This window comes from Bacillus sp. AFS001701, from assembly GCF_002559405.1.
Taxonomy (GTDB): Bacteria; Bacillota; Bacilli; order Bacillales; family Bacillaceae_G; genus Gottfriedia.
Genome location: NZ_NTZO01000018.1, coordinates 1 through 47,781, shown reverse-complemented (window position 1 = coordinate 47,781; position 47,781 = coordinate 1). Strand labels below are relative to the sequence as shown.

Annotated in this window: 46 protein-coding genes; 41 read left to right on the top strand and 5 right to left on the bottom strand. The window is 33.9% G+C overall.

All coding sequences use genetic code 11. From position 1 onward, the window contains the following. Positions 1-229 precede the first annotated feature (229 nt). The 3 genes from CN514_RS01975 to CN514_RS01965 form a co-directional block, all read right to left on the bottom strand. Entirely contained in the window at positions 230-862 is a 633-nt protein-coding gene (locus tag CN514_RS01975; RefSeq protein WP_098231136.1) for an NUDIX hydrolase, read from the bottom strand. 170 nt (positions 863-1,032) lie between these two features. Next, entirely contained in the window at positions 1,033-2,268 is a 1,236-nt protein-coding gene (locus CN514_RS01970) for an MFS transporter (RefSeq protein WP_098231135.1), read from the bottom strand. 153 nt (positions 2,269-2,421) lie between these two features. After that, positions 2,422-2,901, bottom strand: coding sequence for a MarR family transcriptional regulator (locus CN514_RS01965; protein ID WP_098231134.1), 480 nt, complete (start codon positions 2,899-2,901; stop codon positions 2,422-2,424). 335 nt (positions 2,902-3,236) lie between these two features. On the opposite strand from CN514_RS01965, the gene murI reads away from it, so the two are divergent. Then, the gene (gene murI / locus CN514_RS01960; protein ID WP_098231133.1) at positions 3,237-4,010 is read left to right on the top strand and encodes a glutamate racemase; all 774 of its coding nucleotides are present in this window, start codon (positions 3,237-3,239) and stop codon (positions 4,008-4,010) included. 130 nt (positions 4,011-4,140) lie between these two features. Beyond that, a complete protein-coding gene (locus CN514_RS01955; RefSeq protein WP_098231132.1) occupies positions 4,141-4,326 on the top strand; it encodes a hypothetical protein in 186 nt (61 codons plus the stop codon). 113 nt (positions 4,327-4,439) lie between these two features. Here the strand turns inward: CN514_RS01955 and CN514_RS01950 are convergent, their stop codons facing one another. After that, positions 4,440-6,140 (bottom strand): Rqc2 family fibronectin-binding protein, encoded by a 1,701-nt coding sequence (locus CN514_RS01950; protein WP_098231131.1) that lies wholly within the window; start codon positions 6,138-6,140, stop codon positions 4,440-4,442. Positions 6,141-6,681: 541 nt separating this feature from the next. Between CN514_RS01950 and CN514_RS01945 the strand changes: the two genes are divergently transcribed. The 16 genes from CN514_RS01945 (at position 6,682) to spoVM (ending at position 24,577) form a co-directional block, all read left to right on the top strand. Next, positions 6,682-9,354, top strand: a complete 2,673-nt coding sequence (locus tag CN514_RS01945; protein WP_098231130.1) for a calcium-translocating P-type ATPase, SERCA-type — start codon at positions 6,682-6,684, stop codon at positions 9,352-9,354. Between the two features lie 147 nt (positions 9,355-9,501). Next, positions 9,502-10,371: a YicC/YloC family endoribonuclease gene (locus CN514_RS01940; protein ID WP_098231129.1), complete on the top strand. Its 870-nt coding sequence runs from the start codon at positions 9,502-9,504 to the stop codon at positions 10,369-10,371. A 155-nt stretch (positions 10,372-10,526) separates the two neighbouring features. Continuing rightward, a complete protein-coding gene (gene gmk / locus CN514_RS01935; protein WP_069034530.1) occupies positions 10,527-11,144 on the top strand; it encodes a guanylate kinase in 618 nt (205 codons plus the stop codon). A 3-nt stretch (positions 11,145-11,147) separates the two neighbouring features. After that, positions 11,148-11,360: a DNA-directed RNA polymerase subunit omega gene (gene rpoZ, locus CN514_RS01930; RefSeq protein ID WP_025568819.1), complete on the top strand. Its 213-nt coding sequence runs from the start codon at positions 11,148-11,150 to the stop codon at positions 11,358-11,360. Positions 11,361-11,719: 359 nt separating this feature from the next. Then, positions 11,720-12,925, top strand: coding sequence for a bifunctional phosphopantothenoylcysteine decarboxylase/phosphopantothenate--cysteine ligase CoaBC (coaBC, locus tag CN514_RS01925; protein ID WP_098231128.1), 1,206 nt, complete (start codon positions 11,720-11,722; stop codon positions 12,923-12,925). Next, positions 12,922-15,321 (top strand): primosomal protein N', encoded by a 2,400-nt coding sequence (gene priA / locus CN514_RS01920; protein WP_098231127.1) that lies wholly within the window; start codon positions 12,922-12,924, stop codon positions 15,319-15,321. Before coaBC ends, priA begins: the two co-directional genes overlap by 4 nt. A 162-nt stretch (positions 15,322-15,483) precedes the next feature. Continuing rightward, the gene (def, locus tag CN514_RS01915; RefSeq protein WP_098231126.1) at positions 15,484-15,957 is read left to right on the top strand and encodes a peptide deformylase; all 474 of its coding nucleotides are present in this window, start codon (positions 15,484-15,486) and stop codon (positions 15,955-15,957) included. A gap of 8 nt (positions 15,958-15,965) precedes the next feature. Continuing rightward, a complete protein-coding gene (gene fmt / locus CN514_RS01910; protein ID WP_098231125.1) occupies positions 15,966-16,910 on the top strand; it encodes a methionyl-tRNA formyltransferase in 945 nt (314 codons plus the stop codon). Between the two features lies 1 nt (position 16,911). Continuing rightward, positions 16,912-18,258 (top strand): 16S rRNA (cytosine(967)-C(5))-methyltransferase RsmB, encoded by a 1,347-nt coding sequence (rsmB, locus tag CN514_RS01905; protein ID WP_098231124.1) that lies wholly within the window; start codon positions 16,912-16,914, stop codon positions 18,256-18,258. A gap of 2 nt (positions 18,259-18,260) precedes the next feature. After that, positions 18,261-19,352: a dual-specificity RNA methyltransferase RlmN gene (gene rlmN, locus CN514_RS01900; RefSeq protein ID WP_176525759.1), complete on the top strand. Its 1,092-nt coding sequence runs from the start codon at positions 18,261-18,263 to the stop codon at positions 19,350-19,352. Positions 19,353-19,356: 4 nt separating this feature from the next. Beyond that, positions 19,357-20,109 (top strand): Stp1/IreP family PP2C-type Ser/Thr phosphatase, encoded by a 753-nt coding sequence (locus tag CN514_RS01895; protein WP_098231123.1) that lies wholly within the window; start codon positions 19,357-19,359, stop codon positions 20,107-20,109. 8 nt (positions 20,110-20,117) lie between these two features. Further along, entirely contained in the window at positions 20,118-22,112 is a 1,995-nt protein-coding gene (gene pknB, locus CN514_RS01890; protein ID WP_098231139.1) for a Stk1 family PASTA domain-containing Ser/Thr kinase, read from the top strand. Positions 22,113-22,132: 20 nt separating this feature from the next. Further along, positions 22,133-23,014, top strand: coding sequence for a ribosome small subunit-dependent GTPase A (rsgA, locus tag CN514_RS01885; protein ID WP_098231122.1), 882 nt, complete (start codon positions 22,133-22,135; stop codon positions 23,012-23,014). A 2-nt stretch (positions 23,015-23,016) separates the two neighbouring features. After that, positions 23,017-23,661, top strand: coding sequence for a ribulose-phosphate 3-epimerase (gene rpe, locus CN514_RS01880; RefSeq protein ID WP_025568808.1), 645 nt, complete (start codon positions 23,017-23,019; stop codon positions 23,659-23,661). Between the two features lie 96 nt (positions 23,662-23,757). Beyond that, on the top strand, positions 23,758-24,399 hold the full coding sequence (locus tag CN514_RS01875; RefSeq protein ID WP_176525758.1) for a thiamine diphosphokinase: 642 nt from the start codon (positions 23,758-23,760) through the stop codon (positions 24,397-24,399). Between the two features lie 94 nt (positions 24,400-24,493). Beyond that, the gene (spoVM, locus tag CN514_RS01870) at positions 24,494-24,577 is read left to right on the top strand and encodes a stage V sporulation protein SpoVM (RefSeq protein WP_056470930.1); all 84 of its coding nucleotides are present in this window, start codon (positions 24,494-24,496) and stop codon (positions 24,575-24,577) included. A gap of 98 nt (positions 24,578-24,675) precedes the next feature. Here the strand turns inward: spoVM and rpmB are convergent, their stop codons facing one another. Next, positions 24,676-24,864: a 50S ribosomal protein L28 gene (gene rpmB, locus CN514_RS01865; RefSeq protein ID WP_025568947.1), complete on the bottom strand. Its 189-nt coding sequence runs from the start codon at positions 24,862-24,864 to the stop codon at positions 24,676-24,678. Positions 24,865-25,211: 347 nt separating this feature from the next. Between rpmB and CN514_RS01860 the strand changes: the two genes are divergently transcribed. From CN514_RS01860 to CN514_RS01750, 23 genes are all read left to right on the top strand, one after another. Beyond that, complete coding sequence (locus CN514_RS01860) at positions 25,212-25,574, top strand: Asp23/Gls24 family envelope stress response protein (protein WP_088012978.1); 363 nt, start codon at positions 25,212-25,214, stop codon at positions 25,572-25,574. Between the two features lie 23 nt (positions 25,575-25,597). Further along, a complete protein-coding gene (locus CN514_RS01855; RefSeq protein ID WP_098231120.1) occupies positions 25,598-27,286 on the top strand; it encodes a DAK2 domain-containing protein in 1,689 nt (562 codons plus the stop codon). Positions 27,287-27,516: 230 nt separating this feature from the next. Then, positions 27,517-28,179 carry an L-serine ammonia-lyase, iron-sulfur-dependent subunit beta gene (gene sdaAB / locus CN514_RS01850; protein WP_098231119.1) on the top strand — a complete coding sequence of 221 codons (663 nt, stop codon included), beginning with the start codon at positions 27,517-27,519 and terminating at the stop codon, positions 28,177-28,179. 17 nt (positions 28,180-28,196) lie between these two features. Further along, entirely contained in the window at positions 28,197-29,078 is an 882-nt protein-coding gene (gene sdaAA / locus CN514_RS01845; protein WP_088012973.1) for an L-serine ammonia-lyase, iron-sulfur-dependent, subunit alpha, read from the top strand. Beyond that, a complete protein-coding gene (gene recG, locus CN514_RS01840) occupies positions 29,078-31,126 on the top strand; it encodes an ATP-dependent DNA helicase RecG (protein WP_098231118.1) in 2,049 nt (682 codons plus the stop codon). Before sdaAA ends, recG begins: the two co-directional genes overlap by 1 nt. 103 nt (positions 31,127-31,229) lie before the next feature. Further along, complete coding sequence (fapR, locus tag CN514_RS01835; protein WP_097975511.1) at positions 31,230-31,796, top strand: transcription factor FapR; 567 nt, start codon at positions 31,230-31,232, stop codon at positions 31,794-31,796. A gap of 12 nt (positions 31,797-31,808) precedes the next feature. After that, on the top strand, positions 31,809-32,804 hold the full coding sequence (gene plsX / locus CN514_RS01830) for a phosphate acyltransferase PlsX (protein WP_098231117.1): 996 nt from the start codon (positions 31,809-31,811) through the stop codon (positions 32,802-32,804). Positions 32,805-32,817: 13 nt separating this feature from the next. Continuing rightward, positions 32,818-33,768: an ACP S-malonyltransferase gene (gene fabD / locus CN514_RS01825; RefSeq protein WP_098231116.1), complete on the top strand. Its 951-nt coding sequence runs from the start codon at positions 32,818-32,820 to the stop codon at positions 33,766-33,768. Continuing rightward, positions 33,762-34,505: a 3-oxoacyl-[acyl-carrier-protein] reductase gene (gene fabG, locus CN514_RS01820; protein WP_098231115.1), complete on the top strand. Its 744-nt coding sequence runs from the start codon at positions 33,762-33,764 to the stop codon at positions 34,503-34,505. The genes fabD and fabG overlap by 7 nt, the downstream gene beginning before the upstream one ends. A 66-nt stretch (positions 34,506-34,571) precedes the next feature. Beyond that, positions 34,572-34,805 carry an acyl carrier protein gene (acpP, locus tag CN514_RS01815; protein ID WP_088012963.1) on the top strand — a complete coding sequence of 78 codons (234 nt, stop codon included), beginning with the start codon at positions 34,572-34,574 and terminating at the stop codon, positions 34,803-34,805. Positions 34,806-34,900: 95 nt separating this feature from the next. Beyond that, on the top strand, positions 34,901-35,644 hold the full coding sequence (gene rnc, locus CN514_RS01810) for a ribonuclease III (RefSeq protein WP_098231114.1): 744 nt from the start codon (positions 34,901-34,903) through the stop codon (positions 35,642-35,644). A gap of 242 nt (positions 35,645-35,886) precedes the next feature. Then, positions 35,887-39,459, top strand: coding sequence for a chromosome segregation protein SMC (gene smc / locus CN514_RS01805; RefSeq protein ID WP_098231113.1), 3,573 nt, complete (start codon positions 35,887-35,889; stop codon positions 39,457-39,459). A 14-nt stretch (positions 39,460-39,473) separates the two neighbouring features. Next, positions 39,474-40,466, top strand: coding sequence for a signal recognition particle-docking protein FtsY (gene ftsY / locus CN514_RS01800; protein ID WP_098231112.1), 993 nt, complete (start codon positions 39,474-39,476; stop codon positions 40,464-40,466). A 340-nt stretch (positions 40,467-40,806) separates the two neighbouring features. After that, a complete protein-coding gene (locus tag CN514_RS01795; RefSeq protein ID WP_098231138.1) occupies positions 40,807-41,139 on the top strand; it encodes a putative DNA-binding protein in 333 nt (110 codons plus the stop codon). A gap of 16 nt (positions 41,140-41,155) precedes the next feature. Further along, positions 41,156-42,499, top strand: coding sequence for a signal recognition particle protein (ffh, locus tag CN514_RS01790; RefSeq protein ID WP_098231111.1), 1,344 nt, complete (start codon positions 41,156-41,158; stop codon positions 42,497-42,499). Between the two features lie 135 nt (positions 42,500-42,634). Then, a complete protein-coding gene (gene rpsP, locus CN514_RS01785; protein ID WP_025569022.1) occupies positions 42,635-42,907 on the top strand; it encodes a 30S ribosomal protein S16 in 273 nt (90 codons plus the stop codon). Between the two features lie 14 nt (positions 42,908-42,921). Continuing rightward, complete coding sequence (locus CN514_RS01780) at positions 42,922-43,149, top strand: KH domain-containing protein (RefSeq protein ID WP_025569023.1); 228 nt, start codon at positions 42,922-42,924, stop codon at positions 43,147-43,149. A gap of 269 nt (positions 43,150-43,418) precedes the next feature. Further along, complete coding sequence (rimM, locus tag CN514_RS01775; protein ID WP_098231110.1) at positions 43,419-43,934, top strand: ribosome maturation factor RimM; 516 nt, start codon at positions 43,419-43,421, stop codon at positions 43,932-43,934. Then, positions 43,934-44,680, top strand: coding sequence for a tRNA (guanosine(37)-N1)-methyltransferase TrmD (gene trmD, locus CN514_RS01770; RefSeq protein ID WP_098231137.1), 747 nt, complete (start codon positions 43,934-43,936; stop codon positions 44,678-44,680). The genes rimM and trmD overlap by 1 nt, the downstream gene beginning before the upstream one ends. Positions 44,681-44,810: 130 nt before the next feature. Continuing rightward, entirely contained in the window at positions 44,811-45,155 is a 345-nt protein-coding gene (rplS, locus tag CN514_RS01765) for a 50S ribosomal protein L19 (protein WP_025569026.1), read from the top strand. 154 nt (positions 45,156-45,309) lie between these two features. Then, on the top strand, positions 45,310-45,864 hold the full coding sequence (lepB, locus tag CN514_RS01760; protein ID WP_025569027.1) for a signal peptidase I: 555 nt from the start codon (positions 45,310-45,312) through the stop codon (positions 45,862-45,864). Between the two features lie 45 nt (positions 45,865-45,909). After that, positions 45,910-46,809, top strand: a complete 900-nt coding sequence (gene ylqF, locus CN514_RS01755) for a ribosome biogenesis GTPase YlqF (RefSeq protein ID WP_098231109.1) — start codon at positions 45,910-45,912, stop codon at positions 46,807-46,809. Between the two features lie 72 nt (positions 46,810-46,881). Further along, on the top strand, positions 46,882-47,646 hold the full coding sequence (locus CN514_RS01750) for a ribonuclease HII (RefSeq protein WP_098231108.1): 765 nt from the start codon (positions 46,882-46,884) through the stop codon (positions 47,644-47,646). The last annotated feature ends 135 nt before the right edge of the window (positions 47,647-47,781 follow it).

Below are 47,781 nucleotides of genomic sequence, written 5' to 3'. Positions count from 1 at the left end.
TTAACATTTAAAACCATTAAAAGATCATTCAAAAAATGCTAATTTTATCATTATTAAATGTTCATTTAATGTCCGTTTTACCTATTGACGATTTTATATTTCAACACTCTGAACCCTAATCATTTAGGGTTTTTTATTTTTTTAACTTGAATTATGGACAGTAAACCGTTAGTGAAAAAATAAAATTTCAAAATAAATAGAGCCCTTTACAAATTAAGGGCTCTTAAAATTAGAATTCATTATGTATGTTATTTTTTATTAATTCAACAACATCTAAAAGATAATTACTTTCGTGAGATACAAACTGATTTTTATCTACTGATTTTTGGATTGGAATTTTTTCATCTGTTTCAGTAATTTGAAAACCATCAACTTCTACTGTGTCTCTTAAACCATGTGCGAATTGATAAAATTGATTGAAATCAGCTTTCACTATGCCTGAAACTTCTTCTTTTTGTAAGTTGAAATCGGTAAAAGGTTTATTGCTTTTAAGTAAAAAAACATGGCTCAATTCATGATCTTTAATCGTTTCTAAAATGATCGAATTTTTAATGATGCCTAGAGGGATGACATCTTCCATTTTTACTTCTATGCCAAGTTCTTCTTTTACTTCTCTTAATCCATCTTGAACTGCTTCAGTAGATTGTAAATGACCAGCAGCAGTAATATCAAATAAATTCGGATAATCCTTTTTTAGATGACTACGGATTTGAAAATAGATTGTAGCTTTGTCTTCTACTACACTAAGTAACCAGCAATGAAATGTTTCGTGCCATAATCCCTTTTTATGTACTTCACTTCGAGAGGCTTCTCCTATATGAATACCAGATTCATCAAAAATTTTAAGTAATTCTTCTTTCATTTAACTAACCACCTTGTTTTGGATCTATGAACCATGTACTTCATTATAAAATAAATTTTGTCGGATTGAAGTATATTTTTGATTGATTAAGATATTTTTGCTATTCCAAATCATTAGAAATAGAAAACGGCAGTACTCCTAAGACCGCCGTATTCTAAAGAGTACACTCTTTATCCATTTATAAGCCTATCCTTATTCAATACTGTTGCTGCTACTGCTATAAGGATTATACCCATAAAAGCGGGTGCGGCATGACCAAGTGATACGTAGATTTGACCTCCTATAATCGGCCCAATTATTCTTGATAAAGCCTGTATAGATTGGCTACCTCCTTGAATTCTGCCTTGTTCACTAGGATCAACAGTCTTGGAGACCATCCCATTAAATGAAGGTCCGAAGATTGAATCGCCAAATCCAAATATAAACATTCCAACAATAAGTAGAGGGTAGTATGTGAACAAAGCCGATGCAGCAATAAGACTGTAGCCCATAATTTCAGAAACCATACCAAGAGTTGCTATTTGTGAATCACTAAATTTAATTAACAGCTTTGGCATGATGAAACCTTGTGAAATGATGTCTTGGACGCCCATAATTGAGAACATTAGCCCAATAAGTGCAGGCTCCCATTTGAACGTATCGATTGTAAATTGTGAAAAAACTGCCTGTAATGATCCATTTGGTATCCAAAGTAGGAGCGCTGAGATGAGTAGCCATTTTAAGTTTTTTATAGAAAGTATGTTTACTAGCTGGGTGAATGGATTCAGCCTTACAAAAGTAATCTTTTCCAGTCTGTTATTCATATCAAGGCTTTCTGGCATATATAAGAATCCAAAAACTAAATTTAGTAAAGTTGTGATTGCACCAAAATACATGGGTACTGAATATCCAAAATTAGCAAGTAATCCACCTAGAGTAGGTCCAATAGCTGCGCCTACACCTGCAACGGCACTTACCCACCCGAAGTATTTGGTTCGTTGGTCACTAGTGGTGATGTCTGCAAAATATGCGAAGATTGTGCTTATGCTCCCGCCAGTAATCCCTTCTATAATACGTCCAGCAAAAAGAACCCATAGAGCTCCTCCTATGCCAAAAACTAAGTAGCCGATAGCGGAACCTAAAAGGGATACTAAAAGTATTGGGCGGCGTCCATATCTGTCGCTTAATGCTCCAAGTCCGGGTGCTGCAAAAAAAACGCATATTGCATAGACAGAAGTCAAGAGCGTTACAACTATGGCTTGATCTCCGAGATTACTTATATAAGGCTGTACTAAGTATGGTACGACCGGTGTGATGATACTGAAGTCTATTCCGCAAAGAAAGACGGACATAAGACCGAAGAGAAAAGCCTTTTTATCTATGGTTTGTTCCAGTTTCTGTTCTTTTTGTGATCTAAATTTGAACATAAAATTCTCCTCTCAAAAACGATGGTTTTGATTCCTTGGAAACATATTTATCGTACGGTTATTTTGTTTCCTTGTCAATAATAATTGAGGATAAAAAAAGCAGCCAATCCTCTGATAGGGCTTTGGCTGCAAGTGAATCTTTATTATTCAAATTTATTCCGGTTTACGATCTATATCGATACCTTGTTTCTTTATTTCTGCATCTAAATGATTACAATAATTGTTCACGAAGTTAAGCATACTGTCGAATTGTTCTTCGGTTATTTGATCAAATACTGCTTGATCGCGCTCTCGGAACTTTTTATGTAGCTCTTCATGGATATTGTCTATTACTTTTCCTTGTTCAGTAAGTCTAAAATAAATTTCTTTCTTATTATCCGGTTTCTGATAGCTTTCAATCAGTCCTTTATTTATTAGCTTCTTCGTTATTTTAGTAATGGCACCTCTTGTCATATATAAAGAATCAGCGAGTTTGGTCACGTTGGAATCTACATTTTTTCCAATGTATTCGATACAATGTACTTCAGAAGATTGATACCCCTTAAGAGCCTCTTCCATCTTAAACTTATTAAGCCAAACCATTTTGTTAAATACGTCCCTGAAGCCCATTATAAGCTGTTCTTCTTTGTTCATGGTCAATCCTCCCACCCGTTGGTCCATTAACAATATTATATAAAATATTGTTTCTAATTCAACAATATAAAATCATTATTTTAGGATTAGGTGAAAAGAGGACTACAGGCAACAAAGTGAAGTAAATCGTACCATAAGTAGGAAACACGAAATGAGAAGCTTTTCATTTCATTTTTAAAATAATCGACCGCAGAGTTAACTATTTTCTGAAAAGTTTACATTCATCCATAATTAGGTTAATTTAGTATTATATATTTGTAAAAGTTTGTCTCTGTTGAATTTGTAGACACTTTCACAAATGACTTCATTAAATTATAATTATTAGGTGAATTGAAATGAGAATAGCTTTTTTTGACTCAGGAATTGGTGGGTTAACTGTCTTAAATGAGGCACTGAAAAAAATACCAAATGAAGATTTTTTATATTTTGCTGATACTCTTCACGTTCCTTATGGTACAAAGTCGAAGGAAGAAGTAAGTGCATTTGTAAAAAAGTCTGTTGAAATGATTATTAAAGAAGATGTAAAAGCTCTTGTAATTGCATGTAATACGGCGACTAGTATTGCTGTAAATGAATTGAGAGAATTGTATGATTTTCCGATTATCGGTATGGAACCGGCTGTAAAACCAGCAGTTGAAATGAACAGAACAACTGGAAAGAGAGTATTAGTTTTTGCGACTCCACTTACATTAAAGCAAACAAAGTATAATGAACTTATATCGAGGGTGGACGATCTAAGTATTGTCGATTCATTGCCTTTACCAGAGCTTGTTCATTATTGTGAGGAATTAAATTTTGATGAAGATTTTATGATCGATTATTTTAAAAGTAAACTTTCATTATTTAATATTGAGCAATATGGAACAATTGTTTTAGGTTGTACTCATTATCCATTTTATAAAAACATCTTAAAAAAGATTTTACCTGAAGGTGTACAAATTGTTGATGGAAGTAATGGTACTGTAAAAAGATTAATCCAACTTCTTGGAGAAAATGGCCAATTAAATGAAACTGGTCAAACAAATGTCAAATTTATGTGTTCAAATAATGACATAGAATATATTGAGAAGACAAAACAGGCGTTAAGCTACTTGCAAAATGAAAGATAAGAGATAAGCTAAATTTTAGCTTATCTTTTTTATTATGTTTAAATACAGGACTAATATTGTATATTCTCGAATAGTGTTAAAGGCAAACTTTTTGAAAACTTTTTCTATTAATAGGGGAGGTTGAGTATAATTGGTTAAAATAAGGGATGTATTAAAGTATTTTGGCGTCATTACGATGCTATTTTTTGCTGCTTATTTAATCATTAAATATATAAGAGAAGATGAGATTTTCTCGAATTTAATTGTTGGATTTTGCGTAGGACTTGTACTATTTTCAGGATCATTTCTAAGTAGTAAAAATGAAAAAGTAAAATAGTTTTAGCTTAGTAGAATTAAAGGAGCTATATTTAACTTAATAGAACTATGCTTGTATTTTCCATATTCTAAGGTATATAAGTAAAAATGGTGCCCTTTATAGGCACCATTTTTTTATTTCTTCAATTTTAAAACAAGTTCTTCATCAGGTGTTACATAAACTGTATTGTTTTGTTCGTATATAACAAAACCTGGTTTGGAACCATTTGGTTTTTTTACATGGCGAATTTCTGTGTAATCAACAGGGACCGAGCTTGATTGACGTGCTTTACTAAAATATGCAGCGATAATAGCTGCTTCTTTTATCGCAGTTTCACTAGGATCCTTAGCACGAATGACAACATGGGAACCCGGGATATCTTTTGTATGAAACCAAAGCTCGTCTCTACTCGCAAGTTTATTTGTTAAATAATCATTTTGTTTATTATTTTTACCGACTAATAATTGTTCACCAGTAGTAGAGATATATTCATCTAATGTAACTTTTTGTTTATTAGACTTTTGGGCTTTTTTCGATTTTTTCTTTCTTATATAACCCGTCTCCACAAGCTCTTCTCTAATTTCTTCTAAATCACGTGGTGAAGCAGACTCGATTTGCTGTATAACTGTTTCTAAATAATCATTTTCTTCTTTCGTTAATTTAATTTGTTCTTTAATATGTGCGACTGAATTTTTAAGCTTAGTATATTTGGTGAAATAAGCTTGTGCATTTTCAGAAGGTGTTTTTAATGGCGATAAAGGAATGACCATTGTTGCACCATTTTCGTCATAGTAATTAATTACTTCAATTTCTTTCATACCTTTTTGTAATGCAAACATATTTGCAGTAAGTAATTCGCCTTGTAACTGAATTTTATCTGCTTTATCAGTATCTTCAAGACTTTTGTGTAACTTTTTAATTTTTTTCTTATTTTTTGTTAGTTCATTTTGTAACAGTTTTTCTAAATCTCCGCTTTGTTGTTTTACACGGTCACGTTCAGCTTTACCAAAGTAATAAACATCTAACAGCTCACTTAAGCTGTCGAAAACAGTTTGTTCGGCTTGTAAATGAGATAAAGTTATGAAATAAAACATTTCTCTCGATTCAAAACGGAAAAGTGTAGGAGTAAACTTTTTTAATTGTATTTCACTCATTATTGTTTTAAATGAATTATACACATCTTCTTTTCCATTAAAGACAATTTCATTTGCGAGTAATGGAGAGATTCCGGAGAAATGTTGAACAATTGCTTCGGATGGTGATTGATCACTATGAGTAATAATTTGATTAAACTCCTCCTTGGAAGTGACCTGAAATGGATCATGTTTTTCTTGATTAGGAGGAGAAATATAAGTAGCACCGGGTTGTACTATTCGATGACGATTAACAGCCATTGGTACATGCTTTATACTATCTAATATTATTTGTCTTTCTTCATCAATTAAAAGGATATTACTATGTCTACCCATTAATTCAATGATCAATGTTCGGTATTGTTCATCACCAATTTCATTTCTACTACGAACTTTAATGTTAACGATTCGTTCGTGTTCTAACTGTGTAATGCTTTCAATGATCCCACCATTTAAATGTTTTCTTAAAAGCATTGTAAACATTGATGGTTCAGATGGAGTATCGTAGTTTTGATTTGTAAAATGGAATCTTGCGTAACTAGGGTGAGCGCTTATTATTAGTTTATAATTGGCACCATTTGCTCTTACAGTAAGTAGTACTTCATAGTTACTTGGTTGTACAATTTTTGATATTCTTCCAGTTGTTAGTTTAGAAGCTACTTCGTTTGTCATAGCTCCTGTAAAAAGTCCGTCAAAAGACATATGTATCACGTCCTACTCTTTAAAACACTATTTTTAAAAAAATTATAACTTTTTATCATTATCAATAAAATGATGAGGTTATTAAATGTGAACCAATATCAATGGAAAATAGAACGTTGATTTCCACTTTTAGAGTGCTCGCTTTCCATGGAGCGGAATTCTTGAGCTTCCTCGTTCCTGTGGGGTCTTGAGCTTTTAAATTTAATAATAAACTTTAAAAGACCATACAACCGTAACCGTATTTTTAAGTTTTCCCTCTAATTACGATCCTAAAGTTCCAATTAACTTCTAATTACACTCAATATATTTCTCTAATCAACATAATTCTTAAACTTGCTCATATTCATTAAATAAACAATCAAGAAATTTCTCATGGAACTCAATCATACAATATCTTGATTGGTCTTGTCACAGTTCTAGTTGGTTAAAAGCTAGATTTATTTTCATCATTATATCATTTATTTGGACGAGTCTGAATATGCTTTGTATGAGAGGTAAGGGGGACAACTTACCTAATGTTTAATTAGGGGTGAACGCGGGTATGAATTTTTATCGGATGAGAGCGGAAGAAGTCGTGCAAGTAACGAATACAAATATTTCCTCCGGTTTAACTGATGAGGAGGTAAAGAAAAGGCGAGCAACTTTTGGGGCAAATGAATTAAGAGAATCAGAGAAAACTTCCAAACTCGTTTTATTTTTGAATCAGTTTAATGATTTTATGGTATTTGTACTACTAGGAGCAACGATAATATCAATCTTTTTAAAGGAAGTAGTAGATGCAGTTGCTATAATGGCAATTGTATTAATTAACGGGATTTTAGGTTATTTTCAAGAAGCTAAGGCAGAGAGATCATTAGAAGCTTTGAAAGAATTGGCTGCTCCACAAGTAAATGTTTTGCGTGATGGGCAATTTGTAAAGCTCCCTTCAAAAGATTTAGTTGTTGGGGATATTATTAAGTTTTCAAGTGGCGATCGGATTGGTGCTGATATTCGCATAATCGAAGCATCAAGTTTATACATAGAAGAATCAGCGCTAACAGGTGAATCTGTTCCGGTTCAAAAAAGATTTGAATCAATTCAGGCCGATGATATTGGTATTGGTGATCAAGATAATATGGGCTTTATGGGAACACTCGTTACGCGTGGAAATGGTAAAGGTGTTGTCGTATCAACAGGAATGAAAACAGCAATGGGGCAAATTGCGAATTTACTTCAAAATACAGAAACCATTGTTACACCTTTACAAAGACGATTAGAACAATTAGGGAAGATATTGATTATTTTAGCATTGTTTTTAACAGCTTTAGTTGTATTTATTGGTGTTTATCAAGGAAATGAATTATATCATATGTTTTTAGCGGGTGTGTCACTTGCAGTTGCTGCGATTCCAGAAGGGTTGCCAGCAATTGTAACGGTTGCTTTATCACTTGGTGTGCAACGGATGATTAAAAAGAAAGCAATCGTTCGAAAGCTTCAAGCGGTTGAAACATTAGGGTGTGCTTCAGTCATTTGTTCAGATAAAACAGGGACTATGACAGAAAATAAAATGACTGTTACAAATATTTGGTCGGGCGGATCTAGTTATGAAGTTTCTGGAAACGGATATGCAATCGATGGAGAATTTACGAATAAAGAGAGAACAATTAATCCAACTTTAAATAAACAATTATTTCAAACTCTTGTATTCGGATCTATTTGTAGTGATGCACAATTAATACAAAAGAAAAAAGAAATCGTACTAGATGGTGATCCTACTGAAGGTGCAATTGTTGTTGCAGGTTATAAAGCTGGGATTGACCGTGAATATGTAAATTCGAATTTTACTAGAATACATGAGCTTCCTTTTGATAGTACACGGAAAATGATGTCTGTCGTTGTAAAAAATCGATCAGGTGAGCAATTTGTGATTACAAAGGGTGCACCAGACGTCTTACTTTCAAAATGTAATACAATTTTATGGCATGAAAGAGAAGAACAATTAAATACGTTTAGACAAAACTCAGTGGAAAGTACAATTGAAACTTATGCAAATAATGCACTTCGTACAATTGCGATTGCTTTTAAACCATTAAATCCAAATTCGATCATTGATGAAAGGGATCTCGAAAGCAATTTAACTTTTATTGGTTTACAAGGGATGATTGATCCACCAAGAGCAGAAGTTGCACAAGCTGTTCAAGAATGTAAAGAAGCTGGTATTAGGACGGTTATGATTACTGGTGATCATAAGTTAACAGCTTCTAGCATTGCTAGAAAACTAGGAATCTTAAGAGATAACGGTAGAGTAGTAGAAGGAAAAGAATTAGATGCACTTTCTGTAGAGCAGATTCAGGAATTTGTTGAAGATGCTGCTGTATTTGCCCGCGTTTCACCTGAACATAAATTAAAAATTGTTAAAGCTCTTCAAGCGAATGGACATATTGTAGCAATGACTGGTGATGGCGTAAATGATGCACCAGCCATTAAAGCAGCTGATATTGGAATTTCAATGGGGATTACTGGTACAGATGTAGCAAAGGAAGCTTCATCATTAGTATTACTTGATGATAATTTTGCAACAATCAAATCTGCAATTAAAGAAGGGCGCAATATTTATAGTAATATTCGTAAATTTATTCGTTATTTATTAGCTTCAAATGTTGGTGAAATTTTGGTTATGTTGTTTGCAATGTTATTAGCTTTACCACTACCTCTTGTTCCAGTACAAATTCTATGGGTAAATCTAGTGACTGATGGTTTACCTGCAATGGCATTAGGTGTTGATTCAGCTGAAGATGATGTAATGAAAAGAAGTCCTCGCTCATTAACAGAAGGTATTTTTGCCAGAGGATTAGGTTGGAAAATTATTTCAAGAGGGTTTTTAATAGGATTTGTCACACTATTAGCCTTCATTATTTCATATAATCAACATCCGAATCAACTAGAATACGCACAAACAGTAGCATTCTCTACTTTAGTTTTAGCTCAATTAATTCATGTATTTGATTGTAGAAGTGAACGTTCCATTTTCCATCGAAATGTATTTGGAAATTTATATTTAATTGGTGCTGTTATCGTTTCAATGCTATTAATGCTTGTTGTTATTTACTACCCACCATTACAACCTATTTTCAAAACGATTCCGATCGTGCCTAGAGATTGGATCTTAATTGGAGGGCTATCATCAATTCCAACTTTTATGCTTGCAGGGGCATTATTTACTAAGAAAAAATAATTTACGAACAAAATGGATAACCAATTTAAAATATGTTATAATTCCTTAAGGTAGTAGAGGTATGCTCTATTACCTTTTCTCTTTTACATATCGAATGAAATTTGGGAAATAAATTAGAGAGAAAATTAGTGTATTGGAAGTGGAACAATGGTCGTAAGTATGACAGGATATGGTAAAGCCATTTTGTCAAATGAACAGTACAAAATACATATTGAAATGAAAGCAGTGAATCATCGATACTTAGAGACAATCGTTCGAATGCCGAGGCAATTATTAGCATATGAAGATGCAATTAAGAAAATTGTAGCTGAGTATACTAGTCGAGGTCGAGTAGAGGTTTTTGTTACAATTGAGGGCTTATTACAACGTACATTACAAATAGATGAAGGCTTAATTCAACAATATAAAAATGCGATTGAACATCTTTCAGGTGAAGATCAAAATAAATCTTTTTATAATCCAATCGATTTATTAAAGCTACCTGAAGTTACTACAGTAAGTGAAGTAGAACAAATCAATGATAATTTTGAAGAATTATTATTAACGACTACTGAAAATGCATGTCAGCAATTTTTTGATGTTAAGTGCAAAGAAGGTGGACAACTTAAAAAAGATTTAATAGAAAGACTAACAGCAATTGAGGAATGTAAAAAACAGATTACTGTTCATTCTCCTCTTGTTTTGAAATCATATCGTGAAAAACTTCAATCGAAATTAGCGGAAGTTGAATTAACAGCGGTTGATGAGCAAAGATTATTAACAGAAATTATGCTATTTGCCGATCGATGTGACATATCTGAAGAATTAGTTCGACTATCTAGTCATTTAGAATTATTTAATGAAACTTTACAAATAAAAGAATCAATTGGGCGAAAATTAGATTTTATCGTACAAGAAATGAATCGAGAAGTGAATACAATTGGTTCTAAAGCAAACTCATTAGATATTTCTAAACAAGTAGTTGAAATTAAAAATAATCTTGAAAAAATTAGAGAGCAAGTTCAAAATATTGAATAATGTAAAAGATTTGTTTATAGTTGCAAAGGTCCGGTAACAATGTGAAGTAGAAGAATAATTAATTTTTTATTAATTGACTCTAAACACACAAGAAGTGACAATAGATTGACCTTTAATAAATTAAACTGTCTAGAATTAGAAGGGTAGGGTCATAAATGAGGCATGAAAGAGGCTTATTAATCGTACTTTCTGGTCCATCAGGAGTAGGTAAGGGTACGGTGCGTAAAGCTATTTTTGATAATAAGGACTTAGATCTGCAATATAGTATTTCGATGACGACAAGAAATCCTCGTGAAGGTGAAGTACATGGAGTAGATTATTTCTTTACATCAAAAGAAGATTTCAAACAGAAAATAAATGAAGATAAGTTTCTTGAGTGGGCAGAGTTTGTAGGTAATTACTATGGTACGCCAATTGACTATGTTGAAAAAACTTTAAGCGAAGGAAAAGACATTTTCCTGGAAATTGAAGTTCAAGGTGCCTTACAAGTAAAAAAAGCCTTTCCAGAAGGAATTTTTATTTTCTTAGCCCCTCCGAGTATGAGAGAATTACAAAATAGAATTGTAACAAGAGGTACAGAAACTGAAGATGTGATTATGAATCGTATGAATGCAGCAAAAGAAGAAATTGAAATGATGGATGCTTACGATTATGTAGTTGAAAATGATCAAGTTGATTTAGCTTGTGACCGTATTAAAGCAATTATTTTAAGTGAACATTTAAAACGTGAACGAGTTGCAAATTATTATAAAAGAATGATGGAGGCCGAATAAACTATGTTATATCCTTCGATTGACCGTTTATTAACAAAATTAGACTCAAAATATACGCTAGTAACAGTTGCTTCAAAGCGTGCTCGCGAAATGCAAGTAAATAAAGATACTCGTGTTGAAAAACCAGTATCTGATAAATTTGTAGGAAAAGCATTAGAAGAAATTAATGCTGGTTTATTATCTTATAGAAAACTTGAAGAAGTTAAAGAAGATTAATATTTAACTGTGTGATGAGGCTGTCCCAAAACATTTGCTAATTTTCCATATGACTAAAAAGGACAACGTGGTGTTTAACACCTCTCCTAAAAGTTTCGTGGTGATTAGAAATGGGGGCAGTCTTATTTTTGTGATAAAATGGCCGAGTAGTTTAATCGACGAAAAGTCCTGACTTTAGAAAATAGGATAAGTACAACTAAGCTTATGACTTTGACGATCAGCTCATTGGCGAGCTTTTTTTTGAAAAGCCTATAACATTTATTTCAATCATATTTGTGGTATCTTAGACATAGAACGTCCAAAAGACCTAGTTTTTGACATATTACATAAAAGAATAAAATTTGAAAGGGTGAAGGTGAGTGGAACAAAAAAAGATTCTCCTATGTGTTACAGGTGGAATTGCAGTCTATAAAGCAGCAGCACTTACAAGTAAACTAGTACAAGCAGGATATGACGTTAAAGTAATGATGAGTTTATCCGCAACAAAATTTGTGACACCTTTAACGTTTCAAGCTTTATCAAGAAATGATGTTTATATAGATACTTTTGATGAAAAAGATAGTTCAAAAATTGCACATATCGATTTAGGTGATTGGCCTGACTTAATCATTGTTGCTCCAGCAACTGCTAATACAATTGGAAAATTAGCAAATGGTCTTGGAGATGAAATGATTCAGGCGACATTACTGGCTGCAACAAAACCAGTTTGGATCGCACCAGCTATGAATGTAAATATGTATAACCATCCAATTGTTCAAAAGAATATGAATACATTGAAAGAGATTGGTCATCGATTTATTGAGCCAAATGAAGGATATTTAGCATGTGGCTATGTTGGAAAAGGTAGATTAGCAGAGCCGGAAGAAATCGTTCAATTCGTGAATGAACATTTCCAAAGAGAAGTTGGTTTATTAAAAGGTAAAAAAATTATTATTTCTGCTGGCCCAACAGTTGAAAAAATTGATCCGGTCCGATTTGTTTCAAATCATTCAACGGGCAAGATGGGCTATAGTATTGCAGAAGTTGCAGTTTCTTTAGGAGCAGAGGTGATTCTCGTTTCTGGACCAACTAATTTAACTCCACCTGAAGGGTGTAAATTTATTCAAACCGAATCTGCTGAGGAAATGTTTGAAGCGATTTGGTCTTATTATAATGAAGCGGATGTTGTCATAAAAACAGCAGCAGTTGCTGATTATACACCCTCAATTACTTATGATCAAAAAGTGAAAAAAGCTGATGGTGATCTTTCAATTGCTTTTAAACGTACGAAAGATATTCTTCTAACTTTAGGTCAACATAAAACACATCAAATTTTAATAGGGTTTGCTGCAGAAACTGATCAAGTAGATGAGTATGCAAAAAGTAAACTTTTAAAGAAAAATGCTGATATGATTGTTGCTAATGATGTAACAAAAGCAGGGGCAGGTTTTGGATCTGATACGAATATTGTCACCATTTTTAACCGTAATGGTGAAGTTAAGCCACTTCCTAAAATGAGTAAAAAAGAAGTAGCAAGAGAAATACTACTTGAAGTTCATCACTTATTAAATGAGGTAGAAAGATGACATACGCATCAGTTTTAGTTGATGTATCAGTCAGACAAACAGACCGTCCTTTTGATTATAAAGTACCAGCTAGATGGCAGGATGCTATACAACCTGGAATGCGAGTAATTGTTCCATTTGGGCCAAGGAAAGTTCAAGGATTCGTATTGTCTATTAAAGAAACAACGAATGTAGAGAAGGTTAAAGAAATTGAAGAAGTTCTTGATGTCATGCCAGTTTTAACAGAAGAACTTCTTCTTTTAGGTTCCTATCTATCTCAAAAAACACTTTGTTTTTTCATTTCTGCATATCAAGCAATGCTTCCGACTGCTATTAAAGCTGTATATAAAAAACATGTTCAAGTAACATCTGAAGAAGCTTTAGATCAATTAGTTCCTGAATTAGCAAATCTATTTTCGATCGTAAAAAGAAGAGAATGGACTGAAATAGAAAGTCTAGTTAGTAAAATTTCATTAGTTCAACGAGCAATTAAAGAAGGATTGCTTGAAATTGAATATGAAGTGAAAAATAAAGCAAATAAAAAAACAGAACGTGTAGTGTCACTATTAAAGGTATTAGACGAAGAATTACCTATCATCAAATCTCCACAACAAAAAGACATTATTGAATACTTACGTATGAATGGTCAAACAAGTGTCAAGGAGTTAAAAGAATGTCTTGGTATTACTGATTCACCTATAAAGACATTAGAGAAAAACGAGGTAATTTCAATTAAAACAGTTGAAGTTTATCGTGATCCGTATGTAGGTAGGGAAATTGAACGTTCTAAGCCTTTACCATTAATAGAAGAACAACAGATTGCATTTGAGCAAATCGTTTCTTCATTTCATGAAAGAAAGAATAAGATACATCTTTTACATGGAGTAACAGGTAGTGGAAAGACTGAAGTTTATTTGCAAGCCATTCAAGAAGTCCTGTCTGTTGGGAAAGAAGCAATCGTATTAGTACCAGAAATTTCACTTACCCCACAGATTGTTGGTCGTTTTAAAAGTAGATTTGGAAATGATGTTGCAGTTCTACATAGCGGTCTATCTATTGGTGAGAAATATGATGAATGGAGAAAGATTCAGAGAAAAGAAGTTAAGGTAGTAGTGGGTGCCCGCTCAGCAATTTTTGCACCATTTGAGAACATTGGCATGATCATCATTGATGAAGAACATGAGACAACATATAAACAAGATGAACATCCAAGATATCATGCAAGAGATATTGCAATTTGGAGAGGAGAATATCATCATTGTCCGATCGTTTTAGGAAGTGCGACTCCTACACTAGAATCATTTGCTAGAGCTGGTAAAGGTGTTTATGAGCTAAATACAATGTCTAAAAGGGTTAATCAAGGCCCATTACCTGAAGTGGAAATAGTCGATATGAGAGAGCAGTTAAGAATCGGTAATCGTACGATGTTTTCTACAGCTTTACATGAAAAAATAATGGATCGATTAGAGAAGAAGGAACAAATCATCTTATTTTTAAACCGTCGAGGCTATTCTTCGTTTGTAATGTGTAGGGATTGTGGTTACACAATTCAGTGCCCCCATTGCGAGGTTTCCTTAACTTATCATAAACATAACCATCATCTAAAATGTCATTATTGTGGATATGAAACCTATATGCCAAAACAATGCCCATCTTGCCAAAGTGAACATATTCGATTTTTTGGGACTGGAACGCAAAAGGTAGAGGAAGCTATAACAAAAACATACCCAGAAGCACGAGTCATTAGAATGGATAATGATACGACTAGTCGTAAAGGTGCCCACGAAAAAATGCTTAAGCAATTTGGTAACGGTGAGGCTGATATATTACTAGGTACACAGATGATTGCAAAAGGACTTGATTTTCCAAATGTTACATTGGTTGGTGTTTTAGCAGCAGATAGTTCACTTCATTTACCTGATTTCAGAGCAAGTGAGCGAACATTTAGCTTATTGACACAAGTAAGCGGAAGAGCTGGTCGTCATGAAAAACCTGGTGAAGTAGTTATACAAACATATTCACCAGAGCATTATAGTATTGAATTAGCTAAAACACAGGACTATGTAGCGTTTTATGAAGAAGAAATGAAAATAAGACGCTCATTTCGATATCCACCTTTTTATTATTTAGTATTAATATCAATAGCACATAATGATTTAATAAAAACAGTAAAAGTAAGCGAACAAATCGCAGGCTATTTAAGAGAGTACTTATCAGAAGGATCAATCGTACTCGGACCAGTAGCATCACCAATCGCAAAAATAAAAGACCATTTTCGTTATCAATGTGTGATAAAATACAAATCTGAACCTGCACTCTATGACGTCCTAAACCGAATCCAACAATACTACCAAGACGAAACAGACAAAGGCAAACTACAATTAACAATCGACTTTCAACCTACTATGTTTATGTAACGAAAAGTGGAGGCGACTGCTCAGACCCGACACCTCGAGGGGCTAACGCCTGGAACTAGACAGAACGAAAAGTGGAGGCGACTGGTTAGACTAAGGCAAGCATAAGAGAAGGTCGTTTTTAGAAAATAATTTTAACCTACAATCAAGATAGGAGTTGTGAAATTGGCTTTATTAAAAATAGTAGAATATCCAAATGAAGTTCTTGAAACACCTTGTGAAAAAGTGACGACATTTGATAAAAATTTAGTAAAACTTTTAAATAATATGTATGAAACAATGCTAGCAGCAGATGGTGTTGGTTTAGCAGCTCCACAAGTTGGAATGCTGCAACAAGTAGCTGTTGTTGATGTTGAAGATGAGAATGGAAGAATTGATTTAATTAATCCAATCGTAATGGAAACAAAAGGTGAGCAAACTGATGTTGAAGGTTGTTTAAGTTTCCCTAACTTGTATGGTGATGTAACAAGACCTAGCTATGCAAAAATCAAGGCACAAAATAAACGTGGAAAATATTTTATTATAGAAGCTCGTGGATTTTTAGCTCGTGCACTTTTACATGAAATTGATCATTTAAATGGAGTTTTATTCACTTCTAAAGTCTCGAAATACTATGAAGAAAGTGAATTAGAAGGGTAGGCAAGAAAATGACAAAGATTGTTTTTATGGGGACGCCAGATTTTTCTGTTCCTGTTTTAAGAAGGTTAATCGAAGAAGGATATGATGTAGTCGGTGTAGTAACTCAGCCAGATCGCCCTGTTGGTCGAAAAAGAGTGCTTACTCCACCTCCTGTTAAAGTAGAGGCTTTAAAACATAATATCCCAGTTTTACAACCTGAAAAAATTAGACTTCCAGAAGAAACAGAAAAAGTATTAGCATTGAAGCCAGATTTAATTGTAACTGCAGCTTTTGGACAAATTCTCCCTACAGATATTCTTGAAGCTCCTAAATTTGGTTGTATAAATGTACATGCTTCATTGTTACCTGAATTAAGAGGTGGGGCTCCAATTCACTATTCGATCATACAAGGCAAGAGTGAAACTGGTGTTACAATTATGTATATGGTTGAAAAGTTAGATGCAGGTGATATGTTAGCGAAAGTTGTTGTTCCAATTGAAGAAAAAGATCATGTTGGAACGCTTCACGATAAATTAAGTATTGCTGGTGCGAATTTACTTTCAGAAACAATCCCACCATTATTAAAAGGTGAAATGACTGCAGTGAAGCAAGATGAAAGTAAAGTTAGCTTTGCAAAAAATATTAAGCGTGAGGAAGAACAAATAAATTGGTCAAAAACTGGTGAAGAGATTTATAATCACGTAAGAGGTTTACACCCTTGGCCAGTAGCTTATACTACATTAAACGGAGAAGTTTTAAAAGTTTGGTGGGGTGAAAAAGTAAAGACGAATCAAAATTCTACACCAGGTGAAATAATTGATGTTTTAAACGATGGCATAGTAGTAGCAACAGGTAATCATACGGCTATTAAAATTACTGATTTACAGCCTGCTGGTAAAAAGCGAATGGAAGCAAAGCAATATATAAATGGTGCAGGTTCTTTTATTGAACGTGGAATGAAGTTAGGAGAATAACATGAGTAAAAATGTACGAGAGATTGCCTTGGAGGCTCTTCTTTCAGTTTATAAAAATCAATCGTATAGTAATTTGTTAGTAAATAACTATATTCAAAAGAATGATTTATCTTCGGCTGATTCGGGACTATTAACAGAAATAATCTATGGAACAATCCAAAGGGATCAGTTATTAGATTTTTATTTAGAACCATTCATTAAAAATCAGAAGAAATTAGAAGAATGGGTTTATATTTTAATAAAACTTTCATTATATCAATTGCATTTTTTAGATCGTATACCTCCTCACGCAGTTTTAAATGAGGCTGTTAATATTGCTAAAAAGCGAGGACATAAAGGAATTGCTTCTTTAGTAAATGGGGTTTTAAGAAATATTCAAAGAAATGGTTTACGATCAATCGATGAAATAAAGGACCCAATCGAAAAGCTTTCAATTGAAACGAATCATCCAAAATGGTTAATTGAACAATGGGTAAAAGAATTCGGAGAAAAAGAAACGAGAAAAATTTGTGAAGAGAACATACTTCCACCGTTTCAAACTGCAAGAGTCAATACAATGAAAGCAACTAGAGAAGAAGTTCTTAAAATGCTTGAAGATGAAGGGGTACAGGTTAAGGAAGGAAAACTGTCTCCATTTGCAATAGAAATCCAAAAAGGAAATGTTGCTCATACGAATGCATTTAAAGAAGGTTTCCTTTCAATTCAAGATGAAAGCTCGATGTTAGTTGCACAAGCACTTGGAGTTGAAAAGGGTGAAGATATATTGGACACATGTGCAGCACCCGGAGGGAAATCAACACATATTGCCGAGTTGTTAGGCGGTACTGGGTCAGTCACTTCATTGGATTTACACAAGCATAAAGTAAAGTTAATAAAAGAACAAGCTAATCGTTTAGGGTTAGATAATATAGAAACGAAAGCTCTAGATGCAAGAAAAGCACCTGAAGAGTTTGAAGGAAGATTATTTGACAAAGTATTAGTAGATGCTCCGTGTTCTGGTTTAGGGGTTATTCGTCGTAAACCAGATATTTTATTAAAAAAGAGTCCTACTGATGTAACGAATTTACAAAGAGTTCAGAAATCTATTTTAGACGAAGCTTCAAAGTTGGTTAAGCCAGGTGGAACATTAGTATATAGTACTTGTACAGTTGGACATGAAGAAAATATTGATGTGGTCGAAGCATTTTTAGATGAGCATCACGATTATGAATTAGATCATTCATTAATTGAACATGTTCCGGAAAAATTAAATGAAAATAAATCGGTTCAAAAAGGGTATGTACAGCTACTACCACATTATTTTGGAACGGATGGATTTTTTATTGCAAGATTAAGGAAGAAGGTGTAACGTTGAAATTAGAAAATACTACAAATTCAGTCAAAATAGAAAAAACGCATAAACCCTCAATTTACTCGTTAAAAGTGAGTGATATAGAGGATTGGTTAAAGGCGCAAAGGCAGCAGGCTTTCCGTGCAAAGCAAATTTATAATTGGCTATACGTACAACGAGTTGAAAGCTTTGAAGAAATGCAAAATATTCCAAAAGAGCTACGTATGTTACTTGAAGAGAATTTTACAATAACGACATTAAAAACATTAGTTAAACAAACCTCTTCAGATGGTACTATGAAATTTTTATTTGAATTACATGATGGATATTCGATTGAAACTGTTTTAATGAGACATAATTATGGCAATTCTGTATGTGTAACGACACAAGTAGGTTGTCGAATTGGATGTACTTTTTGTGCATCGACTCTTGGCGGTTTAAAACGAAATCTTGAAGCAGGTGAAATCGTTGCACAAGTATTAGAAGTACAACGTGCTATTGATGAAGTCGAAGAAAGAGTTAGCTCAATTGTAGTTATGGGTATAGGCGAACCATTTGATAACTATAATGGTTTAATGGATTTCTTAAGAATTGTTAATTCTGATAAAGGTCTTAACATTGGTGCAAGACATATTACAGTATCAACAAGTGGAATCATTCCAAAAATCTATAACTTTGCTGATGAAGGACTTCAAATTAATTTCGCGATTTCATTACATGCTCCTAACAGTGAGTTACGTTCTAAATTAATGCCAATTAATCGTGCATACAAATTACCGGATTTAATGGACGCTGTTCGTTACTATGTTGAAAAAACAGGTAGACGTGTTACGTTTGAATATGGTTTATTTGGTGGTGAAAATGACCAAGTTGAGCATGCTGAAGAACTTTCTAAGTTACTTAAAGGAGTTAAATGTCATGTTAATTTAATTCCAGTTAACTATGTACCTGAAAGAGATTACGTAAGAACACCTAAGGAACAAATTTTTGCATTTGAAAAAGTACTTAAAAATAATGGAGTTAATGTTACAATTCGTCGTGAACAAGGTCATGATATAGATGCAGCTTGTGGACAGTTGCGTGCAAAGGAGCGTAAAGAGGAGACGAGGTGAAACAATGCAAACTTTTTTTCAAACTGATACGGGGAAAGTTCGAGAGCATAATGAAGATAGTGTAGGGATATTTACGAACGATTCAGGAATCGTATTAGCTGTAGTTGCTGACGGTATGGGTGGCCATTTAGCGGGTGAAGTTGCAAGTATGATGGCGATCAATTTCCTTGAAGCAGAGTGGAAAAATACTAGTAATTTTGAAACACCGGTAGAAGCCGAATCATGGCTTGAAACTATTGTAGCGCAATTAAATACAAACTTATTAGTTCATTCAGAGCAAAATGAAGAGTGCAAGGGTATGGGGACAACCCTTGAAGCAATTATTTGTACTCCTTTATTTTTTACGATTGCACATATAGGTGATAGTAGAAGTTATTTGAGAAATGATGAAGGGTTTAAGCAAATAACAGAAGATCATACTTTTGTCGCTGAACTTGTTAAATTTGGGCAAATTTCAATGGAGGATGCAGAAATTCATCCTCGTAAAAATGTTATAACGCGAGCACTTGGTACTGAGGAAACAGTTGATGTTGATATTAAAACTTTAACTTGGGAAGAAGATGATTTAATCATTTTATGTTCAGATGGTTTATCGAATAAAATATCAAATGAACTTTTCAATGAAAAATTAAATGAAAATCTCCCAATCGATCTTCTCGGTAACCAGTTGATTTCAATCGCAAATGATCTTGGTGGAGAAGATAACATCACGCTTGCCATTATTAAGTTTGAGCCTAGAAATATAGAGAAAGGGTGATGATGAGCGTGATGATTGGTAGACGCCTAAACGACCGATATAAGATTTTAAAATTAATTGGTGTTGGCGGTATGGCAAACGTTTATTTAGCCCGTGATATGATATTAGATCGAGATGTAGCTGTAAAAATGTTAAAAGCTGATTTTTCAAATGACCCTGACTTCTTAAGAAGATTTCAACGTGAAGCATATTCAGTTACTTCGCTATCTCATCCAAATATCGTAAGCTCATATGACGTTGGGGAAGAAGATGGATTACAGTATATCGTCATGGAATACGTTGAAGGTGAGACTTTAAAGGAGTATATTCAGCATCATACACCTATAAAGCCAAAAGAAGTATTGAGGATTATGGAGCAATTAGCTTCAGCATTAGCTCATGCGCATCATTTTCAAATCGTTCATAGAGATGTAAAACCGCAAAATGTTTTAATCAATAAAGAAGGAAATGTAAAAATTACAGATTTTGGAATTGCAACAGCTTCGACAGCTGCAACAATTACACAAACAAATTCAGTACTTGGTTCTGTTCACTACCTTTCACCTGAACAAGCAAGAGGTGGCGTTGCAAATAAAAAGTCAGATATTTATTCTTTAGGAATTGTCATGTTTGAGCTTTTAACTGGAAAACTACCATTTTCGGGTGAGAGTGCAGTTGCAATCGCATTAAAACATTTACAAAGCGAAGTTCCACCACCAACAAAATTTAATCCAGAAATACCCCAAAGCGTTGAAAATATCGTTTTAAAAGCTACTGCAAAAGATATCTTTTATCGATATGATACAGCAGATGAGATGAAGCTAGATTTACAAACTGCTTTGGATAGTGATCGTTTGAATGAAAAACCTTTTGTGATCCCTACAAATGATGATGAAACGAAGGTAATTCCGATCATAAAGGATATTCCTGTATCAACTAATGATGATACTGTTGTCGTACCATCAAAGAAAAAATCAAATAAAGAAAAAGAACCAATCAAAAAAGAAGTTGTCAAAAAAGAAGCTGTCAAAAATGAACCTGATAAATTAAAACGGAAGAAGAAAAATTCTTTTGCAAAGTTTATTATTGGTACATTTATTGCACTTTTAATTGGTGGTTTATTAGCGATAACATTGATTCCTGCATTATTTTTACCTGAAGACGTAGAAATTCCAGATGTTAAGGATATGACATACGAAAGTGCGGTTACGTTGCTTGCATCAAAAGGGTTAAAGATAAGCGATCCTAAAGAAATTTTTGATGATGAAGTTGATGAAGGGAAAGTTGTTAAAACTTCTCCTAATATTGGGGAAACTGTTAAAGAAAATTCATCGATAACGATCTATAAATCAAAAGGTAAAAAAAGTAACGAGATGGAAGACTTAAAAGGTTTCAAATACAACACGATAAAATCTCGATTACAAGACGATTATCGCTCTGTTACAACGCATTTTATCGAAAGTGATGAATCAGAAGGTGAAATAATCGACCAATCTCCGAACGTTGGGGCTGAAGTCGTTCCATCAGAAACGGATTTAAACGTATGGATTAGTAAAGGGGCATCTACCATCACTCTTCGTGACCTAAAAGGATGGTCTAGAAAAGATGTTGAAACCTATGCAGGTGACAATAACCTAAAGCTTAACGTAACGAAGGAAGATTCTGGAACAGTTGCTGAAAATCATGTTATTTCACAATCTCCATCTGCTAACGTTGCAGTAAAAGAAGGGGATACATTAAATGTCGTTATTTCTTCTGGAAAACAAAAAGAAAAGACGAAAAAAGTAACAATCAATCTACAAGTACCATATACCCCAACAAATCCTAGTTCACCTCAGCTAATTGAGGTATATATTAGGGATAAAAATAATAATGGTGAAAAACCTGCAATTTCAAAATCGATCACCGAAACAACTACTATACCAGTAGAAGTGACAATTGATCCTGGACAAACTGCTTCCTATAAAATTGTTAAAGATGGTCAAGTTATTGCAGAAAGAGATGTACCTTATCCATCGAATTAAAGAGCTGTAGGAGTGAGTATATGCCAGAAGGCAAAATCGTAAAAGCATTGAGTGGATTCTATTATGTCGAAACAGATGAGACAGTAGTTGCTTGTCGTGGTAGAGGTAATTTTCGTAATAAGAAAATAACACCTTTAGTTGGAGATGAGGTAGAATATCATATCGAAAAAAGTGGAGAAGGTTATCTACTTGAAATTAAGGAGCGAAAGAATGAACTTGTTCGACCTCCAATTGCAAATGTTGATCAAGCAATTTTAGTTTTTTCAGCAGTAGAGCCCGATTTTTCTCCAATATTATTAGATCGATTCCTTGTTCTAATTGAGTTTAATGAAATTAAACCTTTAATTGTCATTACAAAGATTGATTTGTGTTCAGAGGCACAATTAAAACTAGTGTACGAATACGTTTCTTATTATCGCCAAATTGGATATGAAGTATGTTTAACTTCTTCAAAAACTGAGGAAGGATTAGAAAAAGTACTTCCGCATATGTCAAATAAAATATCTGTATTTGCAGGACAATCCGGCGTTGGTAAGTCAACTTTATTAAATGCAATTAATCCAGACCTAGATTTAAAAACAGGTATTATTTCCTCTCATTTAGGACGAGGAAAACATACAACTAGACATGTTGAATTAATAAAAATTGGACAGGGACTAGTTGCAGATACTCCTGGTTTTAGTTCATTGGAATTTATGGGAATCGAATCTGAAGATTTATCGTATTGTTTTGTAGAAATGCGAGAAAAAAGTCAAGAATGCAAATTTAGAGGTTGTACCCACTTAAAAGAACCAAAATGTGCTGTAAAAGCTGCGGTTGAAAGTGGGGAAATTTCTCCTAAACGATATGATCATTATGTATCATTCATAGAAGAAATAAGAGATAGAAAGCCGAGGTATTAATCATGGTTAAAATTGCACCATCAATCCTTTCAGCGAATTTTGCTAAACTTGGAGAAGAAATTTTAGATGTAGAACGTGGAGGAGCAGATTATATTCACGTCGATGTAATGGATGGTCATTTTGTACCAAATATTACAATTGGACCACTAATTGTAGAAGCAATTAGACCAGTGACGAAGCTTCCACTAGATGTACATTTAATGATTGAAAAACCTGATCAATACATAGAACAATTTGTAAAAGCTGGAGCGGACATTATTACGGTTCATGTTGAGGCTTGTACACATTTACACCGCACGATCCAAACAATTAAATCATTTGGTATTAAAGCAGGTGTAGTTCTTAATCCAGCGACTCCAGTTTCAACAATTGAACAGATTATTGATGATGTCGACATGGTCCTTTTAATGACAGTAAATCCAGGCTTTGGAGGACAGAAATTTATTCAATCAGTTGTTCCTAAAATTAAACAAGTTGCTAATTTGATTAAAGAACGCAATTTATCAGTTGAAATCGAAATAGACGGTGGCGTTGACGAGCATACGGCTAAAATTTGTATAGAAGCAGGTGCTACCGTATTAGTAGCAGGTTCAGCAGTTTATAATAAGGAAGACAGAAAAGAAGCTATAGCGAAAATTAGAGGATAATGTAATCATCTAAAATTGCATTGCATGGAAAATCTAATTATGAAACAAAAAATGCAATCGACATTCGATTGCATTTTTTTAAAGGTGGAAAAAAAGTTGATTATACATATTGTAGGTGCAGGACCGAAATCGAATACAATTACTGAAATTACTCAAAAAGACGAAAACCAGTTACTGATTGGCGTAGATAATGGAGCTCATTACTTAATTGAAGAAGGATTAATTCCAGAGGCAATATTCGGTGATTTTGATTCATTAAGCGATGAAAATTTAGAAAAGATTAAAAGGCTTGTCCCAAATGTTTTTATTTACCCTCCTGAAAAAGATGAAACAGATTTAGAACTTGCTATCCAATGGGCAATTAAACAAAAACCAGAAAAGATTTTTATCCATTGTGTAACCGGAAAACGTTTAGATCATGAGTTTGGCAGTATTACATTATTAATAAAATTTATGAATTCTGGTGTTCCTATAAAGATCGTTGATCAATATAACGAAATATATGTGATTCTGGAAGGTACCCATTTCATTCGTAAACTGCAGCATTTTAAATACGTATCCTTTTTCTCATTAGGTGCTAAAGTAGAAAATTTAACGTTAAAGGGCTTTAAATACCCACTAACTAATCATTTATTGGAGATTGGATCATCACTATGTGTAAGCAATGAACTGCTAGAGAGTGAAGGGTCTATTTCATTTAGCGAAGGCATAGCATTAGTAGTAAGGAGCAAAGATTAACAATTTCATGTCATAGTTTTCGCTCATCGCAAGTAGAATGTAATAGGATTAATCTTTTCCTTAAAAATGCTAGAAAGCTTGTAGGAGGGAAAGCATGAGATTTTATACGATTAAATTACCTAAATTTCTTGGCGGACTTGTTCGTGCCATGCTGAGTACATTTAAAAAAGACGCTTAGCTTTAGTTGGAGTAGGGTTTTTTGGTTAGAGGCAACAGGTATCATAAAAAAAGTAAAAAAGCATAGCGAATCGCTATGCTTTTTAGTACGTTAATCAATTAAACGCGCTCAATTTTACCTGATTTTAATGCTCTCGCTGAAACGTAAACACGCTTTGGTTTACCGTTTACTAAAATACGAACTTTTTGAAGGTTAGCACCCCAAGTACGTTTTGAAGCATTCATAGCGTGAGAGCGACTGTTACCAGAACGAGACTTTCTTCCTGTGATTACACAAACACGAGCCATCTATTTCCCTCCTAACAAAAAACGGAATAACATTTCAATGATTATTTTCATTCAAACACTACTATAATTTATCATACCGCTCTGCTTAATGCAACAGTTATTGGCAAGTTGTTCAAGAAAAAAACCTTGACATCGAAATGTATGATATACTTAATATTAAAGAGGGACCTTAGACTTACCTTAAAAGAAATTCATTAAAAATTGTATTTGCTATAATTAACCATGAATATTATTGAAATGCTAATAATAGTAGTGAGTCAATAGAATTATTTTGGAAAAAGGTATACAATAATAAGTAAGTAGTATAACTAACTATACTTGGATTATCCAATAAGGGGGACCAAATTATGTCATTAGAAATGAAAACTCAATATGGAACAATCGAGATTGGTACAGATGTGATCGCTACAATTGCTGGTGGAGCTGCCATTGATTGTTACGGTATTGTTGGAATGGCTTCTAAGAAACAAATTAAGGATGGTCTTACAGAAATCCTAAAAAAAGATAACTTTACAAAAGGTGTTATTGTTCGCCAAGTAGGTGAGGACGTTAATATCGATATGTACATAATTGTAAGCTATGGTACGAAGATTTCTGAAGTTGCTAATAACGTACAAAATAAAGTGAAGTATACTCTTGATCAAACATTAGGCTTGTCGGTTGACTCTGTTAATATTTTTGTTCAAGGTGTGAAAGTAGCTAACCTGTAAAGACGCATTAAGGAGGAGAATTTGTGTCGATAAAACGTATTGACGGTAAATTATTTGCAGATATGGTGATTCAAGGTGCAAATAACTTAACGAAAAATGTAAAATTTGTAGATTCATTAAATGTATTCCCAGTACCAGATGGTGATACAGGAACAAATATGAATCTTTCTATTACTTCTGGATCAAAGGAAGTAAAAGAAAAACCAAATAGTCATGTAGGGAAAGTTGGTCAAAGCTTTGCAAAGGGCTTATTGATGGGGGCGCGTGGAAATTCTGGTGTAATTCTTTCTCAATTATTTAGAGGTTTTTCTAAATCAATTGAAACAAAGGATACAATTTCAACAATTGATTTTGCTTTAGCATTAGAAGCAGGGGTAGAAACTGCTTATAAAGCTGTTATGAAGCCTATTGAAGGAACAATCTTAACAGTTGCAAGAGAAACAGCAAAAAAAGCAGTTGTCATAGCAAAAACACATGAAGAATTTATTCCTTTTCTTGAGGAAACAATTATTGAAGCAAATGCATCTTTAAACCGTACCCCAGACTTACTGCCTGTGTTAAAACAAGTAGGTGTAGTCGATAGCGGAGGTCAAGGTTTAGTACTGGTCTATGAAGGATTCTTAGCATCATTAAAAGGTGAAGAAATTTCCCTAGAAGGTGCTGAAGCGACTCTTTCACTTGAGGAACTTGTTGAAGCAGAACATCGAAATGTACAAAGTATGTTAAATACTGAAGACATAGTTTATGGATACTGTACTGAATTTATGGTGCGATTTGAAAAAGATAAATTAAATAAACATCCTTTTGACATAGACACTTTCCGTAAAGAGCTAAGTGCATGGGGTGATTCTTTATTAGTAGTTGCTGATGATGAAATTGTAAAAGTTCATATTCACGCTGAGTACCCCGGGGAAGTATTTAATTTAGGTCAACGATTTGGAAGCTTTTTAAAACTAAAAGCTGAAAATATGCGCGAACAACATACTAACTTACTACATGAAGAGGTTTCAAATGAATCTCCTTCTAAAAATGAGTCTACACAATCTACTGAAAAACAAGAATTTGGTATCGTTACGGTAGCTATGGGATCAGGAATTAAGGCATTATTTGAAAGTATTGGGGCCACTGTTGTTATTGAAGGCGGTCAAACAATGAATCCTAGTACAGAAGACATCGTAAAAGCGATTGAACAATGCAACGCAGAAAATGTTATTGTACTTCCTAACAACGGAAACATCGTGATGGCTGCCGAGCAAGCTGCATCTGTTGCAGAATGTAATGTAGCAGTTGTTACGTCTAAAACAGTACCTCAAGGTATGTCAGCTTTATTATCATTTAATCCTACAGCATCATTAGATGAAAATAAATCAGGAATGCAAGATGCATTAAAGACAGTTAAAACAGGGCAAATAACTTATGCGGTTCGAGATACTGAAATTGATGGTGTAGAAATAACAAAAGATCATTTCATGGGAATCCTTGAAAGTAAAATTGTTACAACAGATGCAAATCAATTAGATGCTGCAAAAAAATTATTACAAAATATGATTGATGAAGATTCTGAAATATTAACAATCTTATATGGTCAAGAAGTTTCAGATGAAGAAATTTCAAAATTAGTTGAATTTGCCGAAGAGAGCTTTGATCACTTAGAAGTTGAAGTTCATAACGGAAATCAGCCTTTATATTCATATATTTTTTCGATTGAATAAGATAAAATATAGTAAGATAAAAGAGGAAGTGTGATCCACTTCTTCTTTTTTTTTTGTAATTTATTTAAAGACTAATGTAAAATAACGTAGAACTCTGTAGAATTTCGTATTACACTATAAGGTGGACATTGTTTTGTCCATAATACCAACTTTTTATATAAATGATTTGTTCTAACAAAACAAAAACTAAATAAAATACGCTTTTACAATAACGTATTGGGGGAAACGTGATGAAATATAAAAGTGTTTTTGACATAATTGGTCCAATTATGATTGGTCCATCTAGTTCACATACAGCGGGAGCGGCTAAAATTGGTCGTGTAGCAAGAAATCTTTATGGAAAAGAACCAAAAAAGATTTTGATTTCATTATATGGTTCATTTGCTAAAACATATCGTGGACATGGTACAGATGTTGCGCTTATCGGTGGATTATTGGATTTTGATACATTTGATGAGCGTATTCCAGAATCATTAAATATTGCACAAGAAAAAGGCATGTCAATTGATTTCATTGAAGAAGATGCAGTAACGGAGCATCCAAATACAGTGAAAATTTCTATTCTAGATGATGACCAACCATTTGAATTAGTGGGAATTTCAATCGGTGGTGGGAAAATTGAAATTATTGAATTAAATGGATTTGAACTCAAACTTTCGGGTAATTACCCTGCAATCCTTGTTGTTCATAATGACCGTTTTGGTTCAATTGCTGGTGTAACAAATGTCCTAATGAAATATGCTGTAAATATTGGCCATATGGAAGTATCGCGTAAAGAAGTCGGACAAATTGCATTGATGGCAATTGAGGTCGACCAAGATCTAGATGAAAAAATTATTAAAGAAATTGAATCTTTACCACATATCATTCGCGTTACGAAAATGGTTGATTAAGGAGAGGGGGAACTTAAATGTTTAAAAATGTTGCTGAATTAGTTGAGTTAGCTGAATCAAAAAATGTTAAAATTTCAGAAATAATGATTCAACAAGAGATGTTGTTTACAGGAAGAAGCCGTGAAGAGATTATCGGTAAAATGGAGCAAAATCTTGTTGTTATGGAAAAGGCAGTTGAAAGAGGTCTTGCAGGTGTTCACTCGCCAACTGGTTTAACAGGAGGAGACGCTGTATTACTTCAAAATTACATTGCAAAAGGTAATTCGCTTTCAGGTCATTTACTTTTAGATGCTGTTAGTAAAGCGGTTGCGACAAATGAAGTTAATGCTGCAATGGGTACGATTTGTGCAACTCCTACAGCTGGTTCAGCTGGGGTAGTTCCTGGAACTCTTTTTGCTGTAAAAGAGAAATTAAATCCTACTCGAATGCAAATGATTGAATTCCTATTTGCATCAGGTGCTTTCGGTTTTGTTGTAGCTAATAATGCGTCAATTTCAGGTGCTGCAGGTGGCTGTCAAGCGGAAGTAGGCTCTGCAAGTGGTATGGCAGCAGCTGCGATCGTTGAAATGGCTGGTGGTACTCCGAGTCAAAGTGCTGAAGCATTTGCTATTACATTAAAAAATATGCTTGGTTTAGTATGTGACCCGGTTGCAGGTTTAGTAGAAGTACCATGTGTTAAGCGAAATGCAATGGGTGCTGCTAACGCAATGGTAGCAGCAGATATGGCATTAGCAGGTATTACAAGTCGAATTCCATGTGACGAAGTAATTGATGCTATGTATCGAATTGGACAAACAATGCCATCTGCGCTAAGAGAAACTGCAGAAGGAGGACTAGCGGCTACGCCAACAGGACGTGAATTGGAAGCAAAAATATTTGGTGTTTCGCTAAAAAAATAGTGAGTATTGAACTTGAACAAAAAGTATCTGTATTAAGTGGTGTCGGCGAGGAAACCGAAACACTATTAAATGATATGGGTATTTTTACTATAAATGACTTAATCGAATATTTACCGTATCGATATGAGGATTTTCGAAATAAGGATTTATCAGAAGTGAAGCATGAAGAGCGCGTGACTGTCGAGGGGATTGTTCATAGCGCTCCTCTTCTTCAATATTTTGGCAAAAATAAATCACGATTAACATTTCGACTTTTAGTTGATCGATACTTAATTACTGTTATTTGTTTTAATCGACCGTATTTTAAAACAAAGTTAAATTTAAATGAGCATGTAACTGTTTCTGGCAAGTGGGATCAACATAAACAAACCATTTCCTTATCAGACCTTGTATTTGGTTCTCGTACGAATAGTCAAGAAATTGAGCCTGTCTATTCAATTAAGGGGAAAATGTCTGTAAAAACAATGCGTAAATTTGTTGAGCAGTCTTTTAAAAAATATGGACATTTAATAAATGACTTAGTGCCAAACGAACTAATTCAAAAATATAAACTTTTAAATCGTTCAGAAACATTGAGATTACTTCATCACCCAATTGATGCGAATAGTTTAAAACAAGCTAGAAGAAGCTTTGTTTATGAAGAGTTTTTTCTTTTTCAACTAAAAATGCAAGCACTTCGAAAAATTCAGCGTAATCAATCAAAAGGTATCCCTAAAACATTAAACATTGAAAAAATTCAACAATTAATCCAATCCTTACCATTTCCTCTGACATCAGCTCAGAATAGAGTTGTACAAGAAATATTCACAGATTTAGAAAGTCCTTATCGAATGAATCGCTTATTACAAGGTGATGTTGGATCGGGAAAAACCGTTGTCGCTACAATTGCATTATATGCATGTACACTTAATGGTTATCAAGGGGCATTAATGGTCCCTACAGAAATATTAGCTGAGCAACATTTTGAATCATTAGCAAAAATGTTACAACATACTGAAGTTAATGTTGAACTTCTTACAAGTTCTGTAAAAGGTAAAAAGCGTCGTGAAATACTAGAACGACTAAAAAACGGTGAGGTACATATTTTAGTCGGTACCCATGCTTTAATTCAAGATGAGGTTCAATTTAATAAATTAGGCATTGTAATAACAGATGAACAACATCGATTTGGTGTTGGTCAACGAAGAGTTTTAAGAGAAAAAGGTTATTTCCCAGATGTTTTATTTATGACAGCAACTCCAATCCCAAGAACTTTAGCAATAACAGCTTTTGGTGAAATGGATGTATCGATCATTGATGAATATCCGGCTGGTCGTAAAAAAATAGAAACGTATTGGGTAAAACAAGAAATGTTTGATCGCGTTTTAGATTTTATTGGTAAAGAAATCAAAAATGGACGACAAGCATATCTTATCTGTCCACTGATCGAGGAGTCAGAGAAATTAGACCTTCAGAATGCATTAGATTTACATAGTGTTCTAACTTTTCATTATCAAAATATGGCGAAGGTTGGATTGATGCATGGAAAGCTTTCTTCATCAGAGAAGGATGACGTGATGAAGGCATTCGCTGCTAATGATGTTCAAATATTAGTATCAACTACAGTTGTTGAAGTAGGTGTAAATGTACCGAATGCAACTGTGATGGTTATTTATGATGCAGATCGCTTTGGACTTTCACAATTACATCAGCTAAGAGGTCGAGTTGGACGAGGTTCAGAACAATCGTATTGTATTTTAGTTGGCGATCCAAAAAGTGAAGTAGGAAAAGAAAGATTAACAATCATGACAGAAACAAACGATGGTTTTGAGTTAAGTGAAAAGGATTTAGAACTTAGAGGACCAGGAGATTTCTTTGGAAAACAACAAAGTGGTGTGCCTGAATTTAAAATGGCTGATATGGTACATGACTATCGTGCATTAGAAGTTGCGCGAAATGATGCAACATTACTTGTTAATTCAGATGTATTTTGGAAAGCTAATGAATATCAAGGATTAAGAATGTACTTAGACAGAACGGGAATATTTAATTCAGAAAAATTAGATTAGTACTAGGTATTAAAAGTTTGTCAAAAAACTATTGTAATACGTGTATTTTTAATATAAACTGTATTTAATACCTGGTCACAAATTAGTAGTTGAGGTATGTAATATGAGAAGAAATAAAAAAGATCGTCATGAATTGTTAAAAAAAATTATAAAAGAAAATCCGTTTATTACAGATGAAGATTTAGCTAATCAATTATCTGTGAGCATACAAACTATTCGTCTTGATCGTCTTGAATTATCAATTCCTGAATTAAGGGAGCGCATCAAAAATGTTGCCACTCAGCAATTAGAAGATGTAAAATCACTACCAGTAGATGAAATAATCGGTGAAGTTATTGATATTCATTTAAACGAAAGTGCCATTTCTATATTTGACGTTAAGGAAGAGCATACTTTTAGTAGAAATGGAATTGCCCGAGGTCATCACTTATTTGCCCAGGCTAATTCTTTAGCAGTTGCAGTTATTCATGATGATTTAGCTCTTACAGCTAAATCCAATTTTGTTTTTATTAAACCAGTAAAAACAAATGATCGAGTAATTGCGAAGGCAAAGGTTTTACCGCAAAAAGGAGATCCGAGGCGTACTACAGTTGATATCAATGGCTATGTTGAAAAAGAACATGTATTCCATGGCTTGTTCGAAATGTACCACCGAAGTATTGAAGAATAGGAAGTGAACAAGATGAAATTAGCTATCGATGCAATGGGTGGAGATCATGCCCCAAAAACCATCGTAGAAGGTGCGATGCTTGCAGTTGAAAAATTGAATGATATACATATTACTTTAATTGGTGATGAATCAAAAATTAAACCATTCTTAACGAATGATAAAAATATAACGATTATCCATACAGATGAAGTAATTGAAGGAACGGAAGAGCCAGTTAGAGCAGTTAGAAGAAAGAAGAATGCTTCTATGGTCTTAATGGCAAACCAAGTAAAAGAAGGTAATGCTGATGCATGTATTTCTGCCGGAAATACTGGCGCATTAATGACAGCGGGACTATTAGTTGTTGGTCGAATGGAAGGTGTAGAACGACCTGCACTTTCACCTACGATGCCTACTTTAGATGGAAAGGGCTTTGTTTTCCTCGATGTAGGTGCTAATGTTGATGCAAAGGCAAACCATTTACTTCAATATGCAATAATGGGATCTGTATATGCCGAAAAAGTTAGAGGTATACATAATCCGACTGTAGGATTACTAAATGTCGGTACGGAAGATAAAAAAGGTAATGAACTTGCTAAACAAACTTTCCAGTTACTAAAAGAAAGTAATTTGAATTTTATAGGAAATGTAGAAGCTAGAGACTTAATGAACTCAGTAGCAGATGTAGTAGTTACAGACGGGTATACTGGAAATGTAGCTTTAAAAGCGATTGAAGGTACTGCACTTGCAATGTTTTCATTAATTAAAGATGCGATGCTTACTAATTTTACATCAAAGCTTGCAGCAGCTGTATTAAAACCAAACTTAAAAGGTGTTAAAAAGAAAATGGATTACTCTGAGTATGGTGGAGCAGCGTTATTTGGCTTAAAATCACCTGTTATTAAGGCTCATGGAAGTTCTGATGCTATGGGGATTTTTAGTGCAATTAAGCAAACACAAACGATGGTTGAACATAATGTTGTAAAACTAGTAAGTGATCACATGGAGAAAATCGAATCAAATGCATAAGGGGGTCACTCCAATGGGTAAAGTGGCGTTTATTTTTCCTGGACAAGGATCACAAAAAGTTGGAATGGGTAAAGATGTAGCTGAGAGCTATAATGAATGTGGATCAATTTTTGAAACTGCTAACGAACAAATTGGTTTTAGTCTTTCTGAGATTATTTTCAATGGAACGGACGAAGAGTTAACTGCTACATATCATGCACAGCCAGCAATCTTAACAACTTCAATTGCTATGCTTGAGAAGATTAAATCAGCTGGAATTAAACCAGACTTTGTCGCTGGTCATAGTTTAGGTGAGTTTACAGCACTTGTAGCAGCAAATAGCATTTCGTTTGAAGACGGTGTTAGATTAGTACATAAACGCGGTCAATTAATGGAGCAAGCTGTACCAGTAGGACAAGGTGCTATGGCAGCAGTATTATTTTTAGCTCCAGAAAAAATTGAAGAAGTTATTTCTGAAGTGAATAAAAATGGTCATTCTGTAGGTATTGCAAATTATAATTCTCCTACACAAGTAGTTATTACTGGTGATGCAGAAGGCGTACAAATTGCTTCTGGTTTACTAAAAGAAGCTGGAGCTAAACGTGTATTACCTTTAAAAGTAAGTGGTCCATTCCACTCATCTTTAATGAAACCTGCAAGCGAAGAATTCCAAAACGAGCTAGGTAAAATAAATGTAAATGATTGTGTAACGCCATTAATTTCAAATGTTACTGCTAATGTTGTGACAGATGCAAATGAAATTAAAGAATTATTAGTTAATCAATTATATTCTCCGGTAAAATGGAACCAATCTATTCAAGAATTAGTTGACCTTGGTGTTGATACATTCGTTGAAATTGGTCCTGGAAAAGTTTTAACAGGATTAGTAAAAGCAATCTCTCCATCATCAAAATTAGTAAATGTTTATGATGTTGAAACATTAAACCAATTTTTAAATGAATGGGAGGAAATTAAATCATGCTAAATGGTAAAGTTGCATTAGTTACAGGTGGGTCTCGAGGTATCGGACGAGCAATCGCATTATCTTTAGCAAAAAATGGTGCGAATGTAGTTGTTAATTATTCTGGGAATGAAGCGGCTGCTCTTAAAGTTGTAGAAGAAATTACAGCTCTTGGAGTTAAAGCGATTGCATTTAAAGCAAATGTATCAAACGGTGAAGAAGTTGCTGCACTAGTAAAAAATACTGTTGATGAATTTGGTAGTATTGATATACTAGTAAACAATGCAGGTATTACAAGAGATGGTCTTTTATTACGTATGAAAGATGCTGATTGGGATGATGTAATTGATACAAATTTAAAAGGTGTATTCAATTGTATCAAAGCAGCAGCGAAGTTTATGACTCGTCAACGTAATGGCCGCATCATTAATATTAGTTCAGTTGTTGGACAAATTGGTAATCCAGGACAAATGAACTATGTAGCTGCAAAAGCTGGCGTATTAGGATTAACAAAAACAGCAGCAAAGGAATTAGCTTCTAGAAATATTACAGTTAATGCCATTGCACCTGGATTTATTGAAACTGATATGACAAATGAATTAAATGAGCAAATCAGAACACAAATGTTATCGAATATTCCATTGCAATCTTTTGGTCAACCAGAAGATATTGCAAATGCAGTAGTATTCTTAGCAATGGATGCAAGTAGATACATTACTGGACAAACAATCAATGTTGATGGTGGACTTGTAATGAATTAGTTTGGCGTTTGCCAAATTTTTATGTATAATGCATAAGTAGACAACTTTGGGGGGAGGTGAATAATAATGCAAGATGTATTAGAGCGCGTATCAAAGATTATTGTTGACCGTTTAGGTGTAGAAGAATCTGAGATCCAAGTTACAAGCCGTTTCAAAGAAGATTTAGACGCAGACTCATTAGACGTAGTTGAATTAGTAATGCAATTAGAAGATGAGTTTGAATTAGAAATTTCTGACGAAGATGCTGAAAAAATCGTCACAGTTGGTGATGTTGTGAACTACATAGAGAGCAACATGTAATGAGAAAAGTCCCGTATTTTATACGGGACTTCTCATCATTTTCTTGACTAGTAGGTTTAGCAGCATATCAAACTGCTTTTTAGTTGGAGGTAAATATGCCGCATTCAAGAAGAGTAAGAGAATTTAAACTTTCTGATGTTGAAAAAGAAAACTTTATAAAATTTCAAAAACAAATAAATATTATGTTTAATAATGAGAGCTTGCTAATTCAAGCGTTTACACATTCATCCTATGTGAATGAGCATCGTAAAAAACCATATGAAGATAATGAGAGATTAGAATATTTAGGGGATGCTGTTTTAGAGCTTACCGTTTCACAATATTTATTTCAAAAATATATTACAATGAGTGAAGGCGAGTTAACAAAATTACGTGCCGCAATCGTTTGTGAACCATCACTTGTGAAATTTGCGAATGAATTAGATTTTGGTCAATATATATTACTTGGTCGCGGAGAAGAGATGACAGGTGGTCGAACACGTCCAGCACTACTTGCGGATGTTTTTGAAGCATTCATTGGATCATTATATTTGGACCAAGGTTTACAAACAGTTATTAACTTCTTATCTCTTCATATATTCCCAAAAATAAACGATGGTGCTTTTTCGCATGTGATGGATTTTAAAAGTCAATTACAAGAGTTTGTACAAAGAGACTCCACAGGTTCAATTGAGTATAAAATACTTCAAGAAAAAGGACCAGCTCATAACCGAGAATTTGTTTCAAAAGTATTATTAAATGGTGAAACATTAGGAATCGGTAGTGGTAGATCTAAAAAAGAAGCAGAGCAACAAGCAGCTAAAGAAGCATTATTAAAATTAAAAGAGTCAAGTAAATAGATAAACTAGAAAATCTAGTAGAAACTTGTCAATTAAACGAACAAACTTGATTTTTAGACTGATTGCAAGCGCTTGACTCTCGAGGGTTGAAGCCTGGTGAGGTGCTTAAGTTACCATGGGCGGTAAAGAGCACCGTTAGACAGGTGAAGCAACGAAAAAAACGAGCGTTTGGCGGGCAGTCTGCTCCCCCTTTTATGGGGGAGTTTTTGTGTATATAATTAAATCAAAAAGGGGGAATTCAGTTGTTCCTCAAACGACTAGATATAATTGGATTTAAATCATTCGCTCAGCGAGTTACGATAGATTTTGTAAAAGGTGTTACAGCAGTTGTAGGACCAAATGGAAGTGGTAAAAGTAATATTACAGATGCCATTAGATGGGTACTAGGTGAACAGTCAGTCAAATCATTACGAGGAGCAAAGATGGAGGATATCATTTTTGCTGGTAGTGACGGAAGAAAGCCTTTAAATTATGCAGAAGTTACGCTGACTTTAGACAATGAAGATCAACAATTACCACTTGAGTATAGTGAAATAAGTGTAACTAGACGTGTTTACCGTTCTGGAGATAGTGATTTTTATATTAATAAACAATCTTGTCGGTTAAAAGATATTGTTGATTTATTTATGGATTCTGGACTTGGAAGAGAGGCATTCTCTATTATTTCTCAAGGGAAGGTTGAAGAAATATTAAGCAGTAAGCCAGAAGAACGAAGAGGAATTTTTGAAGAAGCAGCAGGAGTATTAAAATATAAAAACCGAAAGAAAAAGGCAGAAGCAAAATTATTCGAAACGCAAGAAAACTTAAATCGAGTTGATGATATTTTATTTGAATTAAGTTCCCAAATTGAACCATTAAGAATGCAAGCTTCAATTGCAAAAGAATACATAGAACATAGGGATGAGCTAGAAAAGGTTGAAGCAGCTCTCTTAGTATACGAAATTGAATCGCTTCACCAGAAATGGGAAGAGCTTAAACTAGAAATTGCCCAAAACTCTGATTTAGAGATTGCGTTATCGACTGAGATTTCGACTGAAGAATCAAAACAACACGAAATACAAGAGAAATTAAATGCATTAGATGAATCAATCGATCAATTGCAGCAAGTTTTATTAACCGTTACGAAAAACTTGGAAAAATATGAAGGTCAGAAAGAGCTAATGAAGGAGCGAAAAAGAAATACTTCAACTCAATCTGAACAATTAAGAAAACAAGTTGATGAAGTTACTGAACAAATAAACGAGACGGCTAAATTAATCGAAGCGGAAAAAGAGCAAGAAAAACTTTCTCGTCAAAATGTAAACAAAACAAAAACAATTATTGTTGAGATCCAAAATGAGATTACATCTTATGAGGGTGATATTGAAGAACAGATCGAATTAATAAAATCTGACTATATTGAGCTTTTAAATAATCAAGCATCGATTAAAAATGAAAAAACGATGCTTGAAAAGCAAAGCCAACAATATTCTGTAAAATCGAGTCGATTAGATTTAGAAAATGAAAAATACATTCGTCAAAGAGAGCAATTACAGAGTAGAAAAACTGAATTGCTTAATGAGAAAGAACAATTTGATATAACATTTAAAGAGTTAAATGAAAAATTTGAAACCCTGAATAAGCAGCATGATGAAACTTCAACCGTTTTAAAGGAAAAAGAAGAATTACTAAATAAAGCTTATCAGTTTATTCAGCAAACAAAATCAAGAAAAGAAACACTTGAAGAACTTCAAGAAGATTTTGCTGGTTTTAATCAAGGTGTTAAAGAAATTTTGAAAGCAAGGGGCACAAGACTAGTAGGTATTAAAGGTGCAATTGCTGAACTAATTACAACAAACAAACAATACGAAATTGCGATTGAAATTGCACTAGGTGCAGCTACACAACAAATTGTTGTTGAAAATGACGAACATGCGAGAAAATCAATTCAATTTTTAAAGCAACAACGATTAGGCCGAGCTACATTTTTACCAATGAATATTGTTAAAGCTCGTTTTGTACCTGCTAATGTTATTGAAGGATTAAAAAGAAATCCTTCCTTTATTGGGGTTGCATCATCACTTGTTAGTTATTCAAGCGAGTATGAGCAAGTGATCCAAAACTTACTTGGATCTGTTTTAATCGCACAAGATTTAAAAGGTGCTAATGAACTGGCTAAACTCGTTGGACATCGCTATCGCTTTGTCACGCTTGAAGGTGATGTAGTTAATCCTGGTGGAGCGATGACTGGTGGAGCCGTTCGAACAACGAATTCTTCACTTATAGGAAGACAGCGAGAATTAGAAGAAATCACCATAAAGCTAAAGGATATGCAAGAAAAGACGAACTTGCTAGAGAATGAGGTTCAAACGCTTAAAGTGACAAATCTAGAAAGTTCTACTAAAGCTCAAACGTTACATGATGATATTCAAAAGGTTAAACAAATAATTGTTTCAATTATGGAGCAACTAAAAAGTATCGAATTTGAAGAAAAAAATATAAACGATGCTTTAGCAATTTATGATTTAGAAATGGGAAGTTCAGCAAGTGATTTATTAAAGGTTAAAGATCGTCTAGAAGAATTATCATCGTTAGATGCTAATGTGAAAAATGAAATTATTTCAAAAGAACAGAAGATCAATGAATTAACTGAACGGAAACTAAATCAAAAGGAAATTAAAGATGAATTGCAATCGAAGTTAACTAGTCTGAAAATTTCTCTAGCACAAGAAGAGCAAAAGTTAAGTTATAGTAATGAAAGAATTCGCCAGTTTGAAGAAAATTCTATAAAACAAAAACAGATTCTTGAAGAAACGAAGGAAAAAATAATCTTCTTATCAAGTGAACTTATGACGAATGAAAATGGTAAGGAAGAGCTCGAGAAAATAATTTCTGATACTCGAATTGAATTTTCAAAGACGACGGAAATTATTTCGAAACGCCGAGAGCAACGTATTGCTTTTCAAACTGAGCTAGAAGATTATGTTCAATCATTACGTGAAAAGCAGCGTCAATATAAGTCACTCTCTGATTTACTAAAACAGCAAGAAGTAAATAGTAATCGACTTGATGTAGAGCTTGAAAATCGTCTTGAACAACTAAGTGTAAAGTATATGACTACTTATGAAGCGGCAAAAATGAAATATACGCTAGAAATGACAGTTGATGATGCAAGGAAACGAGTTAAACTATTAAAGCGTTCAATTGAGGAATTAGGTACTGTTAATATTGGTGCAATCGATGAGTATGATCGTGTGTCAGAACGTCATGATTTTCTTCAAGAACAAAGAACTGATTTAAATGAAGCAAAAATCACACTTTACAATGTAATTAGTGAGATGGATGAAGAAATGACAAAACGTTTTGAAACAAGTTTTAGTGCAATTCGTGAAAAATTCCAAGTCGTCTTTACTCAATTGTTTGGTGGAGGAAGAGCTGATTTAGTTCTAACAGATGAGGAAAATTTATTGTTAACAGGTGTGGATATTGTTGCACAGCCACCAGGTAAAAAGCTTCAAAATTTAGGCTTATTATCAGGAGGGGAACGAGCACTTACGGCAATCGCACTACTTTTTGCAATTTTACAAGTACGTCCAGTACCTTTCTGTGTACTTGATGAGGTTGAAGCTGCACTAGATGAGGCCAATGTAGCTCGATTTGCAAAATTCTTAAAATATTTTAGTGAGCAAACTCAATTTATTGTTATTACACACCGTAAAGGTACGATGGAAGAATGTGATGTATTATACGGTGTTACAATGCAAGAATATGGCGTTTCTACGCTAGTATCAGTTCGTTTGGATGAAGGCGAAGCATTATTATCGAATGGTAATTAGAAAGGATTGAAATTATGAGCTTTTTTAAGAAATTAAAAGAAACAATCTCAAAGCAAACGGAGTCAGTGACTCAAAAATTTAAATCTGGATTAGAGAAATCTAGAAATAACCTGACAGAAGGGTTAAACGATTTATTTGCTAGATACCGTAAAGTAGATGAAGATTTTTTTGAAGAACTTGAAGAAATTCTAATTATGGCTGATGTTGGTGTAAACACAGTAATGGAATTAGTAGAGGACTTGAAATTTGAAGTTAAGCGAAAAAATATTCAAGATCCAAAAGGTGTACAAGAGGTTATTTCAGAAAAATTAGTTGAATTGTATAAAGGTGATGATTCAACTGATGATTCATTTGAGTTAAATTTAAATCCTGATGGTTTAACAGTTGTTTTATTCGTTGGTGTTAACGGAGTAGGAAAAACAACTTCAATTGGTAAAATCGCTCATAAACTAAAAACTGAAGGCAAAAAAGTACTACTTGCTGCTGGTGACACATTTAGAGCTGGAGCAATTGAACAGTTAGAAGTATGGGGTCAACGTGTTGGTGTAGATACAATTAAACAAGGTGAAGGATCAGATCCAGCTGCAGTAATGTATGATGCCGTTCAAGCTGCAAAAGCTCGTAAAGTCGATGTTTTACTTTGTGACACAGCAGGCCGCCTACAAAATAAAGTAAACTTAATGAAAGAACTTGAAAAAGTACGTAATGTCATTGCTAGAGAAGTACCTGATGCACCACATGAAGTTTTACTAGTAATTGATGCAACAACCGGCCAAAATGGTCTTGTTCAAGCAAAAACATTCTCCGAAGCTACAAATGTTTCTGGTATCGTCTTAACGAAACTAGATGGAACGGCTAAAGGTGGTATTGTTTTAGCAATCCGAAACGAACTAAAAGTACCTGTTAAATTCGTCGGCCTTGGAGAACAAATGGACGACCTACAACCATTCCAAGCTGAACAATTTGTATATGGCCTATTTGGAGATTTAATGAATAAAGAAGCATAATTTAAAAATTAAGAAATGACGTGGATATGTTTTATATTGAAAGACATATCCACCTTTTTTTAAATTATGTCCAATAGCGAGATTAGTAAGACCATGGAATGAACGCATGGAGGGCCCGTAAAAAGCTTGCACTCCACAGTGGAAATTAATTAACAAATAACGTGAGTTTCGAATTTGCTATCGTTAAGAGAATTAGGATAAAAGTTCAATTTAATTTTGTTGTTTTGATTTTAATTAATCGTCAAGTAAAAAACTTGACAGATATTTGTGTATTAGGTAAACTAGCATATGTAAAGGCAATTCACTTAACAAAGGAGTGATAGTTGTGGCAGATCATACAATGTTAGATAAGACGATGAGAATCAATTATCTATATGATTTTTATCATTCTCTTTTAACTCCTAAACAACAAAGCTATATGTCATTATATTACTTGGATGACTATTCTTTAGGTGAGATTGCGGAAGAGTTTAACATTAGTAGACAGGCGGTTTATGATAATATAAAACGTACTGAAGCGATGTTAGAAGAATATGAAGAGAAATTATTACTTCTAAAAAAATTTCAACAACGAAATGAACTTTTAAATCATTTGAAAACTTATACTAAAAAAGGTAAAGTTGTAGATGACGAGTTTCTTCGAGTAATCGACGCGTTAGAGAAATTAGAATAATAAGGAGGACGGTTTTATGGCATTTGAAGGATTAGCCGACCGACTTCAAAAGACATTACAAAAGGTTCGAGGCAAAGGTAAAGTATCTGAATCTGATGTCAAGGAAATGATGAGAGAAGTTCGTCTTGCTTTACTAGAGGCGGATGTTAACTTTAAAGTTGTTAAAGATTTTGTGAAACGTGTTTCTGAACGAGCTGTAGGACAAGAAGTATTACAAAGCTTAACGCCGGGTCAACATGTTGTAAAGGTAGTTCAAGAAGAACTAACGGCATTAATGGGTGGAGAACAAAGTAAAATTGCTGTTTCTAATCGCCCGCCGACTGTTATTATGATGGTTGGTTTACAAGGTGCTGGTAAAACAACAACGACTGGTAAATTAGCGAATTTACTTCGAAAAAAGTACAATCGTAAGCCGCTATTAGTTGCAGCAGATATTTACCGTCCTGCCGCGATTAAACAGCTTCAAACATTAGGTAAACAATTAGATTTGCCAGTATTTACATTAGGAGATCAAGTAAGTCCGGTTGAAATTGCGAAACAAGCGATTCAACATGCTAAGGATGAGCATCATGACTATGTCCTAATTGATACTGCAGGTCGTTTACATATTGACGAAGGTTTAATGGAAGAACTTGCACAAATTAAAGAACTTTCAAAACCCGAAGAAATCTTCCTAGTTGTTGATGCAATGACTGGACAAGATGCAGTCAATGTGGCACAAAGCTTTAATGATCAATTAGGTTTAACTGGAGTCGTATTGACGAAGCTTGATGGCGATACTCGTGGTGGTGCAGCATTATCAATTCGTGCAGTTACAAATACTCCAATTAAATTTGTTGGACTTGGTGAAAAACTAGATGCAATTGAGCCGTTCCATCCAGAACGAATGGCATCCCGTATTCTAGGAATGGGTGATGTGCTTACTTTAATTGAAAAAGCACAAGAAAACGTAGACCAAGAAAAAGCAAAAGAAATGGAACAAAAATTAAGAAATGCATCTTTTACTTTAGATGATTTCTTAGACCAACTTTCTCAAGTTAAAAAAATGGGACCACTTGGTGATATTTTAAAAATGATGCCAGGTGCAAACAAAATTAAAGGATTGAATGATCTGCAAATTGACGATAAACAAATCGCTCATGTAGAGGCAATTATTCAATCGATGACAAAGCAGGAAAAGCTTACACCAGATATTATTAACTCAAGTCGCAGAAAGCGAATAGCTAAAGGTTCTGGTCGCCCTGTACAAGAAATAAACCGTTTATTAAAACAGTTTGAAGAAATGAAAAAAATGATGAAAATGATGGGTGGCATGCAAAAAGGGAAGAAGAAAGGTTTTAAATTTCCGGGCTTATTCTAACCTATTTGTATAATTTTCCAGCATTTAAACATCATTTAATAAAAAATTATGCTGTTAAGAAATTTTACTTTACAAACAGTATTGGTTTTTGATAATATATAAATCGTTGTAAATATTTTCGGAGGTGCTTTAAAAATGGCAGTTAAAATTCGTTTAAAACGTATGGGAGCTAAAAAATCTCCTTTTTACCGTGTAGTAGTAGCAGACGCTCGTTCTCCTCGTGATGGACGTTTCATCGAGGAAATTGGAACTTACAATCCAGTTGCTCAACCAGCTGAAATCAAAATTAACGAAGAAGCAGCATTAAAATGGTTAGGAACAGGTGCTAAACCATCTGATACAGTTCGTAACTTATTCTCTAAAGCTGGTATCTTAGAGAAATTCCACAACGCTCGCAACGGCAAGTAATTATGGAAAAAAAGATGAATACACTCATAAATGCAATTGTTTCAAGTCTTGTAGATCATCCAGAGGATATTTCACTTCAAGTTAAAGAAGATGAGAACAATCTATTCTTTCATTTACAGGTAAATCCTGAAGATGCTGGTAGAGTGATTGGCAAACATGGTAAAATTGCTAAAGCGATTCGTACGGTTGTATATGCAGCAAGTAATGAACACGCAAAACGTATTCACTTAGATATTCAGTAATGTAAAACGGTCCTTGGCTATAGCTAAGGGCCGTTTTCAACATTACAGAGATTTACGGGAAAGCCCGATATATTGTGGTAGTCCCTATTTTTGAATAGAGGTAAGTCGTTTGAGCAAGAGGTAGCTTTTGATTGCTTTAATGACTTTAAGATATGCTATACTTAGTATTAGACAACCTGTTTAACCATTGAAGTCTCATGTAGACATATATACAATCTAAATGGTCAAACTAATAATGAACATAGAAACTTTAATATAGAGGTAAAAGAATGAAAAAATATTTAAATGTCGGAAAAATTGTAAATACACATGGAGTTCGTGGAGAGGTTCGTGTTATTTCAAGAACTGATTTTCCAGAAAAACGTTACGTAAAAGGCAATACATTATATTTCTTTAAAGAAAACGAATCGACACCAATTGAATTAATCGTAACAAGTCACCGTGTACATAAAAATTTTGATTTACTTACATTTGAAGGATATGAGTCTTTAAACTCCGTTGAACCACTTAAAAATGGGATTTTAAAGATTACTGAAGATCAATTACACGAGCTAGATAAAAATGAGTACTATTATCATGAAATTATTGGTTGTGTTGTTGAGACAATTGATGGAGAAGAAATCGGAAAAATAAAAGAAATATTATCTCCAGGTGCAAATGATGTTTGGGTTATTCAAAGGAAAGGTCAAAAAGATGCCCTTATTCCTTACATCGAGCAAATTGTAAAAGAAATAGATGTAGTGAATAAAAAAATTAAAATCGAATTAATGGAAGGTCTATTATGATGAAATTAGACTTTTTAACTCTTTTTCCAGAAATGTTTGAAGGAGTTTTAAATTCTTCTATTTTAAAAAAAGCACAAGAAAAAGAGGCTGTTAAGTTTCGCTGTGTAAATTTTAGAGATTTCTCTACGAATAAACATTCGAATGTTGATGACTATCCATATGGTGGTGGTGCTGGTATGGTACTAGCTCCACAGCCGATTTTTGATGCTGTTGATGAATTAGTATCAAAAAGTGAAAATAAGCCGAGAGTAGTCCTTCTATGCCCTCAAGGAGAGCGATTTAATCAACGTAAAGCTGAAGAGCTTGCAAAAGAGGAACACTTAATCTTTGTTTGTGGACATTATGAAGGCTATGATGAACGAATTCGAGAACATGTAGTGACGGATGAAATCTCAATTGGAGATTATGTATTAACAGGTGGAGAACTTGGCGCTATGGTCATTGCTGATAGCGTTGTTCGTTTATTACCTGGGGTACTTGGTAATACTACTTCAAAAATTGAAGATTCATTTAGTACAGGATTATTAGAGCATCCGCATTACACGAGACCTGCCGAATTTAGAGGACATAAAGTACCAGATGTTTTATTATCAGGAAACCATGCGAAAATCGAAGAATGGCGAACAAAACAATCTTTTAAACGTACGATAACGCGCCGTCCAGATTTACTCGAAAACTACTCTCTTTCTGAAAAAGAGTCAAAATGGATGGATCAAGTAAAAGAAGAATTAAAACAAGAAAACTAGTTGCGTGTACTAATAGAATATGTTAATATAACTTGTGGCTTGAGTAAATACTTAAGCCTTTATTCTCGGTGTTCCGCTGCGAGTCACTAAATCTTGTAAGAGCATCGGTTGGAAAAGGAGAGCATACATTATGCAAAATTTAATCAACGAAATTACAAAAGAACAACTAAGAACTGACTTACCAGCATTCCGTCCTGGTGATACTGTACGAGTTCACGTTAAAGTTGTTGAGGGTACTCGTGAGCGTATCCAATTATTCGAAGGTGTAGTTATTAAACGTCGTGGTGGCGGAATTAGCGAAACTTTCACAGTTCGTAAAATTTCTTACGGAGTTGGTGTTGAACGTACGTTCCCAATTCACACTCCAAAAATTGCTAAATTAGACGTTGTTCGTCGCGGTAAAGTACGTCGTGCTAAACTTTACTACCTACGTGCACTTACTGGTAAAAAAGCAAGAATTAAAGAACTTCGATAGTCTTTTGAAAGGAGCTTGTATTAAACAAGCTCCTTTTTTTCCAATATTTGTAGATTATGGATATAATAAAAAGTAAAATAGAATACATAAATAAAGTTATTAACTTAACTGGTTAAAACTGCAAAACGTATGGTTATAAAATGGAGGGATTAGGTTGAAAGAAAGCAATAGTGGTGGAATTTGGGAATTAGTTAAAACAATTTTTATTGCGCTTGTACTTGCACTTGGTATTCGAACATTCCTTTTTACACCGGTTTTAGTTGACGGGATCTCAATGATGCCAACACTACAGGATCAAAGTAGAATGATTGTAAATAAGATCGTATACAAACTACATGAACCTAGACGTTTTGATATTGTAGTCTTCCATGCTACAAAGGAAAAAGATTATATTAAACGAGTTATTGGATTACCTGGTGACACGGTAGAATATAAAAATGATGTCCTATATGTTAATGGTAAACCGTATAAAGAACCATATTTGAACGAATATAAAAAAGAAACGACAGATGGTCCTCTAACTGAAGACTTTAAGTTAGAAGAGATTACTGGTAGAAAAACTGTACCTAAAGGACAAGTATTCGTTTTAGGTGATAATCGTCGATTAAGTAAAGATAGTCGTATTATCGGAACAGTTAGTCAAAAAGAAATTTTAGGCCGAGCAAGTTTTGTTTTTTGGCCGTTATCTGAGGTTGAAATGGCGAAATAAAAGCCAAATTAATCTTGATTATTCAATGTATAAGAAGGTGGCAACATGACGATACAATGGTTTCCTGGCCATATGGCAAAAGCTAGAAGACAAGTTACTGAAAAACTTTCATTAATTGATGTTGTAATTGAATTAGCGGATGCAAGGGTACCTGCTGCTTCTAGAAATCCAATGATCGATGAAATAATTTCAAATAAACCAAGATTGCTTTTATTAAATAAAGCAGATTTAGCAGATCCAAGAATTACTCAGCAATGGTTAGCACATTATGAAAAACAAGGCGTAATGGCAATTGCTATTGATGCAGCATCTGGACAAGGGTTAAAAGCGATTATTTCTTCCTGTGAAATACTTGTAAAAGAGAAATTTGATAAAATGAGATCAAAAGGGATCAAACCTCGTGCAATTCGAGCGTTAATTGTTGGAATCCCGAATGTTGGAAAATCAACTTTAATCAATAAGCTCGCACGAAAAAATATTGCTAAAACTGGTGACCGTCCTGGCGTAACGCAAGCACAGCAATGGATAAAAGTAGGGAAAGAAATTGAACTACTTGATACACCGGGTATATTATGGCCTAAATTTGAAGATCAACTTGTAGGTCTTCGTTTAGCAACTACAGGAGCAATAAAAGATAGTATCATTAACCTACAAGAAGTAATGATTTATGCGATTAAATATTTAAGAAAGTTTTATCCAACTGTATTAAAAGAAAGATATGACATGAATGAGGAAGTTTTATTTTCTGAAGAAGTCGTTGATATTTTTGATCATATTGGTAAGAAGCGTGGATTACTTATGTCAGGTGGAATTATAGATTATGATAAAACATCTGATTTATTTTTACGTGAGCTAAGAGCTGGGAAATTAGGAAGATTAACTTTCGAAAATCCATCAATGCTTGAAGTAACTGATGAAATAGTAGAAGAAAGTGCGCAAGAATAAGCGTACTTTCTTCTTTTTTAATGAAATTTTAAGGTTCAAACTTAAACGTATGTAAAAAAGGAGTTCTAAAGTATGTCCCTGAAAATAGATGAAATAAAAAATATACTAAGTGAATTAACTGACCCAACGAATGAACTCTTAAAAGAATTTGAAAGTGATCAAAGAATTGGTGTGCAAAAGCTAGTAGCTAAATGGTATAAAGAACAAGAAAAAAGAGATTTAGCTAGGGAGAAATTCCTTAAAATGATGGAATATGAACAGAATCTTTATAGCCAAAATATAAAGTTAATTGCAGGAGTAGATGAAGTTGGTAGAGGTCCATTAGCTGGTCCTGTTGTAGCAGCGGCAGTAATTTTAGCGGAAAATACTGAGCTAATTGGATTAGATGATTCCAAAAAATTATCTAAAGAAAAACGACAGTATTTCGTAAAGCGGATCAAGGAAGAGGCAATTACTTATGGGGTTGGTATGGCCAGCTCAACAGAAATAGATGAAATCAATATTTATGAAGCGACTAAATTAGCGATGAGACGTGCGATCGAACAACTTACTCATTCACCTGAACATTTATTAATTGATGCAATGAAACTTCCGCTGGATATTTCTCAAACATCAATCATTAAAGGCGATGCAACAAGTATCAGCATAGCAGCTGCATCTGTACTTGCAAAAGAAACCAGAGATTCTTTAATGTGCGAACTTAGTATAAAGCATCCAAACTATGGATTTGAAAAGCATATGGGATATGGAACAAAGGAACATTTAAAAGCGATCGACGAGCATGGAATTATTAATGAACATAGAAGATCCTTTGCACCAATCAAAGAAAAAGTTTGATTGTAAAAATAATTGGAAATTAGATTACATCAATTTACTGAAGTGGTCTAAAATAGAATAGATTAACGACTTTTAAAATTACATAAAATTTTAAGTTTGTATAAAGCAGATAAATGAATCGAAATGATGTAAAGC

Bases quoted from the DNA above. Each gene is read 5' to 3' on its own strand.
- rpoZ (WP_025568819.1), top strand. From the start codon at position 11,148: ATGTTATATCCTTCGATTGACCGTTTATTAACAAAATTAGACTCAAAA.
- sdaAB (WP_098231119.1), top strand. From the start codon at position 27,517: ATGAAATATAAAAGTGTTTTTGACATAATTGGTCCAATTATGATTGGT.
- ftsY (WP_098231112.1), top strand. From the start codon at position 39,474: ATGAGCTTTTTTAAGAAATTAAAAGAAACAATCTCAAAGCAAACGGAG.
- fabD (WP_098231116.1), top strand. From the start codon at position 32,818: ATGGGTAAAGTGGCGTTTATTTTTCCTGGACAAGGATCACAAAAAGTT.
- CN514_RS01940 (WP_098231129.1), top strand. From the start codon at position 9,502: ATGGTCGTAAGTATGACAGGATATGGTAAAGCCATTTTGTCAAATGAA.
- CN514_RS01860 (WP_088012978.1), top strand. From the start codon at position 25,212: ATGTCATTAGAAATGAAAACTCAATATGGAACAATCGAGATTGGTACA.
- CN514_RS01945 (WP_098231130.1), top strand. From the start codon at position 6,682: ATGAATTTTTATCGGATGAGAGCGGAAGAAGTCGTGCAAGTAACGAAT.
- plsX (WP_098231117.1), top strand. From the start codon at position 31,809: ATGAAATTAGCTATCGATGCAATGGGTGGAGATCATGCCCCAAAAACC.
- CN514_RS01970 (WP_098231135.1), bottom strand. From the start codon at position 2,268: ATGTTCAAATTTAGATCACAAAAAGAACAGAAACTGGAACAAACCATA.
- rpe (WP_025568808.1), top strand. From the start codon at position 23,017: ATGGTTAAAATTGCACCATCAATCCTTTCAGCGAATTTTGCTAAACTT.
- priA (WP_098231127.1), top strand. From the start codon at position 12,922: ATGACATACGCATCAGTTTTAGTTGATGTATCAGTCAGACAAACAGAC.
- CN514_RS01795 (WP_098231138.1), top strand. From the start codon at position 40,807: ATGTTAGATAAGACGATGAGAATCAATTATCTATATGATTTTTATCAT.
- spoVM (WP_056470930.1), top strand. From the start codon at position 24,494: ATGAGATTTTATACGATTAAATTACCTAAATTTCTTGGCGGACTTGTT.
- rpsP (WP_025569022.1), top strand. From the start codon at position 42,635: ATGGCAGTTAAAATTCGTTTAAAACGTATGGGAGCTAAAAAATCTCCT.
- fabG (WP_098231115.1), top strand. From the start codon at position 33,762: ATGCTAAATGGTAAAGTTGCATTAGTTACAGGTGGGTCTCGAGGTATC.
- rsmB (WP_098231124.1), top strand. From the start codon at position 16,912: ATGAGTAAAAATGTACGAGAGATTGCCTTGGAGGCTCTTCTTTCAGTT.
- rimM (WP_098231110.1), top strand. From the start codon at position 43,419: ATGAAAAAATATTTAAATGTCGGAAAAATTGTAAATACACATGGAGTT.
- ylqF (WP_098231109.1), top strand. From the start codon at position 45,910: ATGACGATACAATGGTTTCCTGGCCATATGGCAAAAGCTAGAAGACAA.
- fmt (WP_098231125.1), top strand. From the start codon at position 15,966: ATGACAAAGATTGTTTTTATGGGGACGCCAGATTTTTCTGTTCCTGTT.
- gmk (WP_069034530.1), top strand. From the start codon at position 10,527: ATGAGGCATGAAAGAGGCTTATTAATCGTACTTTCTGGTCCATCAGGA.
- sdaAA (WP_088012973.1), top strand. From the start codon at position 28,197: ATGTTTAAAAATGTTGCTGAATTAGTTGAGTTAGCTGAATCAAAAAAT.
- acpP (WP_088012963.1), top strand. From the start codon at position 34,572: ATGCAAGATGTATTAGAGCGCGTATCAAAGATTATTGTTGACCGTTTA.
- trmD (WP_098231137.1), top strand. From the start codon at position 43,934: ATGAAATTAGACTTTTTAACTCTTTTTCCAGAAATGTTTGAAGGAGTT.
- CN514_RS01780 (WP_025569023.1), top strand. From the start codon at position 42,922: ATGAATACACTCATAAATGCAATTGTTTCAAGTCTTGTAGATCATCCA.
- ffh (WP_098231111.1), top strand. From the start codon at position 41,156: ATGGCATTTGAAGGATTAGCCGACCGACTTCAAAAGACATTACAAAAG.
- murI (WP_098231133.1), top strand. From the start codon at position 3,237: ATGAGAATAGCTTTTTTTGACTCAGGAATTGGTGGGTTAACTGTCTTA.
- CN514_RS01965 (WP_098231134.1), bottom strand. From the start codon at position 2,901: ATGAACAAAGAAGAACAGCTTATAATGGGCTTCAGGGACGTATTTAAC.
- CN514_RS01950 (WP_098231131.1), bottom strand. From the start codon at position 6,140: ATGTCTTTTGACGGACTTTTTACAGGAGCTATGACAAACGAAGTAGCT.
- rplS (WP_025569026.1), top strand. From the start codon at position 44,811: ATGCAAAATTTAATCAACGAAATTACAAAAGAACAACTAAGAACTGAC.
- rsgA (WP_098231122.1), top strand. From the start codon at position 22,133: ATGCCAGAAGGCAAAATCGTAAAAGCATTGAGTGGATTCTATTATGTC.
- rnc (WP_098231114.1), top strand. From the start codon at position 34,901: ATGCCGCATTCAAGAAGAGTAAGAGAATTTAAACTTTCTGATGTTGAA.
- rpmB (WP_025568947.1), bottom strand. From the start codon at position 24,864: ATGGCTCGTGTTTGTGTAATCACAGGAAGAAAGTCTCGTTCTGGTAAC.
- fapR (WP_097975511.1), top strand. From the start codon at position 31,230: ATGAGAAGAAATAAAAAAGATCGTCATGAATTGTTAAAAAAAATTATA.
- CN514_RS01975 (WP_098231136.1), bottom strand. From the start codon at position 862: ATGAAAGAAGAATTACTTAAAATTTTTGATGAATCTGGTATTCATATA.
- CN514_RS01895 (WP_098231123.1), top strand. From the start codon at position 19,357: ATGCAAACTTTTTTTCAAACTGATACGGGGAAAGTTCGAGAGCATAAT.
- CN514_RS01750 (WP_098231108.1), top strand. From the start codon at position 46,882: ATGTCCCTGAAAATAGATGAAATAAAAAATATACTAAGTGAATTAACT.